58 protein-coding genes and 1 pseudogene (1 of these 59 running past the window's edge) are annotated in these 55,243 nt (G+C 70.7%); 28 read left to right on the top strand and 31 right to left on the bottom strand.

The window, feature by feature from the left end:
• Together BJP65_RS06080 and BJP65_RS06075 are read right to left on the bottom strand one after the other, a co-directional pair.
• Positions 1-1,006, bottom strand: partial view of a TerC family protein gene (locus tag BJP65_RS06080; protein ID WP_055833798.1) — the 5' portion only. The gene continues 17 nt to the left of window position 1, outside the view; 1,006 of the gene's 1,023 nt are visible here — the first part of the coding sequence; it begins with the start codon at positions 1,004-1,006; its stop codon lies off the left edge, out of view.
• A gap of 230 nt (positions 1,007-1,236) precedes the next feature.
• On the bottom strand, positions 1,237-1,800 hold the full coding sequence (locus tag BJP65_RS06075) for a TetR/AcrR family transcriptional regulator (RefSeq protein WP_055833802.1): 564 nt from the start codon (positions 1,798-1,800) through the stop codon (positions 1,237-1,239).
• Positions 1,801-1,919: 119 nt separating this feature from the next.
• Here BJP65_RS06075 and BJP65_RS06070 point away from each other — a divergent pair, with 119 nt between their 5' ends.
• Both BJP65_RS06070 and BJP65_RS06065 read left to right on the top strand, forming a co-directional pair.
• Entirely contained in the window at positions 1,920-4,577 is a 2,658-nt protein-coding gene (locus tag BJP65_RS06070; protein WP_070408559.1) for an MMPL family transporter, read from the top strand.
• A gap of 90 nt (positions 4,578-4,667) precedes the next feature.
• The gene (locus BJP65_RS06065) at positions 4,668-4,853 is read left to right on the top strand and encodes a hypothetical protein (RefSeq protein WP_055833809.1); all 186 of its coding nucleotides are present in this window, start codon (positions 4,668-4,670) and stop codon (positions 4,851-4,853) included.
• 149 nt (positions 4,854-5,002) lie between these two features.
• On the opposite strand, the gene BJP65_RS06060 is transcribed toward BJP65_RS06065, so the two are convergent.
• Entirely contained in the window at positions 5,003-6,442 is a 1,440-nt protein-coding gene (locus BJP65_RS06060; RefSeq protein ID WP_070408558.1) for a glycosyltransferase, read from the bottom strand.
• Entirely contained in the window at positions 6,439-6,687 is a 249-nt protein-coding gene (locus BJP65_RS06055; protein WP_055833812.1) for a hypothetical protein, read from the bottom strand. The genes BJP65_RS06060 and BJP65_RS06055 overlap by 4 nt, the downstream gene beginning before the upstream one ends.
• A 123-nt stretch (positions 6,688-6,810) precedes the next feature.
• On the opposite strand from BJP65_RS06055, the gene BJP65_RS06050 reads away from it, so the two are divergent.
• On the top strand, positions 6,811-7,494 hold the full coding sequence (locus BJP65_RS06050; RefSeq protein WP_070408557.1) for a triacylglycerol lipase: 684 nt from the start codon (positions 6,811-6,813) through the stop codon (positions 7,492-7,494).
• A gap of 51 nt (positions 7,495-7,545) precedes the next feature.
• Here the strand turns inward: BJP65_RS06050 and BJP65_RS06045 are convergent, their stop codons facing one another.
• From BJP65_RS06045 to BJP65_RS06035, 3 genes are read right to left on the bottom strand one after another with little or no spacing between them, the layout of a single operon-like run.
• Positions 7,546-9,399, bottom strand: a complete 1,854-nt coding sequence (locus BJP65_RS06045) for a DUF2207 domain-containing protein (protein WP_070408556.1) — start codon at positions 9,397-9,399, stop codon at positions 7,546-7,548.
• Positions 9,400-9,450: 51 nt separating this feature from the next.
• Positions 9,451-10,242 (bottom strand): transglutaminase family protein, encoded by a 792-nt coding sequence (locus BJP65_RS06040; RefSeq protein WP_070408555.1) that lies wholly within the window; start codon positions 10,240-10,242, stop codon positions 9,451-9,453.
• Positions 10,239-10,826: a MarR family winged helix-turn-helix transcriptional regulator gene (locus BJP65_RS06035; RefSeq protein WP_083285732.1), complete on the bottom strand. Its 588-nt coding sequence runs from the start codon at positions 10,824-10,826 to the stop codon at positions 10,239-10,241. Before BJP65_RS06035 ends, BJP65_RS06040 begins: the two co-directional genes overlap by 4 nt.
• Positions 10,827-10,907: 81 nt before the next feature.
• On the opposite strand from BJP65_RS06035, the gene BJP65_RS06030 reads away from it, so the two are divergent.
• Entirely contained in the window at positions 10,908-11,285 is a 378-nt protein-coding gene (locus tag BJP65_RS06030; protein WP_055833824.1) for a hypothetical protein, read from the top strand.
• A 200-nt stretch (positions 11,286-11,485) separates the two neighbouring features.
• Here the strand turns inward: BJP65_RS06030 and BJP65_RS06025 are convergent, their stop codons facing one another.
• Positions 11,486-11,713, bottom strand: a complete 228-nt coding sequence (locus BJP65_RS06025) for a hypothetical protein (RefSeq protein ID WP_156784828.1) — start codon at positions 11,711-11,713, stop codon at positions 11,486-11,488.
• A gap of 146 nt (positions 11,714-11,859) precedes the next feature.
• Here BJP65_RS06025 and BJP65_RS06020 point away from each other — a divergent pair, with 146 nt between their 5' ends.
• On the top strand, positions 11,860-12,459 hold the full coding sequence (locus BJP65_RS06020; RefSeq protein WP_070408553.1) for a hypothetical protein: 600 nt from the start codon (positions 11,860-11,862) through the stop codon (positions 12,457-12,459).
• 9 nt (positions 12,460-12,468) lie between these two features.
• Here BJP65_RS06020 and BJP65_RS06015 read toward each other — a convergent pair whose 3' ends face one another.
• Together BJP65_RS06015 and BJP65_RS06010 are read right to left on the bottom strand one after the other, a co-directional pair.
• Positions 12,469-13,404, bottom strand: a complete 936-nt coding sequence (locus BJP65_RS06015; RefSeq protein WP_070408552.1) for an aldo/keto reductase family oxidoreductase — start codon at positions 13,402-13,404, stop codon at positions 12,469-12,471.
• A 48-nt stretch (positions 13,405-13,452) separates the two neighbouring features.
• Positions 13,453-14,796, bottom strand: coding sequence for a cell division initiation protein (locus BJP65_RS06010; RefSeq protein ID WP_181015993.1), 1,344 nt, complete (start codon positions 14,794-14,796; stop codon positions 13,453-13,455).
• A gap of 648 nt (positions 14,797-15,444) precedes the next feature.
• On the opposite strand from BJP65_RS06010, the gene BJP65_RS16770 reads away from it, so the two are divergent.
• Together BJP65_RS16770 and BJP65_RS16505 are read left to right on the top strand one after the other, a co-directional pair.
• Positions 15,445-16,065: a DUF998 domain-containing protein gene (locus BJP65_RS16770; protein WP_162239396.1), complete on the top strand. Its 621-nt coding sequence runs from the start codon at positions 15,445-15,447 to the stop codon at positions 16,063-16,065.
• Between the two features lie 44 nt (positions 16,066-16,109).
• On the top strand, positions 16,110-16,295 hold the full coding sequence (locus BJP65_RS16505; RefSeq protein ID WP_156458711.1) for a hypothetical protein: 186 nt from the start codon (positions 16,110-16,112) through the stop codon (positions 16,293-16,295).
• Here BJP65_RS16505 and BJP65_RS06000 read toward each other — a convergent pair whose 3' ends face one another.
• Positions 16,296-18,770 carry a LuxR C-terminal-related transcriptional regulator gene (locus BJP65_RS06000; protein ID WP_181015992.1) on the bottom strand — a complete coding sequence of 825 codons (2,475 nt, stop codon included), beginning with the start codon at positions 18,768-18,770 and terminating at the stop codon, positions 16,296-16,298. It abuts the gene before it with no gap.
• Between the two features lie 343 nt (positions 18,771-19,113).
• On the opposite strand from BJP65_RS06000, the gene BJP65_RS05995 reads away from it, so the two are divergent.
• Positions 19,114-20,736 carry a polysaccharide biosynthesis tyrosine autokinase gene (locus tag BJP65_RS05995; protein WP_070408550.1) on the top strand — a complete coding sequence of 541 codons (1,623 nt, stop codon included), beginning with the start codon at positions 19,114-19,116 and terminating at the stop codon, positions 20,734-20,736.
• A gap of 64 nt (positions 20,737-20,800) precedes the next feature.
• Here BJP65_RS05995 and BJP65_RS05990 read toward each other — a convergent pair whose 3' ends face one another.
• The gene (locus BJP65_RS05990) at positions 20,801-22,276 is read right to left on the bottom strand and encodes a sugar transferase (RefSeq protein ID WP_070408549.1); all 1,476 of its coding nucleotides are present in this window, start codon (positions 22,274-22,276) and stop codon (positions 20,801-20,803) included.
• Positions 22,277-22,618: 342 nt separating this feature from the next.
• On the opposite strand from BJP65_RS05990, the gene BJP65_RS05985 reads away from it, so the two are divergent.
• Both BJP65_RS05985 and BJP65_RS05980 read left to right on the top strand, forming a co-directional pair.
• Entirely contained in the window at positions 22,619-22,894 is a 276-nt protein-coding gene (locus BJP65_RS05985) for a helix-turn-helix domain-containing protein (protein WP_070408548.1), read from the top strand.
• A 265-nt stretch (positions 22,895-23,159) separates the two neighbouring features.
• Positions 23,160-23,342, top strand: a complete 183-nt coding sequence (locus tag BJP65_RS05980; protein ID WP_070408547.1) for a hypothetical protein — start codon at positions 23,160-23,162, stop codon at positions 23,340-23,342.
• Here BJP65_RS05980 and tatC read toward each other — a convergent pair.
• Positions 23,331-24,062, bottom strand: a complete 732-nt coding sequence (gene tatC / locus BJP65_RS05975; RefSeq protein WP_070408546.1) for a twin-arginine translocase subunit TatC — start codon at positions 24,060-24,062, stop codon at positions 23,331-23,333. The genes BJP65_RS05980 and tatC overlap by 12 nt on opposite strands.
• Before the next feature lie 41 nt (positions 24,063-24,103).
• A complete protein-coding gene (locus BJP65_RS05970; RefSeq protein WP_070408545.1) occupies positions 24,104-24,349 on the bottom strand; it encodes a twin-arginine translocase TatA/TatE family subunit in 246 nt (81 codons plus the stop codon).
• A gap of 223 nt (positions 24,350-24,572) precedes the next feature.
• Here BJP65_RS05970 and BJP65_RS05965 point away from each other — a divergent pair, with 223 nt between their 5' ends.
• Positions 24,573-25,238, top strand: a complete 666-nt coding sequence (locus BJP65_RS05965) for a hypothetical protein (RefSeq protein ID WP_070408544.1) — start codon at positions 24,573-24,575, stop codon at positions 25,236-25,238.
• Positions 25,239-25,524: 286 nt separating this feature from the next.
• Here BJP65_RS05965 and BJP65_RS17120 read toward each other — a convergent pair whose 3' ends face one another.
• The 7 genes from BJP65_RS17120 to BJP65_RS05935 form a co-directional block, all read right to left on the bottom strand.
• The gene (locus tag BJP65_RS17120) at positions 25,525-25,863 is read right to left on the bottom strand and encodes a VanZ family protein (protein WP_374754283.1); all 339 of its coding nucleotides are present in this window, start codon (positions 25,861-25,863) and stop codon (positions 25,525-25,527) included.
• Positions 25,864-26,014: 151 nt separating this feature from the next.
• On the bottom strand, positions 26,015-26,179 hold the full coding sequence (locus BJP65_RS16500; RefSeq protein WP_156784826.1) for a hypothetical protein: 165 nt from the start codon (positions 26,177-26,179) through the stop codon (positions 26,015-26,017).
• Positions 26,180-26,276: 97 nt separating this feature from the next.
• Entirely contained in the window at positions 26,277-28,283 is a 2,007-nt protein-coding gene (locus BJP65_RS05955; protein ID WP_070408542.1) for an AarF/ABC1/UbiB kinase family protein, read from the bottom strand.
• 20 nt (positions 28,284-28,303) lie between these two features.
• The gene (locus BJP65_RS16765) at positions 28,304-28,483 is read right to left on the bottom strand and encodes a hypothetical protein (protein ID WP_070408541.1); all 180 of its coding nucleotides are present in this window, start codon (positions 28,481-28,483) and stop codon (positions 28,304-28,306) included.
• A 157-nt stretch (positions 28,484-28,640) separates the two neighbouring features.
• Positions 28,641-28,907, bottom strand: coding sequence for a hypothetical protein (locus BJP65_RS05945; protein ID WP_258027533.1), 267 nt, complete (start codon positions 28,905-28,907; stop codon positions 28,641-28,643).
• Positions 28,908-29,057: 150 nt separating this feature from the next.
• Complete coding sequence (locus tag BJP65_RS05940; RefSeq protein WP_070408540.1) at positions 29,058-30,383, bottom strand: UDP-glucose/GDP-mannose dehydrogenase family protein; 1,326 nt, start codon at positions 30,381-30,383, stop codon at positions 29,058-29,060.
• Between the two features lie 77 nt (positions 30,384-30,460).
• Positions 30,461-31,999, bottom strand: coding sequence for a sugar transferase (locus BJP65_RS05935; RefSeq protein WP_082509271.1), 1,539 nt, complete (start codon positions 31,997-31,999; stop codon positions 30,461-30,463).
• A 261-nt stretch (positions 32,000-32,260) separates the two neighbouring features.
• Here BJP65_RS05935 and BJP65_RS05930 point away from each other — a divergent pair, with 261 nt between their 5' ends.
• On the top strand, positions 32,261-33,361 hold the full coding sequence (locus BJP65_RS05930) for a PIG-L family deacetylase (protein ID WP_070408539.1): 1,101 nt from the start codon (positions 32,261-32,263) through the stop codon (positions 33,359-33,361).
• A gap of 10 nt (positions 33,362-33,371) precedes the next feature.
• Here BJP65_RS05930 and BJP65_RS05925 read toward each other — a convergent pair whose 3' ends face one another.
• The 3 genes from BJP65_RS05925 to BJP65_RS05915 form a co-directional block, all read right to left on the bottom strand.
• The gene (locus BJP65_RS05925) at positions 33,372-33,590 is read right to left on the bottom strand and encodes a three-helix bundle dimerization domain-containing protein (protein WP_070408538.1); all 219 of its coding nucleotides are present in this window, start codon (positions 33,588-33,590) and stop codon (positions 33,372-33,374) included.
• Positions 33,591-33,599: 9 nt separating this feature from the next.
• On the bottom strand, positions 33,600-34,124 hold the full coding sequence (locus tag BJP65_RS05920; protein ID WP_070408537.1) for a YbhB/YbcL family Raf kinase inhibitor-like protein: 525 nt from the start codon (positions 34,122-34,124) through the stop codon (positions 33,600-33,602).
• Between the two features lie 80 nt (positions 34,125-34,204).
• Positions 34,205-34,486: a hypothetical protein gene (locus tag BJP65_RS05915; RefSeq protein ID WP_156458716.1), complete on the bottom strand. Its 282-nt coding sequence runs from the start codon at positions 34,484-34,486 to the stop codon at positions 34,205-34,207.
• 238 nt (positions 34,487-34,724) lie between these two features.
• On the opposite strand from BJP65_RS05915, the gene BJP65_RS05910 reads away from it, so the two are divergent.
• Positions 34,725-35,810 (top strand): PIG-L family deacetylase, encoded by a 1,086-nt coding sequence (locus tag BJP65_RS05910; RefSeq protein ID WP_070408536.1) that lies wholly within the window; start codon positions 34,725-34,727, stop codon positions 35,808-35,810.
• A 7-nt stretch (positions 35,811-35,817) separates the two neighbouring features.
• Here BJP65_RS05910 and BJP65_RS05905 read toward each other — a convergent pair whose 3' ends face one another.
• From BJP65_RS05905 to BJP65_RS05880, 6 genes are all read right to left on the bottom strand, one after another.
• Complete coding sequence (locus BJP65_RS05905) at positions 35,818-36,948, bottom strand: sensor histidine kinase (protein WP_070408535.1); 1,131 nt, start codon at positions 36,946-36,948, stop codon at positions 35,818-35,820.
• Positions 36,945-37,592, bottom strand: coding sequence for a response regulator transcription factor (locus tag BJP65_RS05900; RefSeq protein WP_070408534.1), 648 nt, complete (start codon positions 37,590-37,592; stop codon positions 36,945-36,947). Before BJP65_RS05900 ends, BJP65_RS05905 begins: the two co-directional genes overlap by 4 nt.
• Before the next feature lie 172 nt (positions 37,593-37,764).
• The gene (locus BJP65_RS05895; RefSeq protein ID WP_070408533.1) at positions 37,765-38,184 is read right to left on the bottom strand and encodes an organic hydroperoxide resistance protein; all 420 of its coding nucleotides are present in this window, start codon (positions 38,182-38,184) and stop codon (positions 37,765-37,767) included.
• 47 nt (positions 38,185-38,231) lie between these two features.
• On the bottom strand, positions 38,232-38,711 hold the full coding sequence (locus tag BJP65_RS05890; RefSeq protein WP_055833893.1) for a MarR family winged helix-turn-helix transcriptional regulator: 480 nt from the start codon (positions 38,709-38,711) through the stop codon (positions 38,232-38,234).
• A gap of 100 nt (positions 38,712-38,811) precedes the next feature.
• Entirely contained in the window at positions 38,812-40,116 is a 1,305-nt protein-coding gene (locus BJP65_RS05885) for a hemolysin family protein (protein WP_070408531.1), read from the bottom strand.
• A gap of 163 nt (positions 40,117-40,279) precedes the next feature.
• Complete coding sequence (locus BJP65_RS05880) at positions 40,280-40,780, bottom strand: PepSY domain-containing protein (RefSeq protein ID WP_070408530.1); 501 nt, start codon at positions 40,778-40,780, stop codon at positions 40,280-40,282.
• Positions 40,781-40,920: 140 nt separating this feature from the next.
• Here BJP65_RS05880 and BJP65_RS05875 point away from each other — a divergent pair, with 140 nt between their 5' ends.
• The 5 genes from BJP65_RS05875 to glmM all read left to right on the top strand — a co-directional run bounded on the left by BJP65_RS05875 (position 40,921) and on the right by glmM (position 45,205).
• The gene (locus tag BJP65_RS05875; RefSeq protein ID WP_055835851.1) at positions 40,921-41,757 is read left to right on the top strand and encodes an alpha/beta fold hydrolase; all 837 of its coding nucleotides are present in this window, start codon (positions 40,921-40,923) and stop codon (positions 41,755-41,757) included.
• Positions 41,758-41,947: 190 nt separating this feature from the next.
• Entirely contained in the window at positions 41,948-42,706 is a 759-nt protein-coding gene (locus BJP65_RS05870; protein ID WP_083285725.1) for a type II CAAX prenyl endopeptidase Rce1 family protein, read from the top strand.
• Positions 42,707-42,893: 187 nt separating this feature from the next.
• Positions 42,894-43,340 (top strand): 50S ribosomal protein L13, encoded by a 447-nt coding sequence (gene rplM / locus BJP65_RS05865; RefSeq protein ID WP_055833904.1) that lies wholly within the window; start codon positions 42,894-42,896, stop codon positions 43,338-43,340.
• 24 nt (positions 43,341-43,364) lie between these two features.
• Positions 43,365-43,835, top strand: coding sequence for a 30S ribosomal protein S9 (rpsI, locus tag BJP65_RS05860; RefSeq protein ID WP_055833907.1), 471 nt, complete (start codon positions 43,365-43,367; stop codon positions 43,833-43,835).
• Positions 43,836-43,849: 14 nt separating this feature from the next.
• Positions 43,850-45,205, top strand: coding sequence for a phosphoglucosamine mutase (gene glmM / locus BJP65_RS05855; RefSeq protein ID WP_070408529.1), 1,356 nt, complete (start codon positions 43,850-43,852; stop codon positions 45,203-45,205).
• A gap of 63 nt (positions 45,206-45,268) precedes the next feature.
• Here glmM and BJP65_RS05850 read toward each other — a convergent pair whose 3' ends face one another.
• Positions 45,269-46,198 (bottom strand): Ppx/GppA phosphatase family protein, encoded by a 930-nt coding sequence (locus BJP65_RS05850; protein ID WP_055833911.1) that lies wholly within the window; start codon positions 46,196-46,198, stop codon positions 45,269-45,271.
• A gap of 74 nt (positions 46,199-46,272) precedes the next feature.
• On the opposite strand from BJP65_RS05850, the gene coaA reads away from it, so the two are divergent.
• The 10 genes and pseudogenes from coaA to BJP65_RS05800 all read left to right on the top strand — a co-directional run bounded on the left by coaA (position 46,273) and on the right by BJP65_RS05800 (position 55,232).
• The gene (gene coaA / locus BJP65_RS05845) at positions 46,273-47,226 is read left to right on the top strand and encodes a type I pantothenate kinase (protein WP_055833914.1); all 954 of its coding nucleotides are present in this window, start codon (positions 46,273-46,275) and stop codon (positions 47,224-47,226) included.
• A gap of 64 nt (positions 47,227-47,290) precedes the next feature.
• Complete coding sequence (gene glmS / locus BJP65_RS05840) at positions 47,291-49,141, top strand: glutamine--fructose-6-phosphate transaminase (isomerizing) (protein ID WP_055833929.1); 1,851 nt, start codon at positions 47,291-47,293, stop codon at positions 49,139-49,141.
• 239 nt (positions 49,142-49,380) lie between these two features.
• A pseudogene (locus BJP65_RS05835) lies at positions 49,381-49,728 on the top strand (holo-ACP synthase); the annotation flags it as partial.
• Between the two features lie 128 nt (positions 49,729-49,856).
• Complete coding sequence (gene alr, locus BJP65_RS05830) at positions 49,857-50,978, top strand: alanine racemase (RefSeq protein WP_070408528.1); 1,122 nt, start codon at positions 49,857-49,859, stop codon at positions 50,976-50,978.
• Complete coding sequence (tsaE, locus tag BJP65_RS05825; RefSeq protein WP_070408527.1) at positions 50,975-51,478, top strand: tRNA (adenosine(37)-N6)-threonylcarbamoyltransferase complex ATPase subunit type 1 TsaE; 504 nt, start codon at positions 50,975-50,977, stop codon at positions 51,476-51,478. Before alr ends, tsaE begins: the two co-directional genes overlap by 4 nt.
• An 80-nt stretch (positions 51,479-51,558) precedes the next feature.
• A complete protein-coding gene (locus BJP65_RS16940; protein WP_070408526.1) occupies positions 51,559-52,791 on the top strand; it encodes an OmpA family protein in 1,233 nt (410 codons plus the stop codon).
• Between the two features lie 2 nt (positions 52,792-52,793).
• Positions 52,794-53,324: a DUF3060 domain-containing protein gene (locus BJP65_RS05815; RefSeq protein ID WP_070408525.1), complete on the top strand. Its 531-nt coding sequence runs from the start codon at positions 52,794-52,796 to the stop codon at positions 53,322-53,324.
• Positions 53,321-53,599 (top strand): DUF4190 domain-containing protein, encoded by a 279-nt coding sequence (locus BJP65_RS05810; RefSeq protein WP_055833947.1) that lies wholly within the window; start codon positions 53,321-53,323, stop codon positions 53,597-53,599. Before BJP65_RS05815 ends, BJP65_RS05810 begins: the two co-directional genes overlap by 4 nt.
• Entirely contained in the window at positions 53,596-54,315 is a 720-nt protein-coding gene (locus BJP65_RS05805) for a response regulator transcription factor (protein ID WP_070408524.1), read from the top strand. The genes BJP65_RS05810 and BJP65_RS05805 overlap by 4 nt, the downstream gene beginning before the upstream one ends.
• Positions 54,312-55,232 (top strand): sensor histidine kinase KdpD, encoded by a 921-nt coding sequence (locus BJP65_RS05800; RefSeq protein ID WP_258027532.1) that lies wholly within the window; start codon positions 54,312-54,314, stop codon positions 55,230-55,232. Before BJP65_RS05805 ends, BJP65_RS05800 begins: the two co-directional genes overlap by 4 nt.
• The last annotated feature ends 11 nt before the right edge of the window (positions 55,233-55,243 follow it).

Genomic DNA, 55,243 nt, shown 5'->3' with positions numbered 1-55,243 from the left:
GGATGACCTTCTCGCCGTCGAAGGTCTCGCGTTCCTTCTTCTGGTCGTCGTTACGGGTCTTGCGCAGGCTGAGGAACGTCGCCACGGCCACGGTCGCCGCGATGAACAGCAGCGAGAACCAGATCGGGATCTCGGGCACCCACAGCAGCGGCTCGCCGCCGTTGATGAAGGGCAGCTCGTTGACGTGCAGGGCGTGGAAGACGAGCTTCACACCGATGAACGCCAGGATGACGGCCAGTCCCTGCGCGAGGTACACGAGGCGCTCGAGCAGTCCGCCGATGAGGAAGTAGAGCTGACGCAGGCCCATCAACGCGAAGGCGTTGGCGGTGAAGACGATGTACGCCTCGTTGGTCAGACCGTAGATTGCGGGAATCGAGTCGACCGCGAAGACGAGGTCGATGAAGCCGATCGCGATGATGACGAGCAGCATCGGGGTGACGAAGCGCTTGCCGTCCTTCTTCACCGTCAGCTTGTCGTCGTTGTACTCCTCGCTCACGGGGAGGACGCGGCGGACGAACTGCATGAACTTGCCGTTCGCGGGGTCGCTGTCGCCGTGCGAGAACGCCTGGCGGTAGGCGAGGAAGAGCAGCAGGGCGCCGAAGATGTAGAAGATCCACGAGAAGTTCTCGATCAGCGCGGCACCGACGGCGATGAATGCGCCACGCATGATCAGCGCGATCACGATGCCGATCATCAGCACCTTCTGCTGATAAATCTTCGGCACGGCGAACCCGGTCATGATGATCAGGAACACGAAGAGGTTGTCGATCGACAACGCCTTCTCGGTCAGGTAGCCGGCGAAGTACTCGCCGCCGTAGGTCCACCCCGAGACGGCGCCGATACCGACGCCGAAGAGCAGGGCCAAGCCGATGTAGAACGCCGACCATCGAGCGGACTCGGCGATCGTGGGCTCGTGGGGCTTTCGCACGTGCGCGAAGAACTCGAAGACGAAGAACGCGATCGTGATCGCGATGGTGATGATCCAGACCAGGGGTGTGACGCCCAAGACGGCCTCCAGGGAGAATAGGTGTACGCCAGAACACCAAGGTCTCTTCCACCCGGCGAAGCGGGCCGACGTCCCGGGTCCACGATGGCGTGGCCGTATTGACGAGATCGTCGCGTGGGAGTACTCCCCTTGCTGCGCACGATTCTACGGGATGAAGATGTGCGTGGGTGGGCTGGACGCCGTTTCGGGCGATGTGCTATTCGATCCTGAGTCCTGCGGCCGCCGCCGGGTCAGGTGCGAGCACCCACGATCGCGTCGACGAGAGCGAGCATGTCGTCGCGATGGAAGGCCTCGCGACTCAGGGCGCGCAGGATGACCGCTCCCACCAGGGCGTCGGCGGCGGCGTCGAGACGGGGCCCGGTGGCTCCTCCCAGCGCTTCGGACAATCGCGCCATGAGAGGCGCCGCGAGGATCTCGGTGCGCAGTCGTCGGCCGGTCTCGGCACTTCCGGCGGCCGCGGCGACGAGCGAGTGCAGCATGCCCTCGCCCTCGGGGCTGGCGCGCAGGGTGAAGAGTTCGTCGAGCCAGTCGGCCAGGTCGATGCGCGCGTCTCCGGTGTCGGGGAGGTCGCGCCGGCCGCCGAGCAGGCGGCCCTCGAGGATCGCCTCGGCGATGACGTCTCCCTTGCTCGGCCACCAGCGGTAGATGGTCTGCTTGCCGACGCCGGCGCGCCGGGCGATGCCCTCCATCGTGAGGTGGTCGTAGCCGCGCTCCACGAAGAGGGCGACGGCCGCATCGATGATCGCGAGGCGCGCCGCCTCGCTGCGAACGGGTCCACTGCGCGGAAGAGCCATGACACACATTCTGGACGACCTCGAGGCGAATCGAGACGAGACGGTGCGTGTTATCTTCGACGGACTGGTCGGAGCCGACGGTGCTCCTCCGCGCGCACCGCACGAGAGGAACATCCCGCATGGCTGAACTGCTGCACCGTCTCGGAACCTTCGCGGCGCGCCGCGCGTGGACGGTGATCGTCGCGTGGACCGTGATCGTCGGCGTGGTGGTGGGCGGCTTCCTGCTGGGCTCCAAGGGCCTCAGCTCGAGCTTCGACATCCCGGGCACGGCATCCGGGGACGTCATCGCGAAGCTGCAGGAGGAACTGCCCGACTTCAGCGGCGCCTCGGGAGCGGTGGTGTTCCGCACCGCCGACGGCTCGGCGCTGACCGACGAGCAGAAGAGCGGGATCTCGGGGCTGGTCGCCTCGGCAGGCGACCTGCCCGACGTGGCGCGCGTCACCGGCCCCTTCTCGACGCAGCAGCAGCTCGATGAACAGCGACAGCAGGTGGTCGACGGCCGCCAGCAGCTCGCCGACGCCCGCGCGCAGGCCGAGTCGGGCGCGCAGCAGCTCGACGCGGGCACGGCGCAGCTCGACGCGGGCCAGCAGCAGCTCGATGCCGCCCGCGCGCAGATCGAGGCCGCGCCGCTGCCCACCGCACAGAAGCAGGCGCAGCTCGAGGCCCTCGACCAGCAGCAGGCGCAGCTCGACCAGCAGCGCGCGGCGCTCGCGCAGCAGCAGACGCAGGTGACCGACGGCCTCGCGCAGATCTCCGCGCAGGAGACCCAGCTCGCCGACGGAGCCGAGTTGCTGTCGTTCGCGGATGCCATCCGTCTGGTGTCGGACGACGCGTCCACCGCGATCGTCAACGTCGGTTTCAGCGAGCCGCGGCTGGAGCTGTCCGAAGCCTCGAAAGACGCCGTCGTCGAGCACTTCACCGCCGAACCCGTACCGGGCGTCGACGTGGCGTTCAACACCGAGATCGCGCAGGGTGTGCCCGAGATCCTCGGCGTCGGCGAAGCCATCGGCGTCGCGATCGCCGCCATCGTGCTCGTCGTCGTTCTGGGCTCGGTGCTCGCAGCCGCGTTCCCCATCGTCACCGCGCTCGTCGGCGTCGCCATCGGGGCCATGGCCACGCTGTCGTTCTCGGGGGTGGTGCAGATGGCATCCGTCACCCCGATCCTCGGCGTGATGCTCGGCCTCGCCGTCGGCATCGACTACGCGCTGTTCATCCTCTACCGCCATCGGCGCCAGCTGCTGCAGGGCGCCGAGGTGGTCGAATCGATCGGCCTCGCCAACGGAACGGCCGGGAACGCCGTCGTCTTCGCCGGGACGACCGTGATCGTGGCCCTGCTGGCGCTCAACATCACCGGCATCCCCTTCCTCGGCCTGATGGGAACGGCGGGGGCGGTGAGCGTGCTGGTCGCCGTGCTCATCGCGGTGTCGCTCATCCCCGCGCTGCTGGGGCTGGCCGGTCGGCGGATCCTCACTCGCAAGGCCCGCGCCAGGGCGACGGCCGCCGCCGACGCGATGGAGCGCCCGCGCCGGGCCGCGGGCTCGGCCCCGGCTCCCGTCGACTCCGCCGAGCACCCGCGTCGCGCAGCCCGGTCCGCCGAGCCTCCCGTCGACTCCGCCGAGCACCCGCGTCGCGCCGCCCGCACGGGGTCGATCGCGACGGTCTCCGCGGTGAAGCCGATGTCGACGCTGCGTGCCGTGCTCACCATGGTGATCGCGACCCTGGCGCTGCTGGTCGTGGCGATCCCCGCCCTGTCGATGCGGTTGGGCCTGCCCGACGGCGGGTCGGAGGCCGAGGACTCCACCGCGTACCAGGCGTTCACCTGGACCGACCAGGCGTTCGGCGCCGGGGCCAACGCCCCCCTGCTCGTGACCGCGGCGCTGCCCGCCGGCACCGCCGAGGCCGACGTGCAGGGTATCCAGCTCGACGTCGCGCGCGAGCTGTTCGCGCAGGACGATGTGGCCGCGGTAGCCCCGGTCGCGGTATCGGAAGACCGGTCGCTCGCGGCGTTCCAGGTCATCCCGAAGGAGGGCCCGAACGCGGTGTCCACCGAGCAGCTCGTGCGCGATCTACGGTCCCTCCCCGCGGTCGACGGCGACATCGAGCTGGGGGTCGCGGGCGCCGCCGCCATCAACATCGACATCTCCGAGGGTCTCGCCGACGTGCTGCCGATCTACCTCGTGGTGGTCGTGGGGTTGTCGTTCCTCATCATGATCATGGTCTTCCGCTCGCTGCTGGTGCCGTTGATCGCGACGGTGGGCTTCGTGCTGTCGTTGGTCGCGACCTACGGCGCGGTCACCGCGGTCTTCCAGTGGGGCTGGCTGGGCGGCATCCTGGGCGTGCACAACCCCGGCCCGATCCTCAGCTTCCTGCCGGTGATCCTCGTCGGCATCCTGTTCGGTCTCGCGATGGACTACCAGTTGTTCCTCGCCACCGGCATGCGCGAGGCGTGGGCGCACGGGGCCGCGCCCCGACTGGCGGTGGCGCAGGGGTTCCGCGCCGGACGCACCGTCGTGACGACCGCGGCGATCATCATGATCGCGGTGTTCTCGGGCTTCATCGCGTCGGACGCGGTGATCATCAAGTCGATGGGTCTCGGCCTCGCGCTCGGCGTGCTCTTCGACGCGTTCATCGTGCGCATGCTCCTCATCCCCGCGATCATGCACGTTCTCGGAGGGTCGGCCTGGTGGCTGCCGCGATGGCTCGATCGCATCGTGCCGAACGTCGACGTCGAGGGCTCGGCGCTCGAGCGTCGTCACCCGGCGCATGACGACGCGTGAGCATCTCGGGCCAGGTCGGCGCAAGCCCCGGTCGGCTCGCGACGGAGGGGGTCAGGATGCCAGTCACCACCCTTTCCGAGGAGGACGACGATGACTGACCGCGAAGAGACCCAAGACGCCCCCGTGATGGACGGTGCGACCGACGCCGGGGTCGAAGAAAAGAAGCAGGGCGAGCAGGAGCAGCGCGCCGCTGACGCCCAGGTGAACGACGACGTGTCGAACGAGGACCTGAAAGACGACCTGCGCAGCATCCGCGGCTACGGCGAAGACCGCTGAGAACGGCGGCGACTCCCGTCCGGAGCCGCGTGGGGGAGGGCTCGACGGACGGGAGTCGTCGGTGGCACCGAGATCGGTGCCTTCCGCGCCGGCGATGCCGGGGTGGTGAGACGAACGTTACGCCTGCGTGGGCCGGATAGGTCCGGATCTCAGCCGATCCGAAGGCGGCGCCGCAACATCTCGCGGGTGCGCCAGGTGGTCCCCCGGAGCCGGTGTCTCCGTCGGGCCCGAGAGAGCGCGCGCCCCCACAGGCGCAGGACCGCAGCCTCGTCGTACGCGCGTGCCCTCTCGACGGCGGCACGGCGCATGCGGGCGAGGGTCGCCGGGCTCGCGGATGCCGCGTGCACGAGCGCCTCACTCAGCGCGGCGACATCACCGGGTGCCACGAGCCACCCGGTGCGTCCGTCGGCGATGAGCTCGCGGGGGCCGTACGGCACGTCGTAGGCGATGGGCAGGCAGCCGGCGGCCATCGCCTCGGCCACCACGAGCGAGAAGGCCTCGGAACGACTCGTCAGCAGGAGCGTCGAGGCGTGCCGGAGGGCATCCCGCGCGGCGGGATCGAAGCCGTGGAACACGACGCCGTCGCCGGCCCGTCGCTCCAGAGCGGCGCGGGAGGGACCGTCGCCGTAGACGTCGAGGTGCACCTGCGCGCCGCTCGACCGTGCCAGCCCGATGGCGTCGACCGCGTCCTCGACACGCTTGATCGGCTCGAGCCGGGCCACCACCACCGTGCCGTCGCGCGGTGCACGAGTATCGGTGTCGGGCACGTCGACCGGATGCGGTACCGCGGTCAGCAGGGGGATGGGCCCGACTTCGCGTCGCACGTCGGCCACCTGCCGTGGCGTGCAGAACACGACGGCGTCGAAGGCGCTGAGCCGCGAGAACACCTCCGCGCGGGAGGCGCGGATGGCGCTGCCGTCGTCGGTCAGGTGGGAGCCGTGCACCACGTGCAGCACGACCACGCCGGCTCGGCGATAGCCGGCCGCGAACCGTGCCATGGCCTTGCTGTCGACGAGCAGGAACGACCGGGCACCGCCGGTCAGCCGGTCGAGCCACGCGGTGTACAGCTCCCTCACCCCGCGCCACGCGGCGCGAGGCGCGCCGCTCTCGTCGCAGGCGACGATGACGCGCCGGGTACGGCCGGAGCCGTGGGCGACATCGCGGCGGTCGCTGACGGCGAGCGTCCCGTCGGCGCGGAGGTGATCGATCTGCTGCACCGCCCCCGCGGCATCCGTCCGTATCCGCCGCACCAGGATGCCCCCGGTGTGCTCGGCGGTGGCCGAGGCCGGCAGGGGCGAGAATCCCGCGCCGGCTGCGACCGGACGGCCTCGCAGCGTGTTCTCGCGAAGCCAATCCCACAGGTTGGTGAGGTGCACCCCCGGGGCGAGGGCACCGCGACGCTCGAGCTGCGCCGACACGGCGACCCGATCGTCGCGGTCGTCGCACGTCAGCACGTGCACGGGGGAGCCGTGGTCGGCGAAGGCGCGCGACCGCTGCAGGAGGGCGGCGGTGAGGCCGCCGTACTCAGCGGGTATGCCCCACGTGAGGACGAACTGCCGACCGCGGGGAAGAGAGGGGCCGCGCGTCATCCGGCGTCGTCGGGGGAGATCTCCCCGGCGGCGATCGCGTCGGCGTACGTGCGGATGTCGGGACCCGGCTCGTAGTCGATGAAGCGGTCCTTGATGCGGGCGTTGATCTGCGCGAACGCCTCGTCGGAGGAGATGCCGTCGCTCTCGCGGGCGATGGCGACGACGGCTTCGCGCAACACCGCGTCGGCGTCGTCGAGGATCTTCTGACGGGCGGGCTCGTTCCAGCGGATATCCGAGGTGTCCATGGCCACAGGTTACGACGGGCCGCAGACGCCACGGCGCGGGTTGCGCGCACCGAGCGGGTGTGCCGCCGGGCCTGTCGGCGCAACCCGGTCCCCTCGCGGAACGGCCTCGACGAGGATGGGCACATGGTGATCGCCAAGCTCCGGACCGGCGTCCGCGACCTCGGATGGTGGGTGCGCGACTACGTCTACGCCGTGCGCGGTCAAGTGCGGGCGCTCACCGGTCGGGACGCCCCCGATGCGCTCGCCGAGGGGAGCGGGACCCCGATCGTGCTGCTGCCCGGGATCTACGAGACCTGGCGCTTCATGGAACCCCTCGCGAAGGCCCTGCACGACCGCGGGCACCCGGTGCACGTCGTCACCGAGCTGGGCGGCAATCTTCGGCCCGTGGCCGAGGCCGCCGATCGCGTCGCCGCGCTGCTCGTCGCGCGGGGGCTCGACGACGTCGTGCTCGTGGCCCACAGCAAGGGCGGGCTGATCGGCAAGCACGTCATGGCCTTCCATCCGGAGGGCGAGAGGGTGCGCGCCATGGTGGCCGTGGCCACGCCCTTCGGCGGCTCGCGCTACAGCCGGCTCATGCCCACCCCGTCGTTGCGGGCTTTCGCCTCGGGCGACGCGACCATGCGCGCGCTCGCCGCTGCGGCCGAAGCGAACGTGCGGATCGTCTCCGTCTACGGTCCGTTCGACCCGCACATCCCCGAGGGGAGCGAGCTGGCGGGGGCGCGCAACGTCCGGCTCGCCGGTGGCGGGCACTTCCGCGTGCTGGCCGACCCGCGGGTGATCGCGGAGGTCATCCGCGTCGCGGAGTGACGCCTCGCGGACGTCGTCCCGCCACCGTCTCGAGCTGCGGCCCCGACGGCGTCACCGACCGCCGCCTCCGCCTCCGCCCATTCCGCCGCCCGAGAAGCCCCCGCCGAACGACCCGCCCGAGAAGCTCCCGGATCCGCTCGTCGTGGCCGTCGCCGGGGCGCTCGCGGTGCGCATTGATCCCATCGTGGCGAGGAAGGCCGTCGACGAGAAGCCGTTCGAGCCGGCGTACCAGCCCAGCTCGCCGCCGTTCTCGCGCACGCGCGTGTCGAGGACCTGCGCCCATTCGCGCTCGTTCCCCCACACCACGGCCCACGGCAGAAGGCGCTCGTACAGGTGCAGCACGTGCGCCGAGTCCGCGGTGTCGACCGGGCGCCGCTCGGCTCCCTCGGGACTCTGCAGAACGCGCAGGCGGTCGGCCTCCGCGAGCTGCAGGTAGTCGCGCAGGCCCCGAAGGTGGTCGCGGGCGGGGGCGCCGGCGTCGGTGACGCGGTCGCGATAGCGCAGCAGGACGAACGCCAGGATGCCGAGGACCACGGTCGCGGGAATCGCGGCGATCTGCCACCACGTGGGGGCCGTTCCCATCGCCGCGAAGATGAGGGCTCCCACCGCGACGACGAATGCCGCCACCGCGGTGATGCCGGCGCCGATCGAGAGGCCGTGGCGCTGCGGGTGGGTCCATCCCCGCGCCCGCAGTTCTGCGGAGGCGCCGGGGGGAAGCGCCTGCAACGCCTTCGCCACGTCTTGCCGGTCGGGCCCCAGCACGACGCGGGCACCGGGCCGGGCTCCCGAGCCGAAGACGGCCGTGAGCACCGCGGCGTGCAGGGGGCTCGCGTCGTCGGTGCGCACGAGTTCGAGCATGAGGGTCTGTACGTCGTCCGCTGACTCGACGATGCGCAGATGGCCCGCGATCGCCGCGTCGAGCAGAGCGGCGGGGATGCCGGCGCCCCCGCGCTGCACGAGTTCAGCGCCCTGCAGGACGTCGACGTCGGACGGTGGGGCGTACTCGGGCACGATGACACCGCGCCCGGCGGCATCCCGTCCGCGCCGGCGCGCGACGACGGCGGTCCCGATTCCGGCCACCGCCAGGCCCACCGCGCCGAGGGAGAGCCCCGCCAGAGCGGGCGCCGCGTCGACGGAGAACTGCTCCATGGGGGTGCGGACGACTTCGCCCGGGACGAAGGTGCCGGGTGAGAAGCCCACCGCGATCGTGACGTTCTCGCCCGCGTCGAGGTCCCGTGCCCCGGCGGTCCAGACGAGCGACCCCGTTGCGTCCGAGGTGCGGGTGATGTCGCACCGGGCGTCGGAGCCCTGCTCTCCGACGTAGCACGCGGCCGCCCCGTCGATCGCCGTCGAGGAGAGCGACGGGTCGACGCTGAGTCGGACCGAGACCTCGCCGAACGGCTGTTCCCAGTCGGTGCCGTTGATGTCCCGGTAGAACTCGTCGGTGTCGGTGTCGGCGAACGACCGGATGGTGTCGCGCTGCGTGTACGAGATGACGTAGGTCTGCACGCCGCGCACGTAATCGTCGTCGCCCGTGAGCACCCGCACCTCGCGGCGCCCCTCCTCGATCTCGTAGGGCACGTCGGCGCCCGACGCGTCGGTGACCGACACGACACGGGTCTGCAACGGCACTCCGTCGTAATCGTCGGGGATCGCCCGCACGATTCCACGGTTCTGATCCTCGTCGGGGAAGCGCGCCACGATGGTCTCGACGACGGCGAGCTCGGCGTGCCCGTCCGAGGTGCGCGACAAGCTCATGTCTGCGTCGAAGGAGTCGAAGGTGAAGTCGTCGGTGTCGGCCGCGGCCGGGCGGGGGATGGCGACGAGCAGAACCGCCAGTGCGAACACCGCCACGAGGGCAGCGGCGCGGCGAAGGGCTCGAGACGGCGGGGGGAAGACGTCCATGCTGCGACGTTACCGCGCGGGGTTCCGGCGGGGATCCCCCGTGAGGGGGACTCAGGGTAGGAGCACCGCGCCGCGATGGTCGTCGGTGGTGAAGGCGCCGATGGCGACGGCGCTGACCTCGACGGAAGACAACGTCATCGTTCCCGACAGCGTGGTGAGGAAGGCCGTGTCGGCAGCGTCCCGCCCCGTCGCGATGCGGACGAAGTGGGGGCGCGGCGCCAAGCGGGTGGCATCCACCACCTCCCACCGTCCGTCGACGAAGGCCTCGACGACGGCGTGGAAGTCCATGGGGGACAGGCCGGGGGCGTAGACGGAGACGAGTCGGGCGGGAACGCCCAGGGCGCGCAGAAGCGCGATCGTCACGTGGGCGTAGTCGCGACAGACCCCTTCGCGGCTGCGGAGGGTGTCGAGAGCGGTATCGGTGGGCCCGCTGGACCCGCTCACGTAAGACAGCGCATCCGCGACCCACTGCGGCACGAGCGAGACCAATTCGCGGGGTGCGGCCCCGCCGAAGTTCGGGATGCCGTCACCCAGGGCGTCGGAGGGGACGTAACGGCTGGGCCGGAGGTAGCGCACGGCGTCGAGCTCATCCGAGGGAGCGGGGGCGGTCGGGCTCGCGACCTCGGCGTCGTAGTCGATCCGCACGTGGCCGACCGGCAGCGTCACGCGATGCAGGCGTCCGCCGTGGTGGTCGACGCTCTCGGTGACGGGCAGCACCCCGGCGGTGGTGCGCACCTGGAGCCGCTCGTCATCCGACCACCCCGAGGCGGCCGCGATCGAGAGGACGACGTCGGCGTCGCTGTCGACCTGGAGCTCGATGGCCGCGGTGACTCGCGCTCTCACGCCGCCACGTCCGGGACGGTCTCGGGAACGACGGCCGAGGGGGAGACGGCGGGGACCCCCGCGATCGCGCAACACGGTTCTCCCGTCGAGGCGCAGGCGTTCGTCACGGCGCACCGCATGCGCCCGAGGAAGGCGGTGACCGCCGTGGTCTCGGCTTCGCTCATTCCGCGCGTGGCCTGCATCATGCGTCGATGCATCGCCGCCAACGTGTCGCGCATCTCGTCATCGGCGTGGATCGTCGCAGCCACGAGCACCTTCCGGCGATCCGTCGGGTGCGGACTCCTCCGCACGTGGGCACTCTTCTCGAGACGGTCGAGCAGCGCGGTGATGGATGCCGTCGACACGCCGAGATGGCGCGCCAGGTGGATCGGAGTGACGTCCTGACCCGACCCCGCAGCCCGCGTCAGATAGCGCAGAACGAGCAGCTCGTTCTCGCCCATCGCCATCGAGTCCTGGGTGCGACGGCGCATGGCCATCTCGGCGCTGCGATACGCACGCAGTGCCTCCATGACTCGGGATCCCCGTTCGTCGTCGGCGCTTTCGCTGTACCAGTACGACGGAGGCGTGCTGCTTTCGGTCGTCATCCGGTCCCCTAATATCTTGTTTGCCTATTCGCTAGTCTAACTAGTAAGTTCTCAAATAAGCAACGAGCAGAGGGGTACACCATGGCCAAGCTTTTCTACGGCACGACCGTCGAGCCGATCATCATCGAGGACCGACTGCTGGCACACGTGAAGGTCGTCGTGGCTACCAAGCTCCGTCGTGGCGAGAGCTTCACCCTGTCGTGGGTGCACGGCCCGAACGAACCGGCCGGACGCTCGACGATCTGGCTGCAGCCGTCGATCCCCCTGCGGTTCGTCTTCGACTCCGAGCAGCCCGAGTCCCTCGACCAGAACATCCTCAAGCGCATGGCCAACGACGCGAACTCCTCGCGCGGACTCAGCCTCGACGGAATGCTCGACGCAGCTCCGGCGGCCGAGGCCCCGGCACGTCCGGCGCCTCGATCCGCGAACGCGACGCGCTCGCTCGCCCGCGTCGCGTGATCGGGGGCCCGCCGGGGGCCCCGACTGCCGCACCGCCGGCCCGCACGCGCATCGTCGCCGATCTCGCGGTGGCGATGCGTGACACAGCGCAGAACCTCACCTCACGTCCGTCGCAAGAGAGAAGCTCATGAACCCCGTCGCCGCCTGGGACCTGCCCACCGAACCGATCTCGGTCGTCTTGATCGAAGACCGGGAAGCGGTCACTCCCCGCTGACGCGCTTTGCGGGCTCGTCCGTTCCCCGCGCGCTCGCGGCGCCTTCCCGGCGGATGCGCAGCGCTCCCAGGGCGAGGATGATCGTCCCGACCACCAGGAACGCGACCTTGGGTCCCGTCGGCGAGTCCGCGGCGAGAAAGAGCGTCGGGGCGGCGAAGACGAGAGCCGCGATGCCGCAGAGGAAGACTCCCGCAAACGGTCGGATCGACGTCATGAGCTTCCCCTCCTCGTGGATGTCGAGCAAAGCCTAGCGAAGCGGGTCGGGCGGCGATCCCTAGCGCTCCCCGGCGTCCGCGTCCACCACCGCGCGGTCGGTCGCCGCGGTGGGTACCGTTACGCGGACCGACGAAGGGAACCCCCGTGCGCCTCCGACCGGCCGTTCTGGCCATCTCCGTGTTTTTCGCCTCGCTGACCCTCGCTCCCGCGGCGGCACAGGCCACGACGGGACCGGCGGTGACCATCGACCCGGCGACCGTGGCGATCGGCGAGACCACCACCGTCACGGTGACAGGTCTCGGGGGCCTCGAGACGGCCACCTTCGGGATGGATGCCACCGACGCCGCGGCCTTCGACGGAGACGGCGTCGACGCGGGCGGGACGACCGCTCGCGTCGCGGTGGTCGACGGATCAGCGACCGTCGAACTCATCCCGACGCGCGCCGGTGAGATCGTGGTCGCGGTCGGCACGGGGGAGTCGACGTTGGCGCAGGCGACGGTCACCGTCACCGCGGCGACGGCGGAGCCGGTTCCGGCGACCTCGACGCCCGGGGCGACCTCGTCGGCACCCGAGTCGTCCGCCTCCCCCTCGGCGGGGGAGGATTCCGCTCAGGCGGAACCCGACGCCGAGGCGGAGACAGGTCGACTCGCGTTCGTCCTCGTTCCGCTGATCGCCGCCGTCATCGTCGGAGTCGGCCTCATCGTCGTGATCTCCCGCAGTCGCCGGGGGCGTCGCGGCGACTGAGGCACACGGTCACGGGACGACGTAGCCCGCGGCGCGCACGAGCGAGTACCACTCGGCGCGGGTGAGGTCGATGTCGGAACCCGCCGCAGCCTCGGTGAGGCGCCCGGGCGTGGTGGTACCGAGCACCACCTGTATTCCGGCCGGGTGTCGGGTGATCCACGCGACCGCGATCGCGAGGGGCGTCACCCCGTAGCGCGCGGCGAGGTCGCCGATGACCGTGTTGAGCTCGGCGTAGGCCGGGTTGTCGAGGAACACCCCACCACCCCGCGATCCCTGCAGCGGAGACCAGGCCTGCAGGGTGATGCCCTCGATGCGGCAGTACTCGATCAGGCCGCCCCCGTCGAGCACGGCCGACTGCGCCGTGCCCTCCATGTTCGCCGCGAGCCCCTGGGTGAGCAGAGGCGCGTGGGCGATGGACAGTTGCACCTGGTTGACCACGAGAGGCTGGCGTACGGCCGTGCGCAGCAGGTCGATCTGACGCGGTGTGTGATTCGAGACGCCGAACGCCCGCACCTTGCCCGCGGACTCGAGGTGGTCGAAAGCCCGAGCCACTTCGTCGGGCTCGACGAGGGCATCGGGGCGGTGGAGAAGAAGCACATCGACGTAGTCGGTGCGCAGAGCCCGCAGGGATTCTTCGACCGATGACACCAGGTGGTCGTACGAGAAGTCGAAGTACGGCCCCTCCCGAACGATCCCCGCTTTGGTCTGCAGGCGGATCTCCGACCGTTCGGCCGAGTCGAGCGACAGGGCTTCGGCGAACCGGCGTTCGGCGGAGTGCAGTTCGGCCGCGTAGATGTCGGCGTGGTCGAAGAAATCGATTCCCGCGTCGCGCGCGGCGCGGTAGAGCCGGCGGACGTCCTCGTCGCTCTTCCCGTCGATCCGCATCATTCCTGCGACGACGTGGGGGACTCGAGTGCCGGAGGGGCCGAGGGGGACGGTGCGCATGCTTCCCACGTTAGCCGGGGAGCTCCGGGAGAGCATGCGCGCCGAACGTCAGCTGGGAGGATCGACCTCGTCGTCCTCGTGCGCGCCGACCGTGACGTCTCGTTCCACCTCGGTGTGCTTCTCGTCGTGTTCGGTACTCGAAGTCGGTGCGTCGTCTTCGAGGTCGAGACCCGTCGACCCACCGCGGGGCACAGCGCGCAGAAGCTCGTTCATCTCGGCCATGAAGCTGCTCAGCTGCTGCTGCTGCCACCGCAGATCACGGGTTCGGTCCTCGGCGTCTCGGAGGACCGACGCCGCGTGCGTCGTGATCGTGTCGGCGATGCGCTGTGCTTTCTCGCGGGATCCGTCGAGGATGTCGCGCGCGCGCACGTGCGTGTCGGCCTCGACCTGCTGCGCCTGGGCGCGGGCCAGCCGCTCGTAGTCGTCGGCCCGGGCGCTGATCCGGCGCGCGTGCTCGAGTGCCGCCGCCACCTGATCGCTCGCATCGGAGGTGATCCGCTCGGCGTGGGCGACCGCTTGGTTGTGCAGCACGAGGAACTCCTGCTGCGCATCGTCTTGCCGTCGCGTGAGGGATTCTTCGAACTCGAGCACCCGCGCGGTCATCTCGCGGACGTCGCGCTCCGCCTTCGCGCGAAGATCCCCCGTCTCGCGAGACACCATCGAACGCAGGGCGGCCGCGCCCTTCTCGGCTTCGGTGCGCACCGCCACGGCCTCGCGTTCCGCCTGCGACACCCGTTCGGCGGCGTGCGCGCCTTCGCGCTCGAGACGCGCGGCGTGCGCCGTCGCCTCCGTCTCGATGCGGAGGCGGATCTGGTCGGCGTCGTGCTGGGCTTCGGCACGGAGGCGGGACTGCTCGGCGACGGCGTCCTCGCGGATGGAGGCGGCTTCGTCGTGAGCGCTCGTCAGCAGGCGCTCCGCCTGCCCGACGGCGTTCTGCACGAGCACGGTCGCCTGTTCTTCGGCGACGCGCAGGATCGCATCGAACTGCTGTCGCCCCTGTTCGGGATCGATGTCCTCTCCGAGCCGGGCGGCGAACTCGCCGGACAGCGCCGATGCCCGTGTCTCGGCCTCGGCGGCACGCGCCGCCGCTTCGCGCAGACGTTCCTGCAGCTCGCCGTTCTCTTCGCTGTGCCGCCGCGCAGCCTGCTCGAGCTCGTCATCATGCTCCGCGCGCTGCTGGGCGAACATCGCTTCGGCGCGCATCTTCGCGTCGTGCGCGTCGTCCGCAGCCCTTCGCAGACGTTCACCGAGTTCACGAACGGCTTCGTCGACGACGTCGCGATCGTAGCCGCGGAAGCCGACGGGGAAGATGGGCGCCCCTTCGTCGCCGTTCTCGGACGCCTGAAGAAGGGCATCCAGGCCGGTCTCGTGGTCGGCGCGGTCGTCGGTCACGGGGTCCTCCTCGGGGTGTCGCGTCCGATCCGGGCGCCCCTTGATTCAACCCCATCGGCGTGCGGGCGTAAGGCGTTCGGAGGAGGCTCTAAGGGGATGCGCGGTCTCGCGGCCGGGTGCCGAGGCGGCGAGACCGCGCATCCGAGAGTGAGCGATCGCGGTGGAAGAGTTCGAATCTTGGGGGAGAACAACTCGACGATCGCTCGATCTCGACGATTGCATCGATCCGACCCGGCGGGTGCGCAGATCCCCCCTTTTTCACCCCGGCGCTCGCCCCACCCGGAGTGCTCCGGTGAATGGGCGCGCCGGCGCCCGTTACGACCGGGTCGTCGACGCGAGGTACCGCCGAAGCGGGAAAGGTGCGGGCAGAGCGAGACATTCAGCAATGCGGCCCCCCGGCTCGCAGGCGACGTGCTCGCTCTGCCCGCGGATCCAGCATCGGGTGCGCCGCGCGAGCAGGCGGACCAGGGCGTGGGGAATTCACCCCGCTGGATCGACAGATCACCTCGGCGTCGGACAGCCCGGGGTGAAGCGATAATGTGGCCGAGCCCCGTTGTCCCCCAGGAGGAGTCGATGATCGACACCGTCGACCAGTCCGCGCCCGCACGATCACGGGTGAGACCGCCTCGACCCGCGACGCTCGCGACCGTGGGGGGATCGGCAGCTTTCGTCAGTGCCGCGCTCATCTGGGTCTGCCGGGGTGTGGACCCGAGCGTGCAGTACGTCAGCCAGCTCGGTGCGACCGGCATGCCCACGGCGCCGCTGTTCAATCTCGCGCTGCTTCTGCTCGCCATCGCGGCGGTGCTCGTCGATCGCGCCCTCGTCGGTCGAGGCGGGGGATACGTGGTCGGATGGCCGGTCGCCACGACCCTGCTGGTGTGCGGGCTCTGCTTCGCCGTAGCCTCGGTCATCACGTGCTCCCCGGGCTGCCCGGTTCCGTTCACCCCGGGCGCACAGGTGCAAGACCTCTTTCACATCTCGTTCGCCGTGCTGGGTTTCGTCCTCGCCATCGTGGCGATGGGCCAGGTAGCGGCTCTGCGACGACGGCCGTGGATGCGCGCGGCGAGCGTCATGACCCTCGTGGCCGTCGGGGTGACGTCGTTCACCGGCGCCATGCTCTCGCTCTTCGGCGGGGACACGGTGCTCGGAGGCAACCTGGAATTCACCGCCGCGACGCTGGCGATCGCCTGGTTCGGCGTCTTCGGCCTGCAGGTGGCGGCCGATGAGCGGGCGGCGCCGGGGCGTCGTTCCACCCGACCGGTCTCCTGAGGTCGCGGGGCGAGCCCTGCGGGCGAGAGGTTAGCGTTGTCGCCGTGACTCGACGACGTGTATGGCAGATCGTGATGTTGCTGGCTCCGCTGGCGGCGCTGATCGTCGTCGTCGCGGTCCTGCGCGGTGCCGGGGTTCCCCTGTCGGTGCCCGGGGTGATCGTCGTCCTGGTGCTGCTGGTCGTGGCTCGCGTCGTCGTCGGTCGACTGCGTCGGCGCCGGCCCAAGTGATCAGGCCTCCGTCTCGATCTCGATGAGGCCCCACGCGTGGGCCGCGCGGATCGCGCTGGAGCGGTCGGACACCTCGAGCTTGCGGTACAGGCTCTGCAGCTGGGTCTTGACCGTGTTCGGCGACACGACGAGGACCCGTGCGATGTCGGCGATCGTCGAGGTGGGCGTCAGGTGGGCGAGCACGACCTGCTCGCGCTTGGTGAGGTGCGGCACGCTGACGGATGATGCGAAGAACGAGCGCCGTTCGCTCACCCGCTCTCGCGCAGCGGGCGTCAGCATCTGAAGGACCAGCGCGCGGTCCTCCGGTGCGACGGCGCTCCATGGACTCCACAGATCGTGCTGGATGCTCAACGACTCCGCGCGTTGCGCGGCGGTGCGATGTGCGCTCACCCCGTTGAGGCGGACGTCGGCCACCACGCTGACGACGAGACTCTCGAGAGCAGCGCGCGGAGCGGGTTCGTGGTGCAGACCCCACTTGACGCTCATGACGAACGCTTCGTGCGTCCGCCCCGCGTACAACTGCGACAGCGCGATCGCCGGCGCGGTGGCCGGAGAAAGAGAGAACGGCCCTTCGAAGAGGGCGAGCGCCTTGCGCGCCTGTCGCAGCGCGATCAGGACTTTCGCCCGTGCGGTGAGCAGCTGGGTCGACTGGTAGTGCGAGGGCGGGGTGCTGCGCGCGCGAACGGCCCAGACCCGGAGCAGACCCAGGGAGTCGGATGCCGCTCCCGAGAGCAGGAAGGCGAGGGCGTGGATCGACGCGGCGTACGGCCAGAGCTCACGTGCTCCCCGGGTCGACGGGATCTGGTCCAGCAGCGCCCGAGCCGACGCCGGATCCCCTCCCTCCAACTGCAGCCACGCCGTCGCGACGCGGAGCCCTTCTCCCCAGGGGGACGCCGTCCAGTTGTCGTCTCGGTTCTGGCCCACGATGCCCGACGCTCCCCGGACGTCGCCGTCGAGGAGCGCGACGACCGCGAGCGCCCCTCTCACGCGTGATCGGCCGGCGGGTGAGGCGAGGCGTTCCGATTGGCGGAGGGACTGCGCCGCGTCGCGCAGTCGCCCCATCGCGAACGCGGTCATGCCCGCTTGGTACCACCCCTCGGCGGAAGCCTCCGGCTCCGCATCGCGGTGGCGGCGGAGGCCGTCGACGAGGAGAGACGCCGACTCCGTGGCGAGAGCGAAGCGCCCGGCCGCCCTCAGGAGACTGATGCGCAGAGTCAGAGCCTCGAGGTTGCTCGCCGCCGCGGCCGTCTTCGCATCGGGGAGGCGGCCCAGTGCGGAGACGGCGAGCCCGGGAGTCTCGGGTGACAGCGCCGTATCGGGGTCGAGCGCGAGGAGCACGTCGATCGAGAGGGGGTCGGTCGGCGCGCTGTCGCGCAAGCGCCCCACCAGGTGAGCGAAGCTGTCCGCGTCGCGAGCCCAGATCTCCGGAGCGGAATCTCGCAGCACCGATGCCAGCGTCTGCCACTGTTCGGCGTCCGCCGCGATCTGCGCGGCGAGCAAGGGTTCGCCCGCTTCGACGAGATGATTCAGCAGGCTCAGACGGGCGGTCGTCACCACCCCCGGCGTACGTGCCGAGATGTCGCGCAACCATTGCTCGCGGATGGGCTCGGCGAGGACGAGCCGTGTCGAGCTCGGCCAGACCAGACCCGCGTGTTGCAGGTGCACGAGGAGTTCCGCCGTCGAACCCGTCGTGGAGTCGATGCCCATCGCCTCCGCGAGTGCCGCGTTGATGAAGGGGGCGACCGCGAGCAGGCGAACCTCGTCGGTGATCGGGATATCGAGCCGTTGCTCCATGTCGGAGGTCAGAGCCGCGCCCGCATAGTCGGCGACGGCGATCGCCTCTTCGCGCGTTCTCAGCGGCAGGCCCTCCAGACGGAGCCGGGCGCTTGCGAGCTGGCCGAGCGCGGGCCATCCGTGGGTGCGCTCGGCGAGTTCGTCGGTGGCGGCCTCGGTGGTCTCGACCCCGTTCAGCGCCAGGACGAGTGCGAGCTCGTCACGTGTCATCCGCAGGCGAGCGGCCGGCACGACATGGACGTCGAACTCGAGAGCCACGAGTGGGCTCTCCAGACCGGTGGCGTACCGGGTGCCCACGACGATTCGCAGCTCGGAATCGGCGTGAAGCATCTGCAGGAGGTGCTCGGAGGAGACGCCGACGCCCTCGACGTGATTGTCGATCAGCAGCACATGCCGCGACGGCCCGCTGGCGAAGCCCTCGGCGATGCGGTCGATGCTCTCGGGCGGCGTGAGGTTGCCGTCGATGAGCTGCACACCGATCTCGGTGTCGTCGTGCAGGGTGAGCGCGAACTGGCGCAGCAGGGAGGTCTTCCCGACCCCGGTGGGTCCGCGCAGCAGCACGATGTCGCTCGCGAGGGCCTCGCGCAGATGAGAGATCGGCCCCTCGCGCGGTGCCCAGAAACGGCTCGTCCGCCGGGTCACGCGCGCTCCGGCCGGAAGGGTGTCCACATCGATCAGCATCGTCATCTCCACTAGGGCGGGGCCTCCCCCCGAAGGGTGGGAGTTCTCGGCGCGGCACGTCTCGGCCGCTTGGTGCTGATCCTGAGGGTGAGGACCGGGCGAACTCGGCGGAGAACAGGTCTTTCATCCCCCTCGTCACCCCGGCATCACCCCATCCGCATCACCCTCTTCTCGACTGCCGACCGGCATCCCCTGCGGTTCGTGTCGTGAGTGTCTCGCCCGCCACCCCGGCCGTCCGTGCCGAGAGAAGCGTCCTCGCGCCTGTGCCTATGCTGCGGGCGACCCGACGGTCTCGCCGTCGCGTCATGCGAAAGGCGGACACAGAGTGGACATTCAGCGAGTGATGCGCATCTTGCGCGCCTACTGGAAGGCGATCGTCGTGATGACGGTCCTGGGAGGGCTGGCCGGACTCGGGTGGAGCGCCACGCAGGCGCGGGTGTACTCCGCCGACGCGAGCGGGTACGTGGCGGCCGTGGCGTCGGACGGTTCGACGGGTGCCGCCCTTGCCGGCGACCAGTTGGCGCTGTCCAAGGTCAAATCGTTCATCGACATGGGGTACTGGCGCAGCGTCGCCGATACGGCTCGACAGCAGCTCGGCCTCTCCGACAGTCCCGAGGCTCTCGTGGAGCGCATCCGCGTCTCCAACCCGGTCGACACCGTGAACGTCCGCGTCGACGCCACCGGGGCGACCCCGGAATCGGCCCGCGATCTCGCCGAGGCGTGGATCCGCGCGATGACGACGCAAGTGGACGAGCTCGAGTCGGGGGGCAGTGGTCAGGGCGCGGTGCGACTCGTCGCCGGCGACTCGGCGCGACTGCCGACCTCGCCGTCCTCACCGAACGTACGACTGGACGTGATGATCGGTGCGCTTCTCGGCCTCGTTGCCGGTGTCGTGTTCGCGCTGGTGCGACGCACCTTCGACCGACGGTTGCGGTCGGCCAGCGACATCACCGATGCCGTCGATGCGTCGGTGGTCGGTGTGCTCCCGGTGGACAAGGAGTTGGCGGCGGGGCGCGCCGTCTTCTCGTTCGACGACATCCGCGACGGGCGCGGGTCGTTCGCCCACAAGGAGGCCATGCGCGAACTGCGCACGAACCTCCAGTACGTCGACGTCGACCGCCCGGCGCGCATCATGGTGGTCACCAGCCCGCTCCCCGGCGACGGCAAGTCCACCACCGCCGCGAACCTGGCGGTGAGCATCGCGGCGACCGGGCAGTCGGTCATCCTCGTCGACGCCGATCTCCGTCGCCCTGTTCTGGGCGGCATGTTCGGGTTCTCGGACGACGTGGGCCTCTCCGACGTCCTCGCCGGCCGCGCGCAGATCGAACAGGTCGCTCATCAGGTCGACGAACACGGACGGCTCTTCGTCGTGGCCGCGGGGCGAACCCCGCCCAACCCGAGCGAGATGGTCGGGTCGAAGCGCATGCAGGCGCTGTCGCGGAAGCTCGCCGAGGATCTGGTCGTCATCGTCGATTCGCCTCCGACGCTCGCCGTCGCCGACGCCGCGGTGATCGCGAGCTGGGCCGACGGGACCGTCCTCGTGGTGACGGCCGGGCGCACCACCGACGACATGCTGACGCGGGCGACCGCGAACATCGCGAAGACGCGAGGACACCTGCTCGGGGTCGTGCTGAACCGCGCGCCGCTCCGCGGGGCGGATTCGGGCTACTACGGGATGCAGTACGGCGGCTACTACGGCTACGGAATCGGTCGCACCCAGAAGAGCACGTGGTGGCGGCGGGTACTGCGGAAGTCGTCGTCCCAGCCCAGCGCGACCGAGGAACACGGCAAGCGGCGCACGTCGGCCGACCTTCCCGCCGAGAACGTCAGCGCCCTCCGCCCCCTGTCTCATCGGAGGACAACGGACGGGGCGGCGGGTGAGGCCACGAGTGAAGTTCAGGTGGCGCGGACGACTGAGCCCACGGTCGACGCGAGCGCACCGCGTCGACGACGCACGACCCCCTGACGCTTCCTCGCAGACACGACGAAGGCGCCGACCCGTCCGGGTGGGCGCCTTCGTCGTTTCCGTGTCAGTGCGCGGTGGACCCGGGAGCGACCACCGCCTTGAAGGTGCGGGCGAGGATCACGAGGTCTCCGATGAACGACCAGTTCTCGACGTAGAAGAGGTCGAGCCGAATGGCGTCGTCCCACGCCAGGGCCGAGCGTCCGCTGACCTGCCAGAGGCCGCTCATACCGGGCCGGACGATCAAGCGCCGGTGCGCATCGTCGTCGTAGAACTCGACTTCGGCGTCGCGCTGCGGGCGCGGTCCGACGAGACTCATCTGCCCGCCCAAGACGTTGAAGAGCTGCGGGATCTCATCGAGGGAGTATTTCCGCAGCCAGCGACCGACAGGGGTGATCCGCGGGTCGTTGTCGACCTTGAACAAGGGCGTTCCGTCGCGCCCCTGTGCGGCCAGAAGGTCGTGCAGGCGGGCGTCTGCCCCGTCGACCATCGAGCGGAACTTGAGCATGCCGAAGTGTGAGCCCCCTTGGCCGACGCGCTCCTGGCGATACAGAATCGGTCCCGGTCCCGACGCGCGGACGAGCCCGGCCAGAACGAGCAGTACCGGGGACAGGAGAAGAACCAGGGCGCCGGCGCCGACGATGTCGAAGGCGCGTTTGAGTACCCGTTGTCTGGCGGAGTACTGGGGCGTCTCGATGTGCACGAGGGGGAGCCCGGCGACGGGGCGGGTGTGCAGGCGGGGCCCGGCGACGTCGGTCAGGTTCACGGCGACGATCAGGTGCTGGCGGCCGGGATCGAGGCTCCAACCGATCCGGCGGATGTCGTGAGAGTCGAGCAGAGCGCCGCCCGAGACGAGGACGCTGTCGGCATCGAGCACGCGAAGTTGCTCGCGCAGGAGATCGGCCTGCCGCTCCGTCCACGTCGGACCGGACGACACGCGCGCCAGGGGACGTATCCCGACCACATGGAGTCCCGCGGCGGGCTGGCGGGCCAGTTCGGCGGCGACGCGCGCGTTCTCTTCGTCTGCGCCGACCAGGACGACCCGTGCCCCCATGGCTCCGGACCGTCTCTTGCCGGCGAGCCATCGGCGGCAGAGGACCCGCCCACCGAGCAGGGCCGCGGAGCCGACGGGGAGGCTGAGGAGGAAGTACCCGCGCGAGAGGTCGGCGCTGGTCAAGTAGGCGGCGATGGCGACGATCCCGAAGAGCTGGGTGGAGGCGGCGAGCACGAGCCGGTACTCCGTGACGCCGTAGCCCACCACGCGGGGGTGTCGGCTCCCCCAGAGGCCGAGGGCGAGGAGCCACGCCAGGCAGAGGCCGACCGACACCGTCGTGTAGTCGACGGCGACCGAAGCCACGTCGACGGGGTGCGGTCCCAGCCAGAGCAGCTGGGTGCCGACGACGGCGATGACGACGACGAGGGCATCGACGACGACGACGAGTCGGGCGTATCGACGCTGCCAGGTACTGCGTCGGGCCGACTCGAGCGGGGTGAGCCGCGTCAGCCGCGCGGGTGACTCGGTGAGTGAGACGGCAGGATTCATGGGTGCTCCGCAGTCCGGGCCCGGGGGACATTCACTGGAGAGCCGCGCCGGGATGGAAGCGGCCGTGGGCGCGGGGACTCTCTCATCGCGTCGGAGTGCGGAGGGCAGAGCGCCCGACGTGCGAGCGCGGGTGAAGAGAGCCCCTCCGGCCGGTGTGGCGGGTCTCCCGCTCGTTGCGTGGGCGGGCATCGGCGGCGAGTTCCCGTCTCGGATCGCCTGGCGCGTCACCCTGCGGCATCTGGGTGTCACCTCGGCGCGGCGAGGCTGCGAGCACGAGTATCCCCGCGATCACGGCATGTTTGCATGTGTATGTGAGCGTGAGTCCCCGAGCAAGCTGGGAGCATGACCGACGCGCCCGATCCCTGGAACGACTTCGTCCGCGAGCTGGGAGTGCGGCTTCTCCGCGCCCGGGCGGACAAACGGATGTCGCAGGAGCAAGTGGCGCACGCCGCGGGGCTGGCGACCTTCACTTACCGCAAGCTCGAGAAGGGCGAGTCCAACCCGGGCACCTCGGCGAATCCGCGGCTTCGCACTCTGGTAGCCCTCGCCGAGGTGCTGGAGGTTCCTCTGCGGGACCTCCTGCCCACCCCTCCCGAAGGCCTCGCTCCCGGCCGCTGAGGGCGGTGTCGGAGGTGTGCGATTTACTTCTTTCGTGCCCGCCGATGTTCGGGTCGTCGGTGTCGCCGGCGGCTCCACGAGAGAGGTGTCAGGCATGGAACGGCGAGTAGCTTCCGAAGACGTCGAACGGCGAGCGCGGTGCGCGTTCGAGTGGTGCACGACGGATCACGGTGCGACGGCCCACCCCGACGATGAGGATCACCGCAGCGAAGGGTGGGGGTGGCTCGGCCGCGTTCGCGACGGGCGGGGGAGCGGACCGGGGGTCATGACGACGCTCGAGGTCGGCGTACTCCGCCGTACCGATGACGCCGCGGCATGGATCGTCATCGAGACCGGTATCGGCACCTCGCTCGCGTTGTCGCCCGAGGCCGCGCAGACCCTTGCGCGTCGACTTCTCGACGACGGCGACGTCAGGGCGGTATCCGCCCCTCCGGGCTCAGCCGACTGAGAGGGCGCGGCGCGCGGCTCGACGGTCGTGCACCCACGCCCACGCCGCGGCGCCGATGTACAGCAGGCACAGCGGCAGGGCGATGAGGGCCATGCTCATCATGTCGGAGGGCGGGGTGACCGTCGCCGAGAAGATGATGATGACGACCAGGGCGACACGCCATCCCCGAATGATGGATCGCGCGCTGAGCACCCCGACCGCGTTCAGCGCGATGATTCCGAGGGGGGAGACGAACGAGATCCCCACCCCGACGATCAGTTTGAGGAGGAAGTCGAAGTACTGGCTCGCGGTGAGCATCGTCGAGGAGCCGACGGGGGCGAAGCCGGCGAGCAGGGTCACGATCTGGGGGACGACGATCCACCCGAACCAGGCTCCACAAAGAAAGAGGGGGACTGCGGTGCCGACGAAGACGACGCCGATCCGCCGTTCGCGCGAGGTCAGGCCGGGGACCAGGAACGCCCAGACCTGGTAGAGCCAGACGGGCGCGGACAGAACGATGCCGAGGGTCATTGCGATCTTGAAGCGCAGATCGAACGCCTCGCCCAGACGTGTGAAGTTCAAACCGGTCAGCGACGGGCCCTGGATGTGCGTGAGCGGCGCCGCAGCCGCTTCGATGACGACGTCCGAGAGCGCGAAGCCGGCGATTCCGGCGAGCGCGATGGCTGCGGCCGAGATGGCGATCCGCCGGCGGAGTTCCGCGAAGTGGGAGAGGAGGGGCATGGCCCCCTTCTTGCCACTCGTGCGTCGCGAGCGCGGGGACTTCATGCGGGCGATGACGGGCCCGACTCGGAACGGTGAGGGAGTTCGTCCTGTGCCGCGCCGGTGGTGACCGGTCCTTCTTCGGCCTTGGCCTTCTTGTCACTGCCGGATTCGCTGCGCAGGATGCGGACCGACTCTCCGACGCTCTTGGCGAGCCCCGGGAGCTTGGCTGCGCCGAACAGAAGAAGGATGACGGCGAGGATCAGGATGAGGTGCCACCCCGAGAATGCGTTCCCAAAAATACCCATGGGGGACCTTTCGATAGCCGGACGGTTCTTCCATGCTCGACGGGGGTCGTGACTCAGCCCGCGGCCCGGGGGCAACATCGCCCGATCTGCTGCCGCACTTCACCAGCCCGGCGCTCGCGGGGTGTGCATCCGCTCCGGTTCATCCCCGTCTGGCGCTCCGGTTGACTGACGCCGCGTGGCAGGTGTCGCGCAGAGGGAGACGTGCGATGCGCCGATGCGACCGATGATCACCAACCGCGTGCTGGTGGTCTGCACGGCCAACATGATCCGATCCCCCTTCGTCGCCGCGCTCCTGCGCACGCGTCTGGCCTCCGGCCCGGCCTCGGTGTTGGACATCTCGAGCGCCGGTACAGCGGCGCGCCCGGGGGACGCGGCGGCCGACGGTGCGATCGAGATGGGGCGTACCTACGGCCTCTCGCTGGACGAGCATCGCACTCGACGACTCGACGAGGGGGTGCTGCAGACCGGCGACACCGTGCTGTGCGCGGAACGCGCCCACCGCCGTGCGGTGCTGGACCTTCGCCCCGATCTCATCTCGTCGGTGTTCACGGTGCGAGAGTTCGCCCGCTCGGTCGAGACCGTGACGACCGCGGGCGGGGCCGGGAACTGGCCCGCGCTCGTGCAGGCGGCCGCTCGGGCTCGTTCCGTCGAGCGACGCGGGCTGGACGACGACATCGTCGACCCGGTCGGCCGACCGGCTGATGTATGGCTGGCGTTCGAACGGGAGGCCACCCGGGCGGTGTCGACCATCCTCGCGTCGATCGCCTCGCTTCCCCGCATCGATGCGGAGGCCGCCGCGCAGGGCTTCATCCCCGCCACGCGGCGGGAATACAGGGGAATGCAGCTGGCGGAGCCCCCGGCCGCGCCGCCCGCGGGCTGGAGGAGCTGAAGTGTTCGACATGGGGATGGACAAGCTGATCTTCGTGGGCGTCATCGTCGGGTTGATCATCGGCCCGGAGCGGTTGCGCGAATGGCGGCACTCCCTGCCGCGCGCGGTGGGTCGCATGCACGCGCTCTATCTACAGGGGAAGTCCCAGGTCGTGGACGACCTGAATGAGCTGGCCCCCGACTGGCGCGAGTACGACCCCCGCCTGTTGCACCCGAAGCGGATCATTCGAGACCTCACCGACGCAGCGGCCCAGCAGGCGCTCGAAGCGGACCGCGACCGGGCGAAGTCAGGACATACGGCGGGTGTCTCGCCGGGTGACGTATCGGCGTCGGATCCCCACCCCGATGGCGCCCATCACTCCGCCGAGGGTGTTCGCGGCGACGTCGATCGCACTGCTCGTCCGGCCGGGGAGGAAGACACCCTGAGCGATCTCGACCAGCAGCGGGACGGTCCACGCGATGCCCAGGAGCAGCCAGGGGTGGCCGGGAAGGAGACGCGCGAGCAGGACGCCGAAGGGGATGAGGAAGACGACGTTCGCGATGACGTCGAGGTCGACCGCGGCGGCAGCGGGCACGACGGCGTACAGGCAGTCGTAGAGGAAGTCGACGCGGCGCTCGAGGTGCACCGGCCAGAACACGATCACTCCGAGGGTCACCAGGTACAGAGCCGCCGCGACGGCTCCACGGCGACGAGCGAGTGACGCGACACGGACGGAGAGCACGTCTCACCGTACGAAGGGCGCCCACCGCGGTGGAGCTCCGCGGGAGCGGGTGAGGTCAGAGGCGCGCGGGGACGAGGAGCGGGTCCGACGAGCGGCTCAGCACCGTTCTGGATTCTTCGGCGTCGGCGCGCGCCATGACGCGACCGAGCCCGATTCCCGCGGCGAGCGAGACCGTCGCCCAGACGGCTGCGGCGATGAGGATCACGGCGAGAGCGACCATGGGACTTCTCCTTCGGAGTCCGAGCGGCCACCGAACGGTGGTTGTGCTCAAAGTAGCGGTCGATCGGGCCCGGGGTCGCACCGGTGCGGGCGTGTCGTCAGTCCTTGCGACCGAACGTCCTGCGCACGATGCGGAGCAAGCCGAGGAATCCGAAGAGACCGACGACGGCTCCGAGCACGGCGAAGAGCGTGACGTCGCCGCCGAGGACCGGACCGCCTCCCGCGAGGATCAGGACCACCGCGATCACGACGGCGGCGATCGAGACGAGGGTGGAGGCCACCTCGGCCGTGACCCGCCCGAGGATGCCGCTGACGTCGTCGCCGTCGTCACTGCGCAGCGTGATGCCGATCGACCCCTTCTCCACACCGGTCAGCAGAGCGTCGAGGCGGCGCGGGATGTTCTCCAACCGCGCCATCGTGATGACGCTCTGCGCTTGGAGGTCGGTCGCCATGCGCTTGAGAGACACCGTGCGCCGCAGCAGCGTCGGCATGAGCGGGAGCGCGCGCCCGACCATGTCGAAGTCGTCGACGATCACGCGCAGGCAGCCCTCGAGGGTGGCGAAGCTGCGGAACGCGGAGGCCAGCTCGCCCGGGAGAGCGATGCGGTGCTGACGGATGACGTCGACCATGCGCGTGAAGATCGATCCCTGGCCGCCGGTGCGCAGATGCTCCGTGGTCAACACGATCCCGACGTCATGACGGAAAGCCTCGAGGTCGACGTCGGCCGGGGCGTCCACGATGAGCAGAAGCGCGTCGGTCGCGGCGACGTCGTTCTCACTGAGGGCGGCGAGGAGCAGAGCGGTCATGTGCTGTCTGCGGCTGCGCTCGATGATCCCGACCGCGCCGAAGTCGATGAGCCCAAGAGTGCCGTCTTCTTTCAGAAGAACGTTGCCGGGGTGCAGGTCGGCGTGGAAGACGCCGTAGACGAGGATCTGCTCGATCACGGTGGACATCAGCACCTGGGCCAGCCGGTCGCGTTGTGCGGCGTCGAGGGCGGCGAGGTGGTCCGCGGAATCGCTGAGCGCGATGCCGTCGACGAGCTCCATCGTGAGGACACGCTGCCCGGACGCGGCGGCGAACACCTCGGGCACGGTGACCACACCGCGCCGCTCGGGCTCGGCGCGATCGATGAGATCGAGGGTCGAGTGGATCATGCGCGTGTTGCGCGCTTCGATGCGGTAGTCGAGCTCTTCGACGAGGGTGGCGGTGAATCCGCGGGCAACGGACTCGATGCGCAGATCCCGACCCACCCGCGTGCGCGCCTCGGCGCGATGAGCGAGCCGGCCGATGATGTCGGCATCCGCCTCCACCTGCGCGCGTGCCGCGGGGCGCTGGACCTTCACCACGACGGGGGTGCCGTCGAGGAGGTGGGCGCGGTGTACCTGCGCGACCGAGGCCGCGGCGAGGGGAACAGGGTCGACGTCGGCGTAGACCTCGTCGATGGAGGCGCCCAGATCGTCTTCGATGACGGCGCGGACGGTGTCCCAGGGAAGAGTGGTGGCGCTCGTCTGCAGAGATGCGAGCGCGCTGAGATATGGCTCGGGGATGAGGTCGCGGCGGGTGGAGAGCACCTGGCCCAGCTTGACGAAGCTGACTCCGGCATCGTTGATGGTGGCGACGATGGCCTTCGCGCGTTCCTCCGAGGTGCTGAGCTCGGCCTCGACGCGGGAGCCGCCGCCGTGGAAGAGCCAGCCGACGCCGTGGCGGGAGGCGATCGTCAGGATCTCGAGGTAGCGCCGAGTGCGTTTGCGCTGACGCAGGGCCGCCCGCACGAGGTCGACCGGGTTGGGAAGTGGTCTGGTCGGGAAGATCGCCTCGATGGCGACGAGGGTGGCCACCCCGAGGGCGAACACCCACGCCAGGGACAGGGCGATCAGGCCGATCCACAGCCAGACGTCCTGCGCGGGGATCACGGTCGTTCCCTCGGGAAGACCGGTCTGGCGCAACGTCCATTCGGCGGAGGGGACGCCGAGGAAGAAGACGAGGAGCCCGACCACGATGCTGCGGGGCCAGCCGACGGCGGTCCCGAGAATGCGGCGCGCCACGAACCCGACCAGGACCGCCGAAACGATGGCGGAGATCGAGATGAGGATGCTGGCGATCACGGGGTCAGCGTATCCGGCCGTCAGCCGATCTGCGGCAGAGCGCACTCGGGGCAGCGCCACCAGACGCCGCGCCGCCCGCTCTCGGGCGTGGTCATGGCGAGACAGCGCCGGCAGGTCGGTGCGAACCCGCCGAGGAGGTCGAGGTCATCGCCGGCGTCGTACGAGGCGGAGTATGCGGTGAGGCGTGGCGCAAAAGGCACGGGGTCTCCTTCGGGTTGTGCAGCATCTTTGCATGCGCATGCGCGAGGAGGGTGGCGTCATCCACAGGGGAGCATCCGCCCTCGGGGGCGACGCGAGTACGACGTCCGCAGAAGACGACCCCGGGCCGCACCGAAGAGGTGCGGCCCGGGGTCATACTCACTTACGCAGCCGGCGCATCGTCTTCTTCGCGCGCTTCTCGGTGGCGGCGGCGGCCTTCTTGGCCGCCTTGTGGCGACGCTTGCGTGCACGGGGGTCGTTCCACAGGCGCACCACCTGATGACCGACCGACTCCCGGTTCTTGACCTGCACACGCGATGCCCGCGCGCCGATGACGTAGGCGATGAACACGATCGCGCCGACCGCGATGACCTTGTTGCGCATGGCATCCTCTTCCTCTTCGATGTGCTCGTGGCGAGAGGCCACGACGACCCGCTCACGATGGAGACGTATCGGGACGCCGATTCGTCACGCCCACGGCCGAACCCGGGTCGCGGATCTTTCGTCGCGGCGCGCTCGCCGGAATGCGGAAGACGCCCCGACCGAGCGGCCGGGGCGTCTTCCGTCGGGCAGGGATCAGGGGCGACCCATGCCGAAGTAGGTCCAGCCGGCGGCTCGCCATGCGGCCGGGTCGAGGCAGTTGCGGCCGTCGACGACGACGCGTCCCCGCGCGAGCGAAGCGGCGTGCTCGGGGGAGAGCTCGCGACGGTACTCGTCCCACTCGGTGACGACGATGACGGCGTCGGCGTCGCGCAGGGTCTCGTCGAGGTCGCGCTCGTACGTCAGCTGCGGGTGGATGCGGCGGGCGTTGTCGATCGCGGCCGGGTCGGTGAGAGTGACCTTCGCGCCCAGACCGTGCAGACGCACGGCGACGTCGAGCGCGGGGGAGTCGCGGATGTCGTCGCTGTGGGGCTTGAAGGCCGCGCCGAGCACGGCGATCTTCTTCTCGAAGGCGCTGCCGCCCAGGGCCTCGGTGGTGAGCTCGACGGCCCGGTCGCGTCGGCGGAGGTTGATCGCGTCGATCTCCCGCAGGAAGGCGACGGACTCGCCCCGCCCGAGCTCCTCGGCACGAGCCGAGAAGGCGCGGATGTCCTTCGGGAGGCACCCGCCGCCGAAGCCGATGCCCGCACCCAGGAAGCGCCGGCCGATACGGGCGTCGTGGCCGATGGCATCCGCCAACGTCGTGACGTCGGCACCCGTGACCTCGGCGATCTCGGCGATCGCGTTGATGAAGCTGATCTTGGTCGCCAGGAACGCGTTGGCAGACACCTTCACGAGTTCCGCGGTGGCGTAGTCGGTGACGATGAAGGGCGTGCCCTTGGCGATGGAGGGGTGGTAGACCTCGCGGAGCACCTGAGCAGTGCGCTCTCCTTCGGCCGAGGGGGCGCCGTTCTCGGTGGGCACACCGGCGACGAGGCGATCGGGGTCGATCGTGTCCTGGACGGCCCAGCCCTCGCGGAGGAACTCGGGGTTCCACACCAGGGTCGCGCCGCGCTCGGCCACGCTCGGCGCGAGCCGCGCGGCGGTGCCGACCGGCACGGTCGACTTGCCGGCGACGATGTCGCCCTCGCTGAGGAACGGCAGAAGGCCCTCGATCGCGGCGTTCACGTAGGTGAGGTCGGCGGCGTGGCTTCCCGCCTGCTGCGGCGTTCCGACGCCGACGAAGTGCACCTTGGCACCCTGGGCGGCGGACATGTCGGTGGTGAAGGTCAGGCGGCCCGACTCGATGCCCTCGGTCAGGATCTCCTGCAAGCCGGGCTCGAAGAAGGGGGCCTCCCCCTTGGACAGGGTGGCGATCTTCCGTTCGTCGACATCGATACCGACGACGTCGTGACCGATGGAGGCCATCGCGGCCGCGTGAACGGCTCCCAGGTACCCGCAACCCACTACAGACAAGCGCACGATTCAGAGCCTTCCAGATTCCTGACGACGCGACCCGGTGACACCAGGTCGCGGACCCGCGAGGGAGCGCGGGGATTTCACGCGGCCGTCTCGCCCGGCGCCAGGGCGGCGCGGGCGGTTCTGCCGAGAATGACGAAGTCGCCGAGAAGGGTCCAGTTCTCGACGTAGGAGAGGTCGAGGCGTACCGACTCCTCCCAGGACAGTGACGAGCGGCCGCTGACCTGCCAGAGACCCGTGATGCCGGGCTTGGCGAGGAAGCGACGGTGCACGTGGTCGGCGTACAACGCGACCTCGGACGGCAGAGGCGGACGCGGGCCGACGAGCGACATCGAGCCGCCGATGACGTTGAACAGCTGGGGGAGCTCGTCGAGGCTGAACTTGCGCATGATGCGGCCGATGCGCGTCACGCGCGGATCGTTCTTCATCTTGAACAGCACCTCGTTGCCCGCATCGCGCTGCTGCGCGGCGAGCTCCTGCAGGAGCTCTTCGGCATTGACGACCATGCTGCGGAACTTGATCATCGTGAACTCGCGGCCACGGAATCCGACGCGCGTCTGCCGGAAGAAGACGGGCCCGTCGCTGGTGAGGCGCACGGTGATCATGAGGAAGAGCAGGAGAGGGCTGAGCAGGACGACGCCGATGGAGGCGGACACGAGGTCGACGCTGCGCTTGAGGAAGCTCTGGCCGCGCGAGAACTTGGGCGTCTCCACGTGGATGAGCGGCAGCCCCGCCACCGGCCGCGTGTGCAGGCGGGGACCGGCGATGTCGATGATGCTGGGGGCGAGCACGAGGTGCTGCTTGCCCGCTTCGAGACTCCAGGAGATCTGCTTGACCTTGTCGGCCGGCAGATCGTCGGCGCTCGTGATCGCGACAGTGTCGGCGCCGGTGGCATCGAGGGCGCTCGTCACATCTCCGACGTGTCCCATCACGGGGATGTCGGTTCCGGGGATCACGTCGGCGATCTTGCCGTTCGGCACGCAGGCGCCGACCACGCGGTAGCCGGCGCTCGGCGTGCGGGCGAATTCGCGAGCGAGCTGCGTCACCGACGCGAGCGAACCGACGAGGAGCACGTTTGCCGAGTACTTGCCGGTCGAGCGCTGGACGATGAGCCAACGACGCCACATCCAGCGGGTGAAGATGAGCACCAGGATGCCGAGGGGGAGGCTGATCAAGAGGTACCCGCGGGCGACGTCGATCTGGGTGAGGAAGGCGATGATCGCGACGGTGCCGAAGAGTCGGAAGCTGGCGTCGGCGATGCGCACGTACTCTTGCGAGCCGGTTCCGATGACCCGGTCGCTGCGGGAGTCGACGAAGGCCAGGGCCCACATCCACGTGAGGATGAGGAGGGCCGAGAACACCCAGTACGACAGGTCGGAGATGCGGGAGTCGCGCCCCGCGGCGACCTGAGCGTTGCCGAGACCGAACCACAACAGCTGGGTTCCGTACACGACCCACGTCAGGGAGAACAGGTCGGTGAGGGCGAGATTGCGTCGATAGCGACGGCGCCACGGAACGTGTCGGCTGGAGGCGGGCTGGGAGATCCGCTCAGCACGAGGGGTGACGGGGAACTCCGCGTCGAACGACGGTGTCGCGCTTTCCCTGAGGTCGAACGTCACGTGTCTAGCTCCTCCCCCCGGGTCGAGCTCGTCGGTTTCACCTCGTGAACAATAACAGGGAAGATTCACCCGACAAGTCACCTAGCGTTTCCTGTCATCTCGCCGTCAAATGCCGGAAACCGGGGCGGCATCACCCAGAGGGTGAATCTTGGGCCCGACGGGGAGCGTCCCCTACACTCGGGCAGCGGGTCGGCCCTCTCGCCGGACCTGCACACGCACCCGCCGAGCGAGGTGTCGCACCGCCCGCCCGAAGGAACACAGATGTCCCGCGTCTCGACGCCCTCGCGACGTTCTCGCCGTCGGCGCCGATCCGCCGCACTGATCGCGGCCCTCGTCGTCGCCGCCGTCGTGCTCGTCGCGGTCGCGGCCACCGTCGCCTTCTCGCTCGGCCGCGCGGCCGACGTCGTGGCATCCGCGACACCGTCGGCCGCGGGCACGCCGACTCCCTCCGCCACGCCGTCTCCCTCGGTGACCCCCACGCCGACGCCGACGCCGACGCCGACGCCGCCCCCCGCACCGGCGCCCCTGTCGCCGGCGGCGCAGTCCTGCGACGGTCGTCCGACCCTCATGAGCGTGTGGGCGCATCCCGACGACGACATCATCTTCGGCAACCCGGCCATCTCCGACGCCATCTCGGCCGGCGACTGTGCGCGGACCGTCTTCCTCACCGCCGGCGACGCGGGCAAGGGGCGGGGATACACGTCGTCGCGTGAGCTCGGCATCCTGCGCGCGTACAACTCCATGCGCGGGGTGAGCGGATTGTGGGACACCGACGAGATCGTGCTCGACACGGGGATGCACGTGACCCGTCTCACTCCGCAGAACGATCCACGTCTGTCGGTCGTGTTCGTGCGCCTCCCCGACGGCAACATCACCGACGGGGGATTCGCCTCGACCGGCCACGCGACGCTCAGCAAGCTGCTCGACGGGACGATCCCCACGCTGTCGCCGACCGATGACTGCCCCGATGTGACGCTCGCTCAGCTGTCGGACAGCCTCATCGAGCTCGCCGAGGCGTGGCATCCGAGTACCGTTCTCACCCACATCCCGCGCGGCAGCGCCTTCGCGCCGGGAGACCACCCCGATCACTCGGTCACCGGCACCCTCGTGCGCGATGCCCTCGGATCCCTCCCCGCGGTGGCACCCGGCATCCGGTACCTCGTGGGGTACCCGTCGGAGAAGCTGCCGCGCAACCTCGACGGCGAACAACTGGACGCCAAGATCGAGACCTACCGCGTCTACACGCAGCAGGACGAGGTCATCCGCTGCGCCGACCGGTCGGCCTGCCTCGGCACCCGGCGTTTCGGCGAGTGGCTGCAGCGGTCGTACCCGAAGAGCGAGGCCGAGCTGCAGATGGGCTGAGCCCGACGGCTCAGTCGGCCTGCAGCTCCTGCTCGACGCGGGCGCGGGCTTCGCGCTCGGCGATGATGTCGACGAAGTCCTTCACCGGTGCGTCGGCGAACTTCTCGACCGCGACCACCGCTTCGTAGTGGACCACGTCGGGCTCGGCCTCGGGGAAACGGTCGTGGAGACGTTCCTCGACGCCGGAGACGGTCGCGTCCTTGTCGAAGCCCTCGCTGCGCTGCGTCATCGGTCGTCCTCAGTGCTGGTAGGTGCCGTGGACGATCGCGCGTCCGAGGGTCGAGAAGGCCAGACCGAACGAGACGGCGGCGGGAGTGGCATCCGGATCCGCCCCGAGGGAGTCGGCGCCCACCGCGTGGACGACGAAGAAGTAACGGTGGGGCTGATCGTCCTTCGGGGGAGCGGCGCCCAGGAAGCCGGCTTGACCTCCGTCGTTGCGGACGTGGAACGCACCTGCGGGGAGCTCGCCGCCGGCGAATCCGGCCGGGATCTCGGTCAGGTCGGCGGGGAGATCGACGAGGACCCAGTGCCAGAAGCCGCTCGGCGTCGGGGCATCGGGGTCGAAACAGGTGATCGTGAACGACTTCGTCCCCTCGGGGACGTTCGACCAATGCAGGTGCGGGGACGTGTTGCCCTTGTCGGCCACCTGGTCGTCGGAGAGCGGCTGCCCCTCACGCACATCATCGCTGACCACGTCGAACGCCGCCACGGAGGGGAGGAGCGGATACGGGTCGGGCGACTGCGCACGCGTGAGGTCGGTCATGACGGAACTCTAAACACGGGGGCCGCCGACCCACGAGGGCTTGCCGAGGCAAGACCGGGGAGGTAGTGGATGCCGGGAACTCACCGCGCCAGCGCGAGCAGCGATCGCGCGGCTTCGCGGCATCCGTCGGGGGCGGGCAGACCGTAATCGACCTCGACGACCGTTCTGAGGTCGTCGGCCAACTGCTCGACGGACGGGCGGGAGGAGAGCGCCGCCAGGATCGGGAGGATCAGGTCGTCGTATTCGTCATCGGGCCAGCCGTGGCCGATGTGATGCACGCCGATCGGGTCCCACTGATTCAGGACGGCGCGTACGCGCAGGGCGGCGGGCGACAATGACCGCGGCTTCGAAGACGTCTGCATGGGGCGAGTGTCCCCAGCGGTCCTAGGTGCCGGCTGGGTGTCTTCGATGTGTGGGGTGCGTGCGCCGCGGCGGGTGAGGGTCGATCTCCGCCGGGTGGTCACACCGTCCCCGCCGCGCGGCGGGGGTGTGCGGGTCGGGCCAGCGAAAGGGTGGGCGTGCGCGATACCGTCGAGACGGTGATGCCGCCGCGACGACCCGAGTGCAGAGCGGCACGGCACGAAGAAGAACGGAGCCACCGTGAGCGACGCACAGCCGCCGTCCCCCGACGAATCCCGGGACGGCGAGCCCTCGCGCGACGCTGACGCGGCGTTCGCCCGGGCGCGCCGTGTCGTGGTGACTCGACGGGTGGCCATCGCCGGGGGTCTCACGCTTCTCGGGCTGGGCGGAGGGGCGCTGCTCTATCGTCAGGCGCGGCGCTCGGACGGCCCCGACGGGGCGTGGGTGCCGCTGGCTCCCATCGTGCCCGGACCGCTGCCGTCTGAGGTACCGACCTCGCCCGCCGCCGAGCCCCCCGGCCTCGACACCACGCTCGCGGTGTGGGCCCACGCCGACGACGACATCATCTTCGCCAACCCCGCGCTCGCCGGGGCCATCCGCAGCGGCGGGACCGTGCGCGCCGTCTACGTCACCGCCGGCGACGCCGGGCGGGGCCTCGCCTACGCCGAGAAGCGCGAGGCCGGCATCCGCGCCGCCTACGACTGCATGCGCGGAAGCACCGCGCCCTGGGCGACCACGCAGATCGAGCTGCACAGCGGTGCGCGGGTGACCCGCTTCGTCCCTTCGGACGATCCTCGGCTCTCGATCACCGTGCTGCGTCTGGCCGATGGAAACCTGGATGCCAAGGGGTTCCCCTCGACGGGGAGTGCCGGCCTGACCCAGCTCATCAACGGAAAGACGTCGACTCTGCAACCGATCGACGGCGCACCCGCGTACACGCTCGACGGGCTCACGGCGACCCTCGCCGAACTCGCCGACGCGGCCCGGCCCCAGCGCGTGTCGACGAACGTGCCGCACGGCAGCGCCTTCGCGCACGGCGACCACCCCGACCACTCCGCCGTGGGGTCGCTGATGCGCGCGATCGTGCCGACCGTCGGCATCGCGGCCGCAGCGGTGTCGTACTTCGTCGGGTACCCCTCGAAGCGCGAGCCGGCGAACGTCACGGGGGCCCTCCTCGACGACAAGGTCGACATCTACGAGACCTACGCCGCTCACGACCCGGTGGTCACGTGCGAGAACGCTTCGGCCTGTCTCGCCCAACCGGGCTTCGGGCAATGGCTGCGGCGGTCGTACGCCAAGAGCGACGACGAGCTCCGGCTCACCTGACGCCCGCTCAGCTCTCGGTCTCGCGCCGCGGCACCGACACGGCCAGGCGGAAGCCGCCGTCGACACCCTCGGCCGCGTGCAGGCGGCCGCCGAGGAGTTCGGCCCGTTCGCGCAGCCCCCGCAGCCCCGTGCCGCTGGAGGGGAGGCGCAGGCGGGCCGCCCGGGCGGCGTCGTTCTGCACGACCACGTCGATGCTCGAGGTGGAGGCCGTCGCGGTCACGCGAACGAGGGCTCCCGGTGCGTGCTTGCGCGCATTGGTCAGCCCCTCCTGCACCGTGCGGTACACCGCGCGCTGCACCGCGGGGGTGAGGTCGGAGGGGAGGTCGGCCTCGAGCCGGGCATCGAGTCCGCTGTCGGCGATCAGCCGGGGGAGGTCGGCGAGGGTGGGCTGCGGGGCGGGGGAGTCGGTGGTCGCTCCGTCGGCGCGCAGCACGCTCACCATCTGCCGCAGCTCGTCGAGGGTGCGTACCGAGAGCGTGCGGATGATGCCGGCCACGCGCCGCGCTTCGGGATCGGGCGAGGCGACCTGGAGCGCACCGGCCTGCACGGCCGTCAGGCTCACCTGGTGCGACACGACGTCGTGCATCTCGCGCGAGATGCGGGCCCGTTCCCGCCGCAGGACGTCCTGCTCATCGCGGCGGCGCTCGCTCTCACGCGCGGCCGACAGCTCGGCGACCCGGGCGGACAGCTCGAGGCGCGTGCGCACGAGGGCGCCGAGCGCGATCGGGGTCGCGGCGTACATGAGCGCGTACAGGAGCGAGGGCGCCAGATAGTCGAGCGGGGGCAGCTGCCAGTCGGGGAGCAGGAAGCAGGCGAACGTGACCGCGCCCGCGCCCACCAGCAGCGGGATCCGCCGCACGCGCACCGCCACGGAGTACAGGGCGATGGGAGCGGCGACGGTCATGGCATCCACCACCAGCCCCGGGAGGACGAGGGCGAAAGCCACCCAGGGCAGGCGCCGGCGCACCAGGAGCCCCGCCACGGCGAGCAGCGCCCACGCCGACTCGATCGGCGACCACCCCGGCAGCGACACGGCCACGTCGAGCAGGGCCGCGGCGGCCAGGGCGACATCGATCGTCGCGTTGAAGACCCGGCTCCCGGCGAACGCCGCCCATCGCGCCCGGACCGCCGAGATCATCCGCGCCCGCCGCGACGCCCCGCGCGTTCGGCGATGAGCGCCGCCTCCAACCGCGACGAGACCGACATCTTGCCGAGGATCGCGCTCACGTGGTCTTTCACGGTGGCCCCGCTGAGGTGCAGCCGCTTGCCGATCTCGGCGTTCGACTCGCCCGTCGGCAGGCAGGCCAGCACGTCGCGTTCTCGATCGGTCAGCAGCGCGACCCGTCGAGACGCCTCGCGGTCGGTCGCCCCCGCATACCCCTCGACGAGGGTGCGCGAGACCTGGGGCGAGAGCACGACCCCGCCGGCCGCGAGCGTGCGCACCATCGCGGCCAGGTGCTCGGGAGCCGTGTCTTTGACGAGGAACCCCGCGGCGCCCTCGTGCAGGGCGCGCGCGATGTACTCGTCGGTGTCGAACGTCGTGAGGATGCCGATGACGGGGCGATCCGCGTCGGTGGCGAGTTCCGTCAGGATCTCGAGCCCACTGCGGCCGGGCATGCGGATGTCGAGCAGCGCCACGTCGGGCTTCTCGCGGCGGATCACCTCGACGGCGACGTCGCCGTCGACCGCCGCGACCACGTCGATGTCGGGGGAGGCGCCGAGGATCATCTCGAAGCCGGAGCGCACGAGCGCCTCATCGTCGACGACAACCACGCGGATCACGACAGTCACTGTACGCGCGGGGCTCCACGCGCGGGGCTCCGCCCGCTCCCCGCGGGCGACAGAACGACGCCGCCCGCGGGGAGCGGGCGGCGTCGGGGTTCTTCGCGGGGCGAAGTCCGGAACGGGGTGCGATACGTGGGGCTCAGCACCCCGCCCCGGGGTCGGGGAGAGGTCAGTCCTCGGAGACGGTGACGGTGACCTCGATGTTGCCGCGGGTGGCGTTGGAGTACGGGCACACCTGGTGGGCCTCGTCGGCGAGCTGCTGGCCGAGGTCGTGCTCGATACCGGGCAGGACCACCTCGAGCAGGACGGCGAGCTGGTAGCCGCCCTGGCCGTTCGGGCCGAGGTGGACGCGGCCGCCGACCGAGGAGTCGTCGATCTTCACCTTGTGCGCGCGGGCGACGGCGTGCAGTGCGCTGTGGAAGCACGCGGCGTACCCGGCGGCGAAGAGCTGCTCGGGGTTGGTGCCCTTGCCCGAGCCGCCCAGCTCGGTGGGAGGGGCGACCTCGAGGTCGATGTAGGGGCCGGCGGTGACGTGGCCGGTGCGGCCCTGACCGGTGGAGACGGCTTCGGCGGTGTAGAGAACGTCCATGGGTGTTCCTTTCGAGGGGCGGGTGGGGAGGAGAAGTCGAGTGGGGCTCACGCGGGCGGCCGCGGCACTCCGGCGGCGGCGAGCACGGTGTCGGGGCGGTCGCGCAGGTCGCGCATCGCGTCGGTGAGCTGGTGCAGGGCGTCGATCAGCTCACGCGCGCTGTCTTCGTCGGTCAAGCCTGAGCCTGCGGCGATGCACCGGGGGACGTGCGCGAGTTCCTGTCGCATCTCGTGCCCGCGATCGGTCAGCGCCACGGTGACGACGCGCTCGTCGTCGGATCGGCGCGATCGGGTGAGGTAGCCGGCGGTCTCCATGCGCGCGAGCATCGGCGACAGAGTTCCGGAGTCGAGCTGGAGGGCGTCGCCCAGGCTGCTCACGGTCTGGTCCCCGTCGACCCACAGCGTCACCAGGGCGATGTACTGCGGATACGTGAGGTTCCACGGCTCGAGCAGCACCCGGTAGGCCTGGGTGGTCGTACGGTTCGCGGCGTAGAGCGCGAAGCAGACGAGGTCGTCGACGGCGGGCATGACAGAAGCATTGCACACAACTCGGTTGTGCACAACTTTGTTGGATGCGCCTCATTGACAGCCGGTGCGCGGGGTCCGGATCGGACCCCGCGCACCGGGGTCACACCGGGCTGGACGCCTCGGTGTCGGGAGTCTCGTCGTCGAGGGGATGCCGCGTCACCAGCAGTTCCGCCACGCGTCGTCGATCCACGGCCTTGACCTGGAGCGTGGCGCCGTCGACCTCGACCGTGTCGCCGACACGGGCCAGCCGGCCCAGGCGTTCGACCACGAAACCGGCGACCGTGTCGGAGGCGCCGCGGGGGAGGCTGACCCCCGTCGCCTCCTCGAAGTCCTGCAGGTTCAGGCGACCCTCGACGGTGCCGTGCTCGCCCTCGGCGAGGGGTTGCTCGGCGTCGGTGTCGTACTCGTCGAAGATCTCGCCGACGACCTCTTCGACCAGGTCTTCGAGCGTCACGATGCCGTCGGTTCCGCCGTACTCGTCGACGACGACGGCGATGTGGCTGCCCTCGGCGCGCATCGCGGTGAGCGTGGGCAGCACCCGAGCCGTCGACGGGAAGTACCGGATCGCGCGCATCACGGCGGCCAGGGGCCGCTCCGGGTCTTCGTAGAGGTCGCGCACGTGGACGAAGCCCACGACGTCGTCGATGGTCTGCTCGGCCACCGGGTACCGCGAGAACGGGAGGTCGCGCACCTGATCCATGGCTTCGGCGATGGTGCCGCCGGCATCCAGGGTCACGACCTCCGGTCGCGGGCGCATGACCTCGCTCACGTGGCGGTCGCGGAGGGACAGGACGTCGTCGAGGATGCGCCGTTCGTAAGCCGGAAGCCCCTCGTGGCTCGACACGATGTCGCGAAGTTCTTCTTCGGTGAGCTCCTCACCGGTCTTGTTCGGGTCGCCGCCCAGGAGACGCACCAGCAGGTTCGTCGACAGCGACAGCAGCCAGATGACCGGTCGCATCAGCTTCGCGAACCCGTTCAGCACCGGTGCCGCCGCGTACGCGAACGCGGCGTTGCGCTGGATGGCGAGGCGCTTGGGCACGAGCTCGCCCAGGACGAGCGAGAGGTAGGCGATCACCAGGGTGAGCGCGATGGTCGAGACCGTGGCCGCGAGGCCCGGCTCGAGACCGAGACCCTCGAACAGCGGGGTGACCGAGGGGGCGATGGAGGAGGCGCCGTAGGCGGCCGACGCGAAGCCCGCCACGGTCACGCCGATTTGCACCGCCGACAGGAAGGTGTTCGGGTTCCGGGCGAGCTCGGCGACCTTCTGTCCGCGCTTGCCTCGGGCGGCCAGGGCGTTCACCTGACTGTCGCGCAGCGTGACGAGCGCCATCTCGGTCGCGGCGAAGACTCCGCCGACGAGGACGAACACGACGACGAGAACGATGTTGAGGACGAGATCGTTCATCGCCTTCCCTCCTCCGATCCGCGAAGGACGGCACCCGGGGTCACCCGGGCGCTCGGACTGTGACCGTCGGAGTCGGCAGCGTGGCTCATGACGGAATCGTATTCAGGCGGGCCCGGGGCGGGCAGCTTCCCGTCCGGGCTTGCGTGGTCACGCCCGTTCTGCTTCAGCGGCCGGTGCTGACGACCGCGCCGTCGCCGGCGGAGATGCGCACCACGGCACCGCTCTGCATCTCGACCGTCCACGACCAGTCCCCTCCGTCGTCGTCGAGCTCCACCTCGTCGATACGGTCGCCGCCCGGGTTCTGGGCGGCGGCGATGCGGACGGCGTCGGCCAACGTCGTCACCGCCGCATCGAGGGCGGCGCGCTCGTCGGCGTCGATCCCGTCGTCGTCTCTCCGGGACTGCACGGTCGCCCCGTCGGACGCGAGGTGCACCTCGACCTCGCGATCGCCGACGGCGACGTGGACCTCCCAGGAGTCGTCGTCGCCGCGGTCGAGGGCGAACGCGCGTCCGCCGGCATCGGCCTCGGCGGTGTTCGCCGCCCTGATCGCGGTCTCGTCGGTGGCGGACGTGTTCGCGCCTCCGGGAGCGGGGGTGCAGGAGCTGAGGGCGAGAGCGCTGACGACGGCGAGCAGGGTGATGCCGGGGATGCGGGTCGAATCCATAGCGGCAGGTTAGCCAGCCCGCTCGCGCGCGCGGCGGTCGTTGCATCCGGGCGACCGCTGTGCGAGTGGTGCTCTAGCAAGCCGCGGGTGGAACGTCAACGGCAGGCCCGCGTACAGGTGGGAGTCGAACCATGGCGGTCATGAGCGAGATCACCGCACACCATGGACTTCTGACCGACATCGACCTGCACGTCGACGACACGGGCGGCACGGGTCGCCCCGTCGTGCTGATCCACGGATGGCCCCTCTCGGGCGAATCCTGGGCCCATCAGGTGCCCGCCCTCGAGGCGGCCGGCCACCGCGTGGTGACGTACGACCGTCGCGGCTTCGGCCGGAGCGACAAGCCCCGTACGGGGTACGACTACGACACGTTCGCCGACGACCTCGAGGCCGTCCTCACCGCCCTCGACCTGCGCGACGTCACGCTCGTCGGCTTCTCGATGGGCGGCGGCGAGGTCGCCCGCTACCTGACGCGTCACGGATCGGGTCGCGTGCACAGCGTCGTCTTCGCCGCAGCCGTGCCCCCGTACCTGGCGAAGACCGAGGACAACCCCGAGGGCCCCCTCGACGACGAGACCGCCGACGGCATGAAGCAGGGCCTGAAGGGCGACGAGAAGGCGTTCTACCACCAGTTCACGACGGACTTCTTCTCGGTCGACGGCGCGCTCGCCGTGCCCGCGGCCGAGCAGGTCGAAGCCGAGCGCCTCGCGAACCAGGCCGACCACCACGCAGCACTGAAGTCGATGGAGGCGTTCGCCACGACCGACTTCCGCGAGGATCTGCCGAACGTGACCGTTCCGACCCTCGTCATCCACGGGGACAGCGACGCCACGGTGCCCTTCGAGGGGTCGGGCAAGCGCACGCACGAGGCCATCGCGGGCAGCGAGCTGCACGTGGTCGCGGGGGCCCCGCACGGCGTGAACGTCAGCCACGCCGACGAGTTCAACCGCGTGCTGATCGACTTCCTGCAGCGCTGATCGGTCCGCGTCCCCCTCTCGCCCGCATCCGCGGAGGACGCGCACACGACATCACGGACGCCCCGTCACCTCACCGGTGGCGGGGCGTTCGCGCGTGCGGGTGAGAACGCGTGATCCAACGGGTGAGTCGACGCGGGGGAGGCGCGGGGTGACCGGGTCGACGGCGACCTGCAGCCCTAGCCTGACGCGCATGAGCGACGAATCCGCCGTCCCGAGCCCCGCCCGGCGTGCCCGGCGTCGTCGGCCCCGCCGGTGGCGCGAGGGCGGCTCCACGACCGCGCGCTGGGACGTCGAGATGCTCGGCTGGGCCGTGCTCGCGCTGGGCGCGGGGGCGCTCGCGTCGCGCGCCGCGTCGGAGATGCTGCCCGTCGAGACCCGCGCGGCGTCGGCGCAGGCGGTGATCTGGCTCGCCTTCGCGGTGCCCGTCGTGTTCGCTCTCGGTCGTTCCCGTCCTCGCGGTCTGCTCGTGTTCCGAACGGTGGACCTGCTCTACGGGGTCGTGTTCGGCGTCCTCGTGCGCCTGGCCCAGGGGGCGATCGCCGGAGCCGGGGGAGAGCCGGCCCCCTGGCCGACGACGTTCTCGGCCGACGGCGCGCTGCCCACGTCTTTCGTCTTCGACGCCGTCGCCGGCACGATCGTGTCGTCCGCGGCAGAGGAGTTCTTCTTCCGCGGCGTCGTTCTCGTGTGCGTCTATACGGTGCTGCGACGATTCAGCGGCCCGGTGGCGGCCGGCGTGGCCGCGGCGGCCCTGTCGACCGGCTCGTTCGTCGGCGCGCACCTGCTGGTCGCGGCGCCCGGCTCGGTGGATGCGCCGACCCTCGGCATCCTGGGACTGGTCGCCAGCGCCCTCGTCCTCGGCTCGGGACGTCTGGGCGGCGCGCTTTTCACGCATATCGTCTTCAACGCGACGGGGTACGCCCTGATCGCGGTGGGGACCCTGTCGGCCTGAGCGGGCCGGCGACGTTTGGTGCTGGCATCCGGATGCCGTAGTCTTGCTCTTTGGTGCCCGCCTCTCTGCGAGCGGGTTGCCCGAACGTGAGCCCTCCACCGGCCCTGTTCCCCCGTCATCGGCGGGGAACGGACCACCGGAGCGGGATTCACGAACTCCTCCGTTCGAACAAGAAAGCAGCACTACTGTGACGCGCACTTTCACCCCCAAGGCCGCTGAGGTCACGCGCGAGTGGGTCGTTATCGACGCCACCGACGTCGTCCTCGGCCGTCTGGCCTCGCACGCGGCGGTCCTCCTCCGCGGCAAGCACAAGGCCACCTTCGCCAACCACATCGACTCGGGCGACTTCGTCATCGTGATCAACGCCGAAAAGGTGGCGCTCACGGGTCAGAAGCTCCAGAAGAAGAAGGCCTACCGCCACTCGGGCTACCCGGGCGGCCTCAAGTCGGTCACGTACGAGGAACTCCTCGACAAGAACCCCGTCCGCGCGGTCGAGAAGGCCATCCGCGGCATGCTGCCCAAGAACAGCCTCGGCGCGGCGCAGCTCAAGAAGCTCAAGGTGTACCGCGGCGCCGAGCACCCCCACGGTGCTCAGCTGCCCACGGCCTACACCTTCGACCAGGTCGCCCAGTAAGCGCCGCCGGATAAGGACGAAACAGTGTCGAACATCGACCCCAGCAACTACAGCACCGAGACGCCGGCCGAGCAGTCCGTCGTCGCGGCCGAGCGCCCCGTTCTCTCGGTTCCCGGCGCAGCCGTCGGCCGTCGCAAGCAGGCCATCGCCCGCGTGCGTCTGGTTCCCGGCTCGGGCACGATCACGGTCAACGGCCGCACGATCGAGGACTACTTCCCGAACAAGCTGCACCAGCAGCTGATCAACGACCCGTTCACGGTGCTCGAGCTCGCGGGCTCGTACGACGTGATCGCACGCATCTCCGGTGGCGGCCCCTCGGGTCAGGCCGGCGCGCTGCGTCTCGGCATCGCCCGTTCGCTGAACGGCATCGACGAAGAGAACAACCGCCCCACCCTGAAGAAGGCCGGCTTCCTCTCGCGCGACGCTCGCGTCAAGGAGCGCAAGAAGGCCGGACTCAAGAAGGCCCGCAAGGCGCCTCAGTACTCCAAGCGCTGAGTTCGAAACTCCGGATGCCTCTTTTCGGCACGGACGGGGTGCGGGGGCTGGCCAACGGCCTCCTCACCGCCGAACTCGCGCTGCACCTGGCCCAGGCGACTGCTGTCGTCCTGGGCCAGGGCCGTTCGGCGGAGGCGCGGAAGGCCGAAGGCCGCCGCCTCACCGCCGTCGTCGCGCGCGACCCGCGCGTCTCGGGGGAGTTCCTCGCGGCCGCGGTCGCTGCGGGACTCGCCTCGTCGGGCGTCGACGTGCTCGACGCCGGGGTCATCCCCACCCCCGCCACCGCGTTCCTCATCGCCGACCATGACGCCGACTTCGGTGTGATGGTCTCGGCGTCGCACAACCCCGCTCCCGACAACGGGATCAAGATCTTCGCCCGCGGGGGCACCAAGCTCCCCGACGAGGTCGAGCAGCGCATCGAGCAGGCGCTCGAGGGCGAACGACTGCAGCCCACCGGGGCCGGCGTCGGTCGCATCCGTCGGTTCGCCGACGCGGAGGACCGCTACGTCCTGCACCTGCTGGGCTCGCTGCCGCACCGCCTCGACGGCATCCACGTCGTGCTCGACTGCGCCCACGGCGCCGCGGCCGGCGTGTCGCCCGAGACGTTCAAGGACGCCGGCGCGACGGTCACCGTCATCGGCGCCGAACCCGATGGTCTGAACATCAACGACGGCGTGGGCTCGACGCACCTCGACGTGCTCGCCGAAGCCGTCGTGCGCCTCGGCGCCGACGTCGGCATCGCCCACGACGGCGACGCGGACCGCTGTCTGGCCGTCGACGCGCAGGGCAACATCGTCGACGGTGACCAGATCATGGCCATCCTCGCGGTGGCGATGAAGCAGCGTGGTGCGCTCGTCGACGACACGCTCGTTGCGACGGTCATGAGCAACCTCGGCCTGCACCGCGCGATGGAGGCCCATGGCATCCGGGTCCTGCAGACCGGCGTCGGCGACCGTTACGTGCTCGAGGCCATGAACGAGGGCGGCTACTCCCTCGGTGGCGAGCAGTCGGGCCACGTCATCATGAGCCGCTTCGCGACGACGGGTGATGGCCTGCTCACCGGGCTGCACCTCGTCGCCGAGATGGCGCGACAGGGCAAGACGCTCGGTGAGCTCGCCTCGATCATGACGGTGTACCCGCAGGTGCTCGTGAACGTGCGCGGCGTCGATCGCGACGGCGTGCACGACCACGCGGTGCAGGAGGCTGTCGCCGCGTCCACCGCCGAACTGGGCGACTCGGGCCGCGTGCTGCTGCGCGCCTCGGGCACCGAGCAGCTCGTGCGCGTCATGGTCGAAGCCGCGTCCGAAGAAGACGCCCGCGCGCACGCGGACCGTCTCGCCGAGGTCGTGCAGGAGCGCTTGGCGCTGTAATCCGGCCCGTCGGCGGGCTCACGCCCCTTCACACGAGGGGCGGAGCACGCCGACGCCGCGGCGTCAGTACTCGAGCGACTCGATGTAGCGCAGCAGGACGCCCTCGCGGAGCGCCCACGGAGAGACCTCGAGCTCCTCGACGTCGAGGGCCTTCATCGCCCGCTCCACCACGATCGCGGCGGCGACGATCTGGAACGTGCGATCGGCCGTGATGCCGGGAAGGGCCTCGCGGGCGTCGGCGGGGATGCGCGCGAGGCGCGGGATCCAGTCCTTCAACTCCCGCCGGGGCAGGACCATGCGGTCGATGCCCGACCACCCCGGCACCGGGTAGCCCGCGAGCTTCGCGAGCGAGCGGATCGCCTTCGACGAGCCCACGACGTGGTCGGGACGGGGGAGCGCGGCGAAGCGCTCGGCCACCGGCGCGAGCACCGTCATGGCGTGCTGGCGCAGCGCGTCGATCTCGTCGGCGCTCGGCGGATCGTGCGGAAGGAACTGCACGGTCGAACGGCCCGCGCCCAGGGGCACCGACTCGGCGAGATCGGGCAGCTCGTCGGCACCGCCGGCGATCTCGAGCGACCCGCCGCCGATGTCGAACAACAGGATCTGCCCGGCCGACCAGCCGAACCACCGCCGCACCGCGAGGTAGGTGAAGCGCGCCTCGGTCTCGCCCCCGAGCACCTGCAGGGGCTGGCCCAGGGCCTCCTCGATCAGCGCGATGACGGCCTCGCCGTTGGTCGCATCGCGAACGGCCGACGTCGCGGTCGCGAGCAACTCGTCGACGCCCTCGGCCTTGGCCGTCGCGCAGGCAGCGGTCACGGCATCCACGAGGCCCTTCACACCCTCGGGCGAGATGGACCCGTCGGGCTGCAGATACCGCATGAGGCGCAGGACCGAGCGGTGCGAGGTCGTCGCGGTGGGACGACCTCCGGCCCGGGCGTTCGCGACGAGCAGATGGACGGTGTTCGAACCGATGTCGAGGACTCCCAGGCGCACGGTCCGAGCGTAGTGGGGCACGCGGTGACGGGGTGATCCGCGGGGGAGGAAGGCGACGCCGGTAGCATGGGCGGGTGTCCGCCGCCGAGACCGCCGCTCCCGCGCCGTCGCTGAGCCCCTACCGCCAGATCGATCGTGACGACTGGGCCCGCATGGCCGGGGGGATCGCGCAGCCGCTCACCGACAACGAGATCGTGCAGCTGCGGGGCATCGGCGACCGCCTCGACCCTCGCGAGGTGGCCGAGGTGTATCTGCCGCTCAGTCGTCTGCTGAGCCTGTATGCGCGGGCGACCCGCCGACTCGGCGCCGACACGAGCGAGTTCCTGGGCGAGCCCGACGCCACGACCCCCTTCGTCATCGGCGTCGCCGGTTCAGTTGCGGTGGGAAAATCGACCATCGCGCGCCTGCTGCGCGAACTCATGAGCCGCTGGCCCGACACTCCCCGCGTGGAGCTCGTGACGACCGACGGCTTCCTCTATCCCAACGCCGAGCTCGAGCGACGCGGGTTGATGGACCGCAAGGGCTTTCCCGAGTCGTACGACCGGCGGGCGCTGGTGGAGTTCCTCAGCGAGGTGAAGTCGGGCGCCGGCGAGGCCCGGGCACCGTTCTACTCGCACGTGCGGTACGACATCATGCCCGACGCGCACGTGAGCGTGCACCGCCCCGACGTGGTCATCGTCGAGGGGCTCAACGTTCTGCAACCGCCGCCGTCGCCCAACGAGGTCGCCGTCAGCGACCTGTTCGACTTCTCGATCTACGTGGATGCCGACGCGGCACACATCGAGCGCTGGTACGTCGACCGCTTCCTGGCGTTGCGCGACAACGCCTTCACCAACCCCACGTCGTTCTTCCGGGTCTTCGCCGACATCAGCGACGACGAGGCCGTCGAGCGGGCCCTGGGGTACTGGCGCGAGATCAACCTGCCGAACCTCGAAGAGAACGTGCTCCCCACGCGCCACCGCGCGAAGCTCGTGCTGCAGAAGGGCGCCGACCACACCGTCGAGTCGGTGCTGCTGCGCAAGCTCTGAGCGGCTCGCCGCGCGCGAGGGCTTCGACGGGGTTCGCTCAGTCCCGCCACGTAGACTCGGACCCATGTGCGGAATCATCGGTTACGTGGGTCCCCGGCAGAGCCAGGACATTCTTCTGGCGGGTCTGTCGCGGCTGGAATACCGGGGTTACGACTCCGCTGGGATCGCCGTCATCGACGGTGAGGGCGGGCTCGGCATGCGTAAGCGCGCGGGCAAGCTCGCGGTGCTGCGCGACGACCTCGAGTCCTCGCCCATGCCGAACGGCACCACCGGCATCGGCCACACGCGATGGGCGACGCACGGCGGCCCGACCGACGCCAACGCCCACCCCCACCTGGCCGACGACGACAAGCTCGCCGTCATCCACAACGGCATCATCGAGAACTTCGCCGAGCTGAAGAGCGAGCTCGTCGGCGAGGGCTTCGCCTTCCGCAGCGAGACCGACACCGAGGTCGCCGCGGTCATGATCGGTCGCGAGTACGCCCGTACCAAAGACCTGGTGCAGGCGTTCCGCGCCGTCGTCTCGCGTCTCGAGGGCGCGTACACGCTGCTCGCCATGCACGAGGATCACCCGGGCCTGGTCGTCGGCGCTCGCCGCAACTCGCCCCTGGTCATCGGGCTCGGTGAGGGAGAGAACTTCCTCGGATCCGACGTCGCCGCCTTCGTCGAGCACACCCGCAACGCGCTCGCCATCGGCCAGGACGAGATCGTCGCGATCACGCCCGACGGTGTCGAGGTCACCGACTTCTCGGGCGCCCCCGTCGAGGTCGAGGCCTTCGAGGTCACGTGGGACGCGTCGGCCGCCGAGAAGGGCGGCTGGTCGTCGTTCATGGCCAAGGAGGTCTCGGAGGAGCCCGAGGCCGTCGCGAACACCATCCGCGGTCGCATCCACGAGGGCCGCGTCGAGATCCCCGAGCTCGAGGGGCTCGACGACTTCCTCGCCGACATCGACCGCATCCTCGTGATCGCGTGCGGCACGGCCGCCTACGCCGGCATGGTCGGCAAGTACGCGCTTGAGACGTGGACCCGCGTTCCCGTCGACGTCGAGCTCGCCCACGAGTTCCGCTACCGCGACCCGGTGCTGTCCGCGCGCACACTGGTCGTCTCGATCAGCCAGTCGGGCGAGACCATGGACACGCTCATGGCCGTGAAGTACGCCCGCTCGCGGGGGGCCAAGACGCTGTCGATCTGCAACACGCAGGGTGCCACCATCCCGCGTGAGTCGGATGCCATCGTCTACACGCACGCGGGACCCGAGGTCGCCGTGGCGTCGACGAAGGCCTTCGTCGCGCAGATCACCGCGCTGTATCTTCTCGCCCTGCACGTGGGTCGTGTCCGCGGAGCCATCGACCCGGTCGTCGCCGTCGAGGCCGTCACCGAGCTCGAGGCCGTTCCGGGCAAGATCGCCCGCGTGCTCGAGACCGAGCAGGCGCGCATCGAGCAGCTGGCGCACTGGATGGCCGACACCCGCTCGGTGCTGTTCCTCGGCCGCAACGTGGGGTACCCCATCGCGCTCGAGGGTGCCCTCAAGCTCAAGGAGCTGGCGTACATCCACGCCGAGGGCTTCGCCGCCGGTGAGCTCAAGCACGGCCCCATCGCGCTGATCGAGCCCGGCCAGCCCGTCTTCGTCGTCGTGCCCTCGCCGCGCGGCTCGGGCGAGATGCACAAGAAGGTCGTCTCGAACATTCAGGAGATCCGCGCCCGCGGCGCCCGCGTCATCGCGATCGCCGAAGAGGGCGACGTCGCCGTGCTGCCCGCGGCCGACGAGGTGCTGCGCATTCCGCTGGCGGCCCCGCTCTTCGAGCCGCTGCTGGCGGTCGTGCCGCTGCACATCTTCGCGATGAGTCTGGCCGAGGCCAAGGGTCTCGACGTCGACCAGCCGCGCAACCTGGCGAAGTCGGTGACGGTCGAGTAGTCGTCTCGTGCGAAGGGGCCGGATGCCGTGGCATCCGGCCCCTTCGTCGTTCCTCGCATCGCGGAGCGCCGATCGAGCCGGGCCGAACTCCTGAGTTCTCGCTCGATTGAGGGTGAAGCGACCTCGGGAGCGGCCCTGGACGCCTTTTCTCAGGAGTTCGGCCCGCGTCGGATCGGCCCGCCGCGGCCGATGTCGGCCGGCACCGGCAGAATGGAGAGGATGCCACGAGGGGAGGGCGCATGATCGTCGGAATCGGCGTCGACGTGGTCGACGTTCCGCGCTTCACCGCGACGCTCGCACGCACCCCGCGCCTGCTTCCCCGCCTGTTCGCCCCGGCCGAGCGCGTGCTCAAGCCGCGCTCGCTCGCCGCCCGGTACGCCGCGAAGGAGGCCCTGATCAAGGCGCTCGGCGGGTCGGACGGTGTGCACTGGACCGACATCGAGGTGGCGTCCGAGCCCTCGGGCCGGCCCGTGTTCGCGCTCCGCGGTGAGACCGCCGCGACCGTCGCCGAGCGGGGGATCACCGCGCTGCACCTGTCGATGTCGCACGATGCGGGCCTCGCGACGGCGTACGTCATCGCCGAAGCGAGCGAGGTCGTTCCGGCGCCCGGTGCGATCGCGGCGGGGCAGCCTGCGCCGACGAGCGCGGGCGTCGAGCTTGTCGCAATCGACGGGCCCCCGGCATCCGCCCCCGAGACCACCCGAGAGGACACCGTATGAGAATGGCACCCGGCGTGCTGCGCGAAGCGCTCATCGATGTCGACGCGATCACCGAGAACGTGCGCCACCTGCGAAAGCTCACCGACTCCGAGATCATCGCGGTCGTCAAGGCCGAGGGGTACGGCCACGGCGCCTACCGTGCCGCGGTCGCCGCGCTCCGCGGGGGAGCGGCCCGCATCGGCGTCTCCGACATCGACGAGGCGCTGGCGCTGCGGCGAGCGGGCATCCGCGCTCCGCTGTTCGCGTGGCTCCACGCGCCCGGCGCGGCGTTCGGCGAGGCCGTGCGAAACGACATCGAGCTCGGCATCTCCGACATCGACCAGCTTCTGCGCGCGGGCGAGGCGGCGCAGGGCGATCGCCCGGCGGCGGTGCACCTCAAGATCGAGACGGGTCTATCGCGCAACGGCATCGCGCCGGCCGACTGGCGCGTGGTGTTCTCCGAGGCCGCCCGTCTGGAGCGCATCGGGCGGCTGCGCGTCGTGGGGCTGTTCTCGCACCTGTCCAACACGAGCGAGGCCGACGACCGTGCCGCGCTCGCCCGGTTCGAAGAGGGTGTCATCCTGGCGGCATCCGCCGGTCTTCACCCGCCGCTTCGCCACATCGCGGCGACGAACGCCGCGATCGCCCTGCCCGAGGCGCGACTCGGATGCGTGCGCATCGGCATCGGTCTCTACGGGGTCTCGCCGTTCGACGGCCGGACGCCCGCCGACCTGGGGCTGCGCCCGGCGATGACGCTGCGCGGCGCCGTCGCGGCGGTACGGCGCGTGCCCGCGGGCACCGGGGTGTCGTACGGGTACGACTACCGCACCGAGAGCGACACGACGCTGGCGCTCGTTCCGCTCGGCTACGCCGACGGCGTGCCCCGCCAGGCGTCGGGTCGGGGGTCGGTGTCGATCAACGGGCGACGCTTCACAGTGGCCGGTCGCATCGCGATGGACCAGTTCGTCGTCGACGTCGGCGATCACCCGGTCGCGGTGGGCGACGAGGTCGTGCTGTTCGGCGACCCGACGCTGGGCGTGCCGTCGGCGCGGGACTGGGCGGATGCCGCCGACACCATCGACTACGAGATCGTCACGCGCGTGGGGGTCCGGGTCCCCCGGCGGGAGGTGGGCGCGTGAGCGTTCCCGACGAGCTGCTGGGCGTGCGCGAGGTCGCGGGTCCGGCCGATATGGAGGACCTGGGCCGCGCCGTCGGGCGCGCGCTCGCTCCCGGCGACGTCGTGGTGCTGACCGGCCCGCTCGGCGCCGGCAAGACGACCCTCACCCGCGGGATCGGTGAGGGACTCGGCATCCGGGGTCCGGTGCAGAGCCCGACGTTCGTGATCGCGCGCACGCATCCCTCGCTCGGGGGCGGCACGCCGCTCGTGCACGTGGACGCCTATCGCTTGGGAGCCGCGGTCGAGCTCGACGACCTCGACATCGACGTGGCGGGTTCCGCCGTCGTCGTCGAGTGGGGGAGCGGGGTGGCCGAGTACCTCGCCGACACGTGGTGGGAGATCGAGATCGACCGTCAGACCGGCGGCCGCGGGGTCGACAACGCCTGCGGTGAGATCGCGGTGCACACCGTCGAGCTCGACGCCGACGCCCCGCGCACCGTGACCATCTCGCGCCGACCCTGACGGGACGTGTCGCGGAATCGCGACACGGTTGCGACACCCCCGCGACCACGGCGGCGCGGCGCTTCAATACGGTGGATGCCATGAGTCGATCCCCTCGCCTCCCCGCCGCGCTCCGCCCCACGGCGGTTCGCCTGGCCGCGGCCGTCTCGGCCTCCGTCGTCGTGATGAGCCTGGCCGGCTGCGTCTCGGAGCCGGTGCCGTCGACCGTGAGGTCGTCGGCGGCCGCCGACACCCCCGTGTCCACGGCGACGGCGGCCGCGGCCTCAGCCGCTCGCGTGCCCGGCTACGACGTCGGCGAGATCCCGCCCGTGCCCCTGTTCGTGCTGCCCGACCTGTCGCTGCTGGGCGGCTCGGCGTCGGCGTTCACGATCTCGGCGGCGTCGACGCTGTCGAGTGCGCCGGGGGTGACGGTGGCCTCCGCGGCGTGCGGGACCCCCGGCCAGGTGTCCACGTCGGCCGGCACGGCCGTGCTCTACGGCGACGGTTCCGGCTCGTACACCGGCGCCGACGGAACCGTCCAGAACTTCGGCGACGGCTCGGGGACCACGACGATCGACGGTGTCGAGATCCAGAACTTCGGTGACGGGTCGGGGACGTACCGGTCGGGCGAGGTCGCGATCCAGAACTTCGGCGACGGTTCGGGCACGTACGTCGACGCGTCGCGCCAGGTGCAGATCTTCGGCGACGGGTCGGGAACCTCCACGCACGGCGACGAGAGCATCCAGAACTTCGGCGACGGGTCGGGGACGTACCGGTCGGGCGAGGTCGCGATCCAGAACTTCGGCGACGGAGCGGGGACGTACACCGACGGCACCCTCACGGTGCAGAACTTCGGCGACGGCACCGGCCGCGTCGACGGTGAGCCCGTGACCGTCGACCCGCTGCCCCCGGTGCCGCGGTTGGGTGTGTTCCCGCCGCTGGCGGCCCTCGCCCCGGTCGCGAGCTGCGGCACGACCCTGACGCTCTCGGACGCCGTGCTGTTCGACTTCGACTCGGCCGAGCTGCGCGCCGATGCCGCCGCCGTGCTCGACGCGCTCGCGGCCGTGCTGATCGACGGCCGGGTGCCGGCGGCGACCGTCTCGGGGCACACGGATGCGATCGGCACCGACGCCGAGAACCAGGACCTGTCGGAGCGGCGCGCGCGAGCCGTCGTCGCCGCCCTGACCGAACGCGCCACGCCCGTGGCCTGGACGGCCGAGGGCTACGGTGAGTCGCGTCCGGTCGCCGCCAACGAGCTCGACGGGGTCGACAACCCCGCGGGTCGGCAACTCAATCGCCGGGTCGAGATCCTCGTCCCCTCATTCGGAGGCTGAACATGCGCAGAACCGCCCTCTCCCTGCTCGCCGCGGGGCTCGTCGCCGGGATGCTCGCCGGCTGCTCGATCCGCGTCGACGAGGGCCAGGATGCCGTGATCTCGACGCCCGTGCCGGCGGCGACCACCGCCGCGCCCGCGGCGCCCGCTCGCACGGCACCGCCCGCCGCCCCGACGTCGACGGCCCCGACTGCCGGCGTCGACAGCACCTCGAACCTGCGCACCCGCGACGAAGCGATCGCCCTGGCCGACTCGACCATCGCGTGCACCCCCGGTCTCGTCATCCCCGACGACGGAAGGGTCGTGCGGGTCGAGGGGGCCTGCGACGACGTCACCGTGTCGGGCTTCGCGGCGGTCGTGATCCTCGACGACGTGTCGACGCTCACCGTCACGGGTGACGGGTTGGTCGTGTACGCGAAGGCCCTGACCGACCTCTCCGTCAGCGGAGACGTGAACACGGTCGTCTGGCGCGGCAGCGCGCCGCGGGTCGACGACACCGGCGTCGCGACGACCGTGCTGCGGGACGAGCGATGAGCGCCCCGCAGGCCGCATGGGCGCCGCCCGCGCGTCGCACGAACGGCCTGGCGATCGCCGCCCTCGTGCTGGGCCTCTGCGGCTTCGGTCTGCTGCCGGTGATCTTCGGCCACATCGCGCTGTCGCAGATCCGCCGCACCGGCGACGGCGGCGGTGCCCTCGCGATCGCGGGACTCGTGCTGGGGTACCTGGCCATCGCCGCCGCGGTGATCGGCGTCGTCTTCGTCGTCGCCGTGTCGGTCGGCATCCCTCTGCTGGCGACGCGTACCTCATGACGGGCGACGAGCGTCCCGGCATCCTGCTCGTCGACGATGACGAGACCATCCGCGCCGGCCTGGGCGCGTTCCTCGAACGCAGCGGGTACCGGGTGATCGTCGCCGCCGACGGGCAGGAGGCGCTGGACCTGCTGGCGGATGCCGATGTCTCGCTCGCGGTGTGCGATGTCATCATGCCGCGGGTCGACGGACGCGCGTTCGTGCGACGCGTTCGTGCCGAGGGGCGCTGGCTGCCGATCATCCTGCTGACGCAGGTGGGGGAGTCGTACGAGCGCAGCGCCGCCCTCGACGAGGGGGCCGACGACTACCTCAACAAGCCCTTCGATCCCCAGGAGCTGCTCTCGCGCGTGCGCGCCGTACTTCGGCGCACGGTTCCCGGCGAGCGTCCCCTGAGCGCGTCGTCGCGGGTGCGCGCGGGTGCGCTCGAGCTCGACCGGTCCGCCCGGCGGGTGTGGCTGGGCGGGGCGGAGCTCTCCCTCACCCCCAAGGCCGTGATGCTGCTGGACTATCTCATGACCCACCCCGGCGAGGTGCACACGCGCGACCGGCTGCTCTCGGCGTTGTGGGGGTTCGAGGTCGCCACGAGCACGCGCGCCGTCGACCACCGGGTCGCCGAGCTGCGCCGCGTGCTCGACGACGACCCCGGCGCGCCGCGCTTCATCGACACGGTGCAGAACGCGGGGTACCGCTTCGTGCACGCGGTGGTGACCCCGTGAGCCGCGCGGTGCGGATCGGTGCCGTCTGCGCCCCCGTGCTCCTCGCTGCCCTCACCGCGGGAGTGATGGCCTTGGCGGGCGAGCGCCGGGTCGTGACGGTGGCGACCGCCCTTCCGGCGGTGGTCCTGCTGCTCGGTGTCGTGGTCTCGGCCGTGATCGGTGTCGTGCTGCTCATCGGCGCGCGGCGTCGGCGCGTCGCCGCGTCGCGCGCGCGTCAGAGCGCCGAGGCGTGGGCGGCGGGCCGGGCCACCGAGCGTGAGGAGCACCGCCGGTTCCTCGCCCGCCTCGACCACGAGCTGAAGAACCCCATCACGGCCATCCGCGCCACCCTCGCCGGCGTCGATCCCGCCACCGCGCCCGCTCACGTGGCCGTGATCGACGGGCAGGCGCGGCGACTCGCGGCCCTCGTCGGCGATCTGCGCAAACTGGCCGAGATCGAGACCCGCCCGCTCGAGACCGAGCCGGTCGACCTCGAGATGCTCGTGCGCGATGCCGTCGACGCCGTGCACGACCAGCGTCCCGAGACGCGGGGGCGCATCCGCATCGTCGCCGAGCGGGTGCCGTGGGCCGTGCCGCCCCTGCCGGCCGATCCCGACCTTCTCGCCCTCGCTGTCGACAACGTGCTCGCCAATGCCGTGAAGTTCTCGACCGACGGACCGATCGAGGTCCGCCTGCGCGAAGACGCCGGCGCGGTGGTGGTCGAGGTGGCCGACACGGGTCGCGGAATCCCGGCCGACGCGCAGGAGCACGTCTTCGACGACCTCGCCCGCGCGGCCAATGCCCGCGATGTCGCCGGATCAGGGATCGGCCTGTCGCTGGTGCGCACGATCCTGCGCCGTCACGGGGGCGATGTCGACCTGCGCTCGCGAGAGGGAGCCGGAACCGTCGTGACGCTGCGATTGCCGATCGCGCGATAGCGGCGGTGCGA

It is taken from the genome of Microbacterium sp. BH-3-3-3 (assembly GCF_001792815.1).
Lineage (GTDB): Bacteria > Actinomycetota > Actinomycetes > Actinomycetales > Microbacteriaceae > Microbacterium.
This window is presented reverse-complemented; position numbering and strand designations above follow the sequence as displayed.

Bases quoted from the DNA above. Each gene is read 5' to 3' on its own strand.
- glmS (WP_055833929.1), top strand. From the start codon at position 47,291: ATGTGCGGAATCATCGGTTACGTGGGTCCCCGGCAGAGCCAGGACATT.
- BJP65_RS06045 (WP_070408556.1), bottom strand. From the start codon at position 9,399: ATGGACGTCTTCCCCCCGCCGTCTCGAGCCCTTCGCCGCGCCGCTGCC.
- BJP65_RS05925 (WP_070408538.1), bottom strand. From the start codon at position 33,590: ATGACGCAGCGCAGCGAGGGCTTCGACAAGGACGCGACCGTCTCCGGC.
- BJP65_RS05970 (WP_070408545.1), bottom strand. From the start codon at position 24,349: ATGGGTATTTTTGGGAACGCATTCTCGGGGTGGCACCTCATCCTGATC.
- tatC (WP_070408546.1), bottom strand. From the start codon at position 24,062: ATGCCCCTCCTCTCCCACTTCGCGGAACTCCGCCGGCGGATCGCCATC.
- BJP65_RS05805 (WP_070408524.1), top strand. From the start codon at position 53,596: ATGACGGGCGACGAGCGTCCCGGCATCCTGCTCGTCGACGATGACGAG.
- BJP65_RS05915 (WP_156458716.1), bottom strand. From the start codon at position 34,486: ATGCAGACGTCTTCGAAGCCGCGGTCATTGTCGCCCGCCGCCCTGCGC.
- BJP65_RS05870 (WP_083285725.1), top strand. From the start codon at position 41,948: ATGAGCGACGAATCCGCCGTCCCGAGCCCCGCCCGGCGTGCCCGGCGT.
- BJP65_RS06000 (WP_181015992.1), bottom strand. From the start codon at position 18,770: ATGCTGATCGATGTGGACACCCTTCCGGCCGGAGCGCGCGTGACCCGG.
- BJP65_RS06030 (WP_055833824.1), top strand. From the start codon at position 10,908: ATGGCCAAGCTTTTCTACGGCACGACCGTCGAGCCGATCATCATCGAG.
- BJP65_RS06035 (WP_083285732.1), bottom strand. From the start codon at position 10,826: ATGACGACCGAAAGCAGCACGCCTCCGTCGTACTGGTACAGCGAAAGC.
- BJP65_RS05980 (WP_070408547.1), top strand. From the start codon at position 23,160: ATGACGACGCTCGAGGTCGGCGTACTCCGCCGTACCGATGACGCCGCG.
- BJP65_RS05995 (WP_070408550.1), top strand. From the start codon at position 19,114: ATGCGCATCTTGCGCGCCTACTGGAAGGCGATCGTCGTGATGACGGTC.
- BJP65_RS05875 (WP_055835851.1), top strand. From the start codon at position 40,921: ATGAGCGAGATCACCGCACACCATGGACTTCTGACCGACATCGACCTG.
- BJP65_RS05930 (WP_070408539.1), top strand. From the start codon at position 32,261: ATGTCCCGCGTCTCGACGCCCTCGCGACGTTCTCGCCGTCGGCGCCGA.
- glmM (WP_070408529.1), top strand. From the start codon at position 43,850: ATGCCTCTTTTCGGCACGGACGGGGTGCGGGGGCTGGCCAACGGCCTC.
- BJP65_RS05810 (WP_055833947.1), top strand. From the start codon at position 53,321: ATGAGCGCCCCGCAGGCCGCATGGGCGCCGCCCGCGCGTCGCACGAAC.
- BJP65_RS05895 (WP_070408533.1), bottom strand. From the start codon at position 38,184: ATGGACGTTCTCTACACCGCCGAAGCCGTCTCCACCGGTCAGGGCCGC.
- BJP65_RS06055 (WP_055833812.1), bottom strand. From the start codon at position 6,687: ATGGACACCTCGGATATCCGCTGGAACGAGCCCGCCCGTCAGAAGATC.
- BJP65_RS06065 (WP_055833809.1), top strand. From the start codon at position 4,668: ATGACTGACCGCGAAGAGACCCAAGACGCCCCCGTGATGGACGGTGCG.
- BJP65_RS06070 (WP_070408559.1), top strand. From the start codon at position 1,920: ATGGCTGAACTGCTGCACCGTCTCGGAACCTTCGCGGCGCGCCGCGCG.
- BJP65_RS05880 (WP_070408530.1), bottom strand. From the start codon at position 40,780: ATGGATTCGACCCGCATCCCCGGCATCACCCTGCTCGCCGTCGTCAGC.
- BJP65_RS16940 (WP_070408526.1), top strand. From the start codon at position 51,559: ATGAGTCGATCCCCTCGCCTCCCCGCCGCGCTCCGCCCCACGGCGGTT.
- BJP65_RS05885 (WP_070408531.1), bottom strand. From the start codon at position 40,116: ATGAACGATCTCGTCCTCAACATCGTTCTCGTCGTCGTGTTCGTCCTC.
- BJP65_RS05990 (WP_070408549.1), bottom strand. From the start codon at position 22,276: ATGAATCCTGCCGTCTCACTCACCGAGTCACCCGCGCGGCTGACGCGG.
- BJP65_RS06075 (WP_055833802.1), bottom strand. From the start codon at position 1,800: ATGGCTCTTCCGCGCAGTGGACCCGTTCGCAGCGAGGCGGCGCGCCTC.
- alr (WP_070408528.1), top strand. From the start codon at position 49,857: ATGAGAATGGCACCCGGCGTGCTGCGCGAAGCGCTCATCGATGTCGAC.
- BJP65_RS05985 (WP_070408548.1), top strand. From the start codon at position 22,619: ATGACCGACGCGCCCGATCCCTGGAACGACTTCGTCCGCGAGCTGGGA.
- BJP65_RS06050 (WP_070408557.1), top strand. From the start codon at position 6,811: ATGGTGATCGCCAAGCTCCGGACCGGCGTCCGCGACCTCGGATGGTGG.
- BJP65_RS05815 (WP_070408525.1), top strand. From the start codon at position 52,794: ATGCGCAGAACCGCCCTCTCCCTGCTCGCCGCGGGGCTCGTCGCCGGG.
- BJP65_RS05890 (WP_055833893.1), bottom strand. From the start codon at position 38,711: ATGCCCGCCGTCGACGACCTCGTCTGCTTCGCGCTCTACGCCGCGAAC.
- BJP65_RS06015 (WP_070408552.1), bottom strand. From the start codon at position 13,404: ATGCGCACCGTCCCCCTCGGCCCCTCCGGCACTCGAGTCCCCCACGTC.
- BJP65_RS06060 (WP_070408558.1), bottom strand. From the start codon at position 6,442: ATGACGCGCGGCCCCTCTCTTCCCCGCGGTCGGCAGTTCGTCCTCACG.
- BJP65_RS05965 (WP_070408544.1), top strand. From the start codon at position 24,573: ATGATCACCAACCGCGTGCTGGTGGTCTGCACGGCCAACATGATCCGA.
- BJP65_RS16500 (WP_156784826.1), bottom strand. From the start codon at position 26,179: ATGGTCGCTCTCGCCGTGATCCTCATCGCCGCAGCCGTCTGGGCGACG.
- BJP65_RS05905 (WP_070408535.1), bottom strand. From the start codon at position 36,948: ATGATCTCGGCGGTCCGGGCGCGATGGGCGGCGTTCGCCGGGAGCCGG.
- BJP65_RS06025 (WP_156784828.1), bottom strand. From the start codon at position 11,713: ATGACGTCGATCCGACCGTTTGCGGGAGTCTTCCTCTGCGGCATCGCG.
- BJP65_RS05920 (WP_070408537.1), bottom strand. From the start codon at position 34,124: ATGACCGACCTCACGCGTGCGCAGTCGCCCGACCCGTATCCGCTCCTC.